This is a genomic window from Novosphingobium sp. FG137, from assembly GCF_057809735.1.
Genome location: NZ_JBMDKN010000001.1, coordinates 510,084 through 567,176 on the forward strand (window position 1 = coordinate 510,084; position 57,093 = coordinate 567,176).

A 57,093-nucleotide genomic window follows, 5' to 3' on the forward strand; every position below is an offset into this window, starting at 1 on the left:
CTCCTCCCCTCCCGCTTGCGGGAGGGGTTGGGGGTGGGCCTAGAGAACCTCGAACAGCCCCGCGGCGCCCATGCCGCCGCCGACGCACATCGTCACGACGACATATTTCGCACCCCGGCGCTTGCCTTCGATCAGCGCGTGCATCACGCCGCGTGCGCCGGTCATGCCATAGGGGTGGCCGATGGAGATGGCGCCGCCGTTGACGTTGAGCAGTTCATTGGGAATACCCAGCTTGTCGCGGCAATAGAGCACCTGCACGGCAAAGGCTTCGTTCAGCTCCCACAGGCCGATGTCGTCCATCTTGAGGCCGAAGCGCTTCAGCAGCGCGGGGACCGCGAAGACCGGGCCGATGCCCATTTCGTCAGGCTCGGTGCCAGCGGCGGCCATGCCGACATAGCGGCCGAGCGGCGCGAGGCCCTTCTTCGCCGCAACGCCGGCTTCCATCAGCACGACAGCGGCTGAGCCATCCGAAAGCTGGCTGGCGTTGCCTGCCGTCACGATGCCGCCCTCGATCACGGGCTTGAGCGCCTGGAGGTTCTCCAGCGTGGTCGAGGGGCGGTTGCCCTCGTCCTTGGTGAGCGTCACGTCGTGCATCGTGATCTCGCCGGTTTCCTTGTTCTGCACGCCCATCGAGCTGGTGGTCGGCACGATTTCGGCATCGAACTTGCCGGCGGCCTGCGCGGCAGCGGTGCGCTGCTGCGATTGCAGCGCGTATTCGTCGCAAGACTCGCGGCTGATGCTGTAGCGCTTGCCCACCGTCTCGGCGGTCTGCAGCATGGGCATGTAGACGGCGTTGTGCATAGCGATGAGGCTGCGATCGGGCGCGACGCGCATGTCCTTGGTCTGGACGAGGCTGATCGATTCCTGCCCGCCCGCAGCGACCACATCCATGCGGTCGACGATGATCTGCTTGGCGGCGGTGGCGATGGTCATCAGGCCCGAGGAGCACTGGCGGTCCATGCTCATGCCAGAAACGGTGACGGGAAGCCCCGCACGCAGCGCAACCTGGCGCGCGATATTGCCGGCCTGCGCGCCCTGCTGGAGCGCCGAGCCCCACAGCACGTCGTCAATCTCGCCGCCTTCGATCCCGGCGCGCGCGACGGCGGCCTCCAGCGAAAGCGCGCCGAGCGTGGCGCCGGCAGTGGCGTTGAACGCGCCCTTGTAGGCGCGCCCGATGGGGGTGCGGGCGGCGGCAACGATAACGGCATCACGCATGGTTGGTCTCCTTGGAATCGGATGCGGGTACGGGGTTCTGGGCAATCGGGTTGCCGCCGAAGTGATCGCGCAGCTCGCGCTTCAGCACTTTGCCGATCGGGCTGCGCGGCAGTTCATCGACCACTTCGATGCGGGCAATGCGCTGCGTCTTGCCGAGTGCGCGGTTGGCTTCAAGCCGGATTGCTTCGGGATCGGCGGAAGTATCGGCGAGCACGATCACCGCAAGCGGAGTTTCGCCCCACTGATCGCTGGGCACCCCGACGACGGCGGCTTCCTTCACGGCAGGCTGGCGGGTGAGTTCGGCTTCAAGATCGGTGGGGAAGATGTTGAACCCGCCCGAGATGATCATGTCCTTGGCGCGGTCCATCAGGATGAGGAAGCCGTCCTCGTCGAACTTGCCGATATCGCCGTGGCGGATGTAGCGCACGCCGTCCTTGTCGAACCACTCCATCTCGCGCGTCTTGGCGGGCTGGCCGTGGTAGCCGTTCATCATGATGGGGGAGCGGCCGACGATCTCGCCAGTTTCGCCCGGCGGCAGTTCGTTGCCGTCCTCGTCGATGATCTTCATCACATGGCCGGGCGAGGGCTGGCCGACGGTGTGGAGCTTATCCGGGAACTTGTGCGCGATGAGCGTGGTCGTAGCCCCGCCTTCGGTGAGGCCGTAGCCTTCGACGAGCCCGCCGGGCCAGCGCTTCAGCACATCGGCCTTGAGCCAGGCCGGGAATGGCGCGGAGGTGCAGCCCTTCAGCCGGTAGGCCGATAGATCGAAGCTGTCGAAATCCGGCAGTTCCATGATCCGGCGGTACTGCACCGGCACGAGCATGGCATTGGTGACGCGCTCACGCTCGCTGAGGGCAAGGAAGGTGCGCGCATCGAACTTCTTCATCAGCACGACCTTGCCCGCCGCGGTCAGCGTGGGGAGGAAGCTGACGAGTGTGGTGTTTGAATAGAGCGGGGTCGAATTGATCGTTACCGTATCGTCGTCATAACCGCCGATGATCGTGCGCCGGGCATATTCATAGCGCATCTGGTGCGACTGGACGATGCCCTTGGGCACTCCGGTGGTTCCGGAGGAATAGATGATGTTGAACGGGTCTTCCGGCGCGGGGAGGCGCTCTTCCGGCTTCGCGCCGTTCGGGGCGATCCATTGCGAGAAAGGGGCGCCCGCATCGCTATCGTCGAGCGCGATGCGCTTGACGTGATCCGGGAAGGGCAGGTCTGCGAGCCCCTCGGCCATGGCCTTGTCGAGCAGCAGCACGCGGCTGGTGCTGTCTGCCAGCATGGCGAGCACTGTTGGCGGCGCGGCGGTGGAGGTGAGCGGCGCGGCGACGGCCCCGGCGCGCAGGGCGCCGAGGAAGGCTAGCGCGGTGTTCACCGAATTGCTCGCCGCAATGGCGACGGGCTCGTTCGCCTCAACCCCTTCGCGCTGGAGCGCAGCGGCCACGCGGTCGAGCATCGTATCGAGTTCGGTCCACGACAGGCGCGAAGTTTCATCCGCCAGCGCGATGGCCTCTCCCCGCCGGGCCGCATGGGCGCGCAGGATCACGCTCAGCGGGATGAACGGGGCTTCGACGATTTCCTCGATGCGCATGGCCGGTGCTGCCCTTAGTCGAAGGCTTCGCCCGCAGCGGCTTTCTTTGCCAGCAGCGGGGCGACAGGGAGGCCGTGCTTTTCCAGACCCGCGACGACAGTGGCAAGGCCGATATGGCTCGCCCAATACATCGGGCCGCCGGTCCATGCGGGCCAGCCATAGCCGTTGAGCCAGACGGTATCGATATCGGACGCGCGCTGCGAAATGCCTTCTTCGAGGATGAGGGCACCTTCGCTGATCATGGGATAGAGCAGGCGTTCAAGGATCTCCTGCGCATCAATGCTGCGCTGGGGCTTGCCGGCCTTGGCCGCCCATTCGGCGATCAGGCCGCGCGTAACGTCGCTGGGGGTGCGCTGGCGGTTTGCATCGTAGTCGTAGAACCCCTTGCCGGTCTTCTGGCCCCAGCGGCCAAGCGCGCAGAGCGCCTCGCGCAGGGTTTCGATGCGGTTGGGGTCGCGGTGCCAGCCGATGTCGAGGCCCGCAAGGTCCGCCATCTGGAACGGGCCCATCGGGAAGCCGAATTCGAGGAGGGCGTTGTCGACCTCGGCGAAGTCCGCGCCTTCCATGATGAGGGCATTGGCCTGTTCCTGCCGCTTGCCGAGCATGCGATTGCCGATAAAGCCGTGGCACACGCCCGAGACCACCGGGACCTTCCCGATTTTCACCGAGAGCGCCATCACCGTACCGAGCACATCCTTGGCAGTGGCGGAACCGCGCACCACTTCGAGCAGCTTCATCACGTTGGCGGGCGAGAAGAAGTGCATGCCGAGCACGGCTTCGGGGCGCTTCGTGCTGGCGGCGATCTCGTTCACGTCGAGATAGCTGGTGTTGCTGGCGAGGATTGCGCCCTGCTTTACGATACCGTCAAGCTTGCCGAAGACCTCCTTCTTGACGTCCATGCTTTCGTAGACCGCCTCGATCACCAGATCGGCATCGGCCAGCGCACCGAAATCGAGTGAGGGGGTGAGGCGCCCCATCGCGGCTTCGGCGAGGGCGGCGTCCATCTTGCCGCGCTTGACGGTGTTCTCGTAGTTCTTGCGCATCGTGGCGACGCCGCGGTCAAGCGCTTCCTGCGTCATCTCGACGATGGTGACGGGGATGCCCGCAGTCAGGAAGTTCATCGTGATGCCGCCGCCCATCGTGCCCGCGCCGATCACGCCAACCTTGTTCACGGGCAGCAGCGCGGTATCGGCCGGGATATCGTCGATCGTCGCGGCGAGCTTGCGCGCGGTATCGATGTGGTCCTTGGCGCCGGGGATGGGATCGGACATTTCGTTGTCTCCTTGGATGCGATCAGGCGTAACTGTGCGTCATCGCCGAATAGACCAGCGTCTTGAGCTGGCGGCGGATGGGATAGCTGGAGGACGGAAAGAGCTGGGTCATGAAGACCATGTGCAGCTTTTCGACCGGATCGATGAAGAAGGCGGTGGAATGGATGCCGCCCCAGTGGAATTCGCCCTTGGTGCCCGGGATCAGCGTCTTGGCGGGATCGACGACCACGCCGAAGCCGAGGCCAAAGCCGACGCCCGCGTTGCCGGATTCGCTGAACAGCGCTTTGGAAAGCGTGGTCAGGTCTGCACCGCCGGGGAGGTGGTTCGCGGTCATCAGCGCGAGCGTCTTGGGTGAGATCAGCGGGGCACCGCCGTTTGAAAGTGCGGCGCAGAAGCGGTGGTAGTCCGCGGTCGTCGAGAGCAGGCCGCCGCCGCCGCTTTCGAAGCGCGGTGCGCGCAGCGTGTTTGATTTTTCCGCGTGATCGATCAGCGTGGGCGCGCCCATGGGGTTCCACGCCCAGCTGTCGGTGAGGCGGTGCGCCTTCTCGGGCGGGCAGTGGAAGCCGGTATCGACCATACCGAGCGGGGCAAAGATGCGGTGCGCGAAGAATTCGCCGAGGCTCATGCCGGAGAGGCGCGCTACGATCACGCCGAGGACATCGGTGCTGACCGAGTAGTTCCAGCTCGTCCCCGGATCGAATTCGAGCGGCAGCTTGGCGAGTTCGGCGATGAAATGATCGTTGCCGGGCAGCGAGGCATGCCCGTCGAGCCGGCCCTTGCGATAGGCGGCATCGACATTGGTGCGGTTCTGGATGCCGTAGGTGAGGCCCGACATGTGGGTGAGCAGGTCCACCATGCGCATCGGGTTCGTCGTGGCGCGGGTGGGGAAGAATGGCGCATCGCCGCCCCCGCCGTTGTAGATGCCGAGGCCGGCGAACTCGGGGATCACCTTGGCGACGGGATCGTCGAGCGCAACCTTGCCTTCCTCCAGCAGCATCATGAACGCGGTGCTGGTGAGCGGCTTGGTCATCGAGGCGATGCGGAAGATCGCGTCGCCTGCCAGCGGAGTGCCGTCCGCGCGGGCCTTGCCGAGTGCCAGGCGGTGGAAGGGCTGGCCCTCCCGCGCGATCAGCAGATCGGCATTTGGCAGCAGGCCGGGGGTGACATAGCGCTCCTCCAGAAACGCACCGATGCGGGCGAGGCGGGCGGCATCGAAGCCATGGGCGGCGGGATCGGCAATTTCGATCATCCGAACACCGCGACCGATTGCAGGCCGTGCATCACTTCCACGCCTTCGCTGTTCCACAGCCGCAGCGTCTCGCTGCTGAAGCCGTCGGCCATATGGTTCGAGCTGGTTTCGAGCAGCCACCAGCCCTCGCGCGTTTCAGGCACATCGCCGAGGATCGTCAGGGCCCAGGTGATCGAACTGATCGGCCCCATCCGCTCCATCGCGCGCGCCGAACCGGGCGGCAGTGCATCGCCGATCCCAACGAGCTCGGCTTGCGGATCGAGGCCGGAGCGATCCTTGAGACGCACCCAGCGGCGGATCGTGCCCGGGGGCGATCCACCGGGCGGATCGGCGCGGCGCATGTCCATCCGCGCCGTGAAGGCGGGGGCATAGTCGCTGGAAGTGAGGCGGGGTGAGTCCTCGGGCTGGATCAGGTTCGGCAACACGGCGGCCGCGACGGTCCCGTTGCTTGCCCGGCCTGCGCCGAACAGCCAGAGCGTGCGCTGCGCCAATACGCCTTCACAAGTGAGCGATGTTTCGACCTGCGCGACGCTCTTCCCCTGCCGGAGCATCACCACCTCGACTTCGAGATGCTCGCCCACCGGCGCGACAAACCCGACTTGCGCGGCGCGCAGCGGTGGCAGATCGGGGAATGCCAGCTTCGCGGCGGAGTAGGCGATGAACGCGGCGGTGCCGCCATACATCGTGCGGCCCTGCATCCAGCCTGCCGCGCCATCCAGCTTGAAGCGCCCGCTGCCCAGCGGTTCGAGCCGTGACGCCAGCGCGCCGAAGCTCATATCCGCTTCGGCAGAGCCATTGGTGACAGCATGCGGGTGCTCGGCTTCCGGCAAATCTGCGTCCTTCCCACGAATCTTCTTATGCGGCGGGATTAGGTCATCGAGAGGGATCAGGGAAGCGCTTTGCGCGAGGCCCGCAGGCGAAAAAATGCAGCAATTCCGCCGGATTCGGTGCCTTCCGCTACGGCATCCGGGCCTTTCGGGGCCCTTGCTGCAAACCGGGCGCGGCTCTAGTCTCGCCGCAAGCAGGTGCCGCCGATACGAGCGATGCCCATGAGGATGCCATGACCGAACCGAGCCCAGAACCAACAGGCACACTTCCCGCGATTCCCGCCGGCTGGCCCGTGCATACGCTGCCGGAAATCCGCGCCGAACTCTGCGCGCCGGGCATGCCGTTCGAGATGGAAACCGTCACGATCCGGGGCGTGCCGACGCGGGTATGGAAGAATGCGCTGCCCGATCTGCGCGGCGTCATGGCGGCGGCGCGGACGCATGGCCCGGCCGATTTCCTTGTCTACGGCGAAGAACGCGTGAGCTTCGATGCCTTTCACCGCGCAGTCGCGGCGCTCATGTCGGCGCTGGCCGCGCGCGGCGTGGGCAAGGGCGACCGGGTGGCGCTGGCCATGCGCAATCTGCCGGAATGGCCGGTGGCGTTCATGGCCGTCTGTGCGCTCGGGGCGATCATCGTGCCGCTCAATGCGTGGTGGACGGGCGAGGAACTGGCCTTTGCGCTGGAGGACAGCGGCTCGCGGTTGCTAATCGCCGATGCCGATCGCTGGGCGCGGATCGCTCCCCACGCCGAGGGGTTGCCGCTGCAGAACGTGGTCGTATCGCGCGGGGCTGGCGAAGGTGCCGAGCGACTGGAGGACACGCTTGGCGCGCCTGGCAGTTGGTCCGCGCTGGCCGATGCGGAACTGCCCCCGGCTGAGATCGCCAGCGATGATCCCGCCGGCATATTCTATACCAGCGGCACCACCGGCAGGCCCAAGGGCGCGCTTGGTACGCATCGCAACCTCACGACCAATATCATGACGAGCGCGTGGAGCGCCGCGCAATCGGCAAGGCGGCGCGGCGAAGGATTGCCCGAACCGCGCTCACGCGTGATCCTGCTGGCGGTGCCCTTCTTCCACGCCACGGCCTTTTCGGCGACCTTGATGGGCTCGCTCGCGGGCGGCAGCCGCCTCGTGCTGCTCCACAAGTGGGATACGCTGGAGGCGATGCGCCTGATCGAGCAGGAGCGCGTTTCGATGACCGGCGGCGTACCGTTCATCGCCTGGCAGCTGATCGAGCATCCAGAACGGCACAAGTTCGACCTCTCCACCCTTGAGGCGATCTCCTATGGCGGCGCGCCTTCCGCTCCCGAGCTGGTCTCGGCGATCTGGCAGACCTTCGGCGCGCTTCCCGGCAACGGCTGGGGCATGACCGAAACCAGCGCCACGGTGACCCACCACATGGCTGAGGACTACCTCAACCGGCCCTCCAGTTGCGGCCCGCCAGCGCCGGTCGCCAGCCTCGAAATCCGCGGCGACGACGGGGTGACGGTCCTGCCGCCGAACAGCGTGGGTGAACTCTGGGCGAGCGGGCCGATGATCGTGGCGGGCTACTGGAACCGGCCCGAGGCGACCGCGCAGACCTTCGTTGATGGCTGGGTGCGCACCGGCGACCTTGCGAAGCTGGATGACGAGGGCTTCTGCACGATCGTCGACCGCGCCAAGGACGTGATCATCCGCGGCGGCGAGAACATCTACTCGATCGAGGTCGAGAACGTGCTCTACGAGCATCCCGCGGTGACCGACGCGGCGCTGGTCGGCATTCCGCACCGCACTTTGGGGGAGGAACCGGCAGCCGTGGTCTATCTCGCGCCGGGAGCGGCAGCGAGCGAGGACGAACTCAAGGCTTTCGTGGCAGCACGGCTGGCGGGTTTCAAGGTGCCGGTGCGGATCGCCTTCACGGCTGAGACCCTGCCGCGCAACGCCAACGGCAAGATCCTGAAGAAGGAGCTCAAGGCCATGCTGACGGCTTCCGGGCTGGCAGAAACGTGAGATGGCGCGGGCTGAAGGCTGTGCGATGGGTATGACAGGAATTGGGGAGACGGGATGATGAGCGAGGCAGAAACGACAGGCGAACGGCGTTCGGGCGGATGCCTGTGCGGAGCGGTGCGCTATGAAACCGCCTGGCCGCCGCTGCTGACGGGCGTGTGCCACTGCCGCCATTGCCAGAAGCAGGCGGGCACGGCGTTTTCGGTGCTGGTCGCCGTGCCGTTCGCCGCGCTGGAGCGTTCGGGCGAGCTTACCACTTATGAGGACGGCAGCGAATCCGGCAACCCGGTGATGCGCAAGTTCTGCGGCACATGCGGCTCGCCCGTATTCAGTGAAACGCCGGACGGGATGGCGCAGGGGATGATCTTCATCAAGGCGGGCACGCTGGACAATCCCGACGAGCTGGCGCCCACCGTCCATTTCTGGACGGCGAGCAAGCAGAACTGGGTGACGCTGCCCGAAGGCGCGGCGCTGCTCGAAAAGCAATAGGTCGGGCGCGCCGATTTTCCATCCGCCCCGCGCAAACACGCGGCGGATGGGGGCTTTTTTGCGCTCCTATTCAATGCGCCAGCTTGTTGGAGGGCGTCAGCATGGCAATATGTTTGTCGTGCAAGATTTTTGCGTCTGGTGATACTCGACCCGCCCACTTGACGCGCTTCAAAACCAGGACACGTCATGGCTGATATTGACCCCCAGATCGACCGCTCCGACCGCTGCCCGGGGATCACCTATACCGACATGCTGGCCGTCGATACGCGGCCCGCGCCCGATTACCTCGTGATGGAATCGACGCAGGAACTGGGCGACGAACCACTCGATCCGGATCGCTACACCAGCCCCGCCTTCATGGCGCTGGAAGACGAGAAGATGTGGCCCAACGTGTGGCAGTTCGCCGCGCGCGAGGAGGATATGCCCGAACCCGGCGACACGGTGGTCTACGAGATCGGCGACAAGTCGTTCCTGCTGATCCGGCAGCCTGACGGCGGCGTGCGCGCGTTCTACAACGTGTGCCTCCACCGTGGACGCAAGCTGCGGCTGGAAAGCGGGCGCGCGATCAATCTGCGCTGCCCGTTCCACGGCTTCACCTGGAACAACGATGGCAGCCTCAAGGAAATTCCCTGCGCATGGGATTTCAAGCACCTTGAGGACAAGGACCTCTCGCTCCCCGAACTGAAGGTCGAGCGCTGGCAGGGCTTCATCCTCATCACCGAGAACCACGATCTGCCCGGCTTCCGTGAGTGGATCGGCCCCGGTGTCGAGCACTACGACAACTGGCGGCTGGATGAATGCACCACTGGCGCATGGGTGGCAAAGGTGGTGCCGGCCAACTGGAAGGCCGTGTCCGAGGCGTTCATGGAAGCCTGGCACTCGGTCGTCACGCATCCGCAGATCCTGCCGTTCACCGCAGATGCCAACACGCGCTACGATCTCTACGGCGATCACATGAACCGGGCGATCACGCCCAATGGCACGCTTTCGCCCCACCTCAAGGGCAAGGATCAGCTTTATGTGATCAACAAGCTGGCCGAGTTCCTTGGCGCGGGCGACGGGCGCGGCCGCCGCAATGCGGCTGAACCGACCGACCTCATGGGCTTCGATGCGGATGATCCGCTGCTGGCGCGCAAGGTGCTGGCGCAGGCCAACCGCGAAGGCTTCGCGGCGATGAACGGGCATGATTACTCGCAGGCTTCGGACAGCGAGATGCTCGACAACCTGACTTATAATATCTTCCCCAACTGGAGCCCGTGGGGCGGCTTCGTGCCGAACATCGTCTATCGCTGGCGGCCGTGGAAGGATGCCGATCACTGCCTGATGGAAGTGCGCATCCTGATGCGCGCGCAGAAGGGCAAGAAGCCGGCGCGCGGACCCGAGATGTTCATGATCCCGGATGGCGAGCCCTTCACCTATGCCTCGCACCTCATCGGTGCGGCGCTGGCCGGGGTGTTCGATCAGGACATGGAAAACCTGCCGCATGTGCAGGCGGGCATGAAGGCAAGCAAGAACAAGCGGCTGGAACTCGGCCACTATCAGGAAACCCGCATCCGCCAGTTCCACAAGACCATGGACAAGTACATTTCCGGCGAACTGCCCAAGACGGCGTGATGCAAAGGCTGGAAGGGCGCGTCGCGCTGGTGACGGGCGCGCTGCGCGGCATTGGCTTTGCGGCGGTGGAGCGGCTGCTGGCCGAAGGCGCGTTAGTGGTCCTCACCGACCTTCCCGATCCCGGCGCGACGGAAGTTGTCGCCGTGCTCGGCCGGTTGGGGCCATCTGCGCATTATCTGCCGCTCAATGTGACGCAGGAGGCGGACTGGCAGGCGGTCGCGGCGCAGGTTCGTGCCGATCATGGCCGGCTCGATGTGCTGGTCGCCAATGCCGGGACCGACTGCACTTCGCGGGTCGAGGAGATCAGCCTGGCTGATTGGCACCGCGTCATGGCGGTCAATGTCGACGGGCTGTTCCTCGGCGTGAAGCACTGCACGCCGCTGATGGAAGAGACCGGGCGGACCACGCGCGGCGGCGCTTCGGTCATCGCGATCAGTTCGATCATGGGGATCGTCGGCATCGCTGATGCCTCGGCCTACAACACCTCCAAGGGCGCGGTGCGCTTGTTCTGCAAGGCGGTGGCGATCGAGTTTGCGCAGAAGCGCATGCCGATCCGCGTCAACTCCGTGCACCCCGGCTTCGTGCGCACGCGGCTGCTTGAGGAAGGCATGGCGGGGTGGGTGGAAAAAGGCATGGGCACCTCGGTCGAGGCGCTGATGGAGGGTCTGGGCGCGAGCACACCGATGGGCCGCATCGCCGAACCGGACGAGATCGCGCCCGCCATCGCCTTTCTCGCGTCGGACGATGCGAGCTACGTGACGGGTGCGGAACTTGTCGTCGATGGCGGGTGGACCGCGCAGTAGTGCTTAAAGCTCCACCACCACCTTGCCGATGTTCGCGCCGGTGAAGAGCTTGGTGAAGGCAGCGGGGGTTTCCTCGAGGCCGTGGCTGACTTCGAAGGGCAGGCGCAGCTGGCTGGCGGCGGCAAGGCGGGCGAGCTGCGGATTGAATTCAGGCTCGCGGACGTAAAAGTCCGGCGAGAAGAAGCCTTCGATGCGCAGGCGCTTCATCAACACCTGATCGAAGCGGTAGGGACCGGGCACGGGGCCTTGGGCGATATAGTTGGTGATGAGCCCGCAGACCGCGACGCGGCCGAACAGCGCCATATTGGCGAGCGCCGCATCGAGGATTTCGCCGCCGACGTTGTCGAAATAGACGTCGATGCCATCGGGGCAGAGCCGCGCGAGTTCGGTTTCGACATTGGCCGACTTGTAGTCGATCGCGCTGTCGAAGCCGTATTCCTGCGTGAGCAACGCGCATTTCGCCGCGCCCCCGGCGATGCCGATCACGCGGCAGCCGCGCGCCTTGGCGATCTGGCCGGCCATGAGCCCGGTGCAGCCCGCCGCAGCGGACACTACGAACGTCTCGCCCGCCTTCACTGCGCCAGTTTCGACGACGCCGACCCAGGCTGTCCAGCCGTTGGCGCCGTAGATGCCGACATACTCTTTCAGGTCGTCATGCGCGTCGTCCAGTGTGGTGCAATAGGTCGCATCCGGCTCAACCACCGAAAAGTCCGCCCACTGGCCGTAGCAGCGCACGCGGTCTCCCGCCTTGTACTCGGGGTGGCGGCTGTCCACGACTACGCCCAGCACCGTGCCGATCAGCTTGGCGCCAAGCGGCGTGCCGGGCTGGTAGCTATCCTCGCGGTCGGTCATGTACATGCGGGTGCCGCTGTCCATCGAGAGCACCTTGTTCGCGACGAGAATCTGGCCCTCGCCAAGCGCGGGCAGCGTTTCGGTCTCCAGCGCGAAGGCTTCGGCATAAGCATTGCCGACAGGGCGGTGGGCGAGGATCCAGTGGCGGTTTGCGGTGCTCATTCGGTGTCCTTCGGCTGGGGCTGCCGTGCATCAAGCCCGCCTTTCGCCCCTAAGGCCACTGGCGGAAATGAGCGGCGCCTCTGTTCTTTGGCCCCCTCTCTTTCATCAGTGGGCCGGGGGCAGGAATGCCGATAGCCTCCGCACTCAAAATACTGGGAGACGTGTCTTGGCCGATAAGACCCTGCGTACCTTCTGCCGCTTCTGCCATGCCAGCTGCGCCATGCTGGTCGATATTGAGGGCGACAAGGTCACGGCGGTGCGGGGCGATCCCGAGAACCCGCTGTTCAATGGCTATACGTGCGTGAAGGGCCGCCAGATGCCCGAGATGCACAACTTGCCAGAGCGGCACCTGCGGCCATTGGTGCGCAAGGACGGCGTCAAGGGCGGGGAGTTCGTGGAGACTTCGACCGCCGAGGCGCTCAAGCTGGTGGCCGACAAGATCCGCGCCGTGATCGCTGAGCATGGCCCACATGCCGTGGCGCTCTATTGCGGCACCAATGCGTTCCAGAACAGCGCGGTACTCGGCACGTCCTACGCGCTGGCCGAGGCGATCGGCACGCGCAACTACTATACCAGCGTGACGGTTGATCAGCCCGCGAAGGTCTTCACCACGGCGCGCTACGGCCAGTGGATGGGCGGGCCGAACAACTTCGAGGAATCCGACGTCGTCATGTTCGTCGGCAACAATCCGCTCGTCTCGCACTACACGCCGAGCGGCGGGGTTCCGCCGTTCTCGCCATCGCGGCGCCTGCGCGATGCCAAGGCGCGGGGAATGAAGGTGATCGTGGCCGATCCGCGCCAGAGCGACACCGGTAACCTCGCCGATCTCTACCTGCAGGTGAAGCCGGGCGAAGACCCGGCGCTGCTGGGCGGCATGCTGCACGTGATCATCAAGGAGGGGCTCTACGACCGCAACTTCGTGGCGGCGCACGTCGACGGGTTCGACGCGCTGGCGGACGCGGTGAAGGACTTCACGCCCGAGCTCGCCGAAACGCGCGCCGGGGTTCCGGCGGAGCAGATCGTGGCGGCAGCCCGCATGTTCGCCCGCGCCGCCAAGGGCCGGGTGGTGACGGGGACAGGGCCGGAGATGGCCGGGCGCGGCACGCTGACCGAGTACCTCGTGACTGCGCTGAATGTGGTTTGCGCGCGGTTCAACCAGGCGGGGGACAAAGTGGCGAACCCGATGGTGTTCATGCCCTTTGCCGCTGGGCCGAAGAAGGCGCAAGTCGCGCCGCCGATGCCGATGTTCGGCGAAGGCTTTGCCCAGTCGCGCATCCGGGGGATCGGCAAGCTGGGGCAGGAAATGCCCTGTCCGGTGCTGGCGGACGAGATCCTCACTCCCGGCGAAGGCCAGATCAAGGTGCTGATCTCGATCGGCGGCAATCCGGAGATCGCCTTCCCCAACCAGCGCAAGGTGCGCAAGGCGCTCGAAACGCTGGAGATGTTTGTCCAGGTGGATCCCTATATGTCGGCCAGCGCCAAGCGCGCCGACGTCATCCTGGCGCCTTCGATGTGCCTTGAGCGTGAGGATATCAACAATGTCTCGCAGCCGTTCTGCGAGGAGCCTTATGCGCATTACGGCGAGGCGATGGTGCCGGCGCCGGGCGACACGATGGACGAGTACGAGATGCTGTGGTGGCTCGCCAAGCATCTGGGGCTGGAACTCAAGCTGCCGGGCGGTCCCTGCTCGATGGACGCGGTGCCCGACAAGATGACCATGCTCGACCTCATCTCGCACGGCTGCCTCGTCAAGCCGAGCAAGGCGCGCGCGGATTCGCTGGCGAGCGCAACCCCGGGCGGGGCGATGTTCTATCCCGAGGCGCATGCGGTGATCGAACCTGCCGATCCCGATGCAGCAAACCGGTTCCAGCTGGGCGCAGGTGAAATGCCGGCGGCGTTTGCAGGTTATGCGGCGCAGCGGCCCGAAGCGGACGGCTTCGATTTCCGCCTGATCTCGCGCCGGTCCAAGCACCGCTACAACAGCAACGGGCACATCTCGGAGTTCCTCAAGAAGAAGATGCCGACCAACCCGGCCTACTTCAATCCGGAGGACTTGGCTGAGCTTGGCGTCGAGGACGGCGCGGTGATCGAGATTGCCTCCCGCGTTGCCTCGATCCATGCGGTGGCCAGCGCCAGCGACAAAGTGCGGCGCGGGGTGATCTCGATGTCGCACGCCTGGGGCAACGATGATTCCGGCAAGGACGACGTGATGACGGTTGGCGCTTCGACCAACCGCCTGATCGATGATGCCGAAGATGCCGATCCGATCACCGGCATGGTGCTGCAGAGTGCGATCCCGGTGCGGGTGGTGGCTGCCTGACGGCATTTTAACGCCGCGTTTGCCGCTCTGGATCCCCGCCTGCGCGGGGACGACGAACTGTCTTTGACATAATTCTCGTCATTCCCGCGAAGGCGGGAATCCAGAGCCCCATTGCGCTGACCCGGCCAACCCCAAACAGAAAAAGGCCGCCCCGGTTTCCCGGGACGGCCTTTCCTCTTTTCGTTCCGATGTGTGGAAATCAGAACTTGAAGCTGGCTTCCACGAAGACCTGGCGGCCGCGGTTAAGCAGCACGTTGCGGTCGTCGCCCTGCGGCACGTAAGTTGCTGAACCCGGAGTGCCGAGCCCGCCGGGGCCGGCGAGGAACGGACGCGCGCCGCTCGACTGGACGAAGCGCTTGTCGGTGATGTTGATGCCCACCAGCGACAGCTTCCACTTGCCGTCCGGATCGCCGATCGAGAGGCTGCCGTCGATGGTTGCCCAGCCCTTCTGGATCGGATCGTTCACGCTTGTCGTGTCGGTGTAGTAGCTGCTCGAGAACGCGAGGTTCGAGTGAGTGCCGATTTGAAGCGAGTCGCTGACCGGCACGTTATAGTCGAACCCGACGTTGCCTGCCCATTCCGGCGCGCGCGAAGCTGCACGGCCCTGGAGCGGCGATCCGTCGATCGCCGAAGCCAGCGGCTTGGTGAAGGTCGCCTTGGTGTAGGCGAGCGCACCGTTCAAGCGCAGCCCCTCGACCGGGGTCCGCCACGAGAAGTCGATATCGACACCCTTGGTGGTCAGTTCCGAGGCGTTGAACGTCTTGAACTGGACCTTGGTCGCATCGAACACCTGCAGCTGGATATCGCTGAACACATAGTAGAACAGCGAGCCGTTGAGGGTGATCGTGCGGCCCGCCATCTGCGACTTCACGCCAAGCTCGCCGCCCTTGGCGCGCTCTGACCTGAAGATCAGGCCCTGCGCCACGGCATCACGGGTGGCCGGGTTGTTGAAGCCGAGCAGGCTGTTCGAAGGCAGCGCGCTGTTGTCGATGCCGCCCGACTTGTAGCCGGTCTTGTAGGCGGCATAGATGTTGAGGTCGTCGCTCGCCTTGTAGCGCAGCGTGACTTCCGGCGAGACGTTGTGATCCTTGAACGGGATCGGGCCCGAGAAGAAGCCGCTGCTGATGAACGCCGGGGTCGCCGAAAGGAAGGCATGGACATAGGGCACGGAGATCGTGTTGACCTTGTCTTCCTTGGTCCAGCGCACGCCGCCCGAAAGTTCGAGCTGTTCGGTCAGCTTGTAGTTGCCGCTGGCGAAGAGCGAGTAGGCCTTCGTGGTGGTGTGGTGCTTCTTGTACCAGTCGAACGAGCTGCCGGTGATCGGATCAGCCGCGATGATCGAGATGTTCACACCCTGCTGCGAGGTGTTGAAGTCGATGTTGCGGTGTTCGTAGAAACCGCCAACCATGAAGTTGAACGGACCATCGAAGCTGCTGGTCAGGCGGATTTCCTGGGTCCACTGCTTGGTGGCGTTGAGCGGGTCGCTCGAACCGAAGCCCTGGGCCGAGCCCGGGGTGTTCACGGCGGCAAGGCGCGGCGCGATCAGATTGAGCGGAACGCCGTTCGGATTGAACGCGGGACCGACGCCGACCGAGCTGTAGGTATCGGAATCGACCGAGTTGATATTGAAGTAGCCGGTCACCGAGCTCAGCTTGAGGTTGTCGGTCACATCAAGGTCCATGCGCAGGCGCGTGAGCCAGATATCGGTCTGGCCAAACGGGTGGCCCGGATACCGGCCATCACCCGCGGCGCTGCCAGTGGGATAGCCACCGGCCTGCGTGGGCGAGGGATCGCTGATCGCATAGTAGCGGTCGCCGATGTTGCAGTTCGCGCCCGAAGGGATTGCGACGGCGCCGCCCAGCAGCACGACTTCGTCAGCACGGCCGTTCTTGCCGCAATCGATGTCCTGGTGGCCGATGGCGCCATCGTTGCGGTTGGTGATGTAGTTCACCTTGAGGTTCGCGGTGAACGCGCTCGAGGGATCCCATTGCAGGGTCAACCGGCTGTTGAAATCGCGCATGCCGCGGTTGCGGATCTTGGCCGGAATGCCCGGCTGGATCTGAGTGTACTTCGAGATATCGTTGTACTGCGCAGCGACGCGGATGCCGAGTGTCGGGGTGATCGGACCGGAAATGTACCCACCGATGACATAGCCGTCCTCGACGAATTCATAGCTGGCCTTGCCGCCCACTTCCCACTGCTTGGTGGGATCGTTCGAGCGCAGGCCGAGCACGCCTGCGGTGGCGCTCTTGCCGAAGTAGAGCGTCTGCGGGCCCTTCATCACGTCGACCTGCTTGATGTCGAAGAAGCCGGCCTGGAGGAGGCGCATCGAGGAGAGCTGGATGCCGTCCATATCGAGCGCGACGGCAGAGTCGAACGCGGCGGAAATTGCCGAGGAGCCAACGCCGCGCAGCGCGATCGAGCCGCCCGAACCCGAGCCGCCCGAGTAGATGTTGAGCGTGGGAACGTGCGTGCCGAGCGCTTCGGCCTTGGTCGCCTGATCACGGTTGATCGCATCGGCGGTAATCGCGGTGATCGTCACCGGCACGTTCTGCAGCGTTTCCGTGGACTTGCGCGCGATAACCGTGATCGCGTTGCCATCATCGACGGTGGCACCGCCGGTTGCTTCTGCCGCCGCAGCATCAGCCGCGTGCGCCAATCCTGGCAGCGCCAGCGACGTTGCCGCAACACCTGCAAAAAGCGCGACGCGAAACAGCGACGCGTTTGTCCTCAACCCCATAGCAATCCTCCCAACTTTCAGTAGGCGTTTATCGTGCTGTTTTTGCGTGATTTTGCGCCCACAATCCCAAATGCTAGGCTAGGGTGCGGGGGGCGAACAGCAACTATCAAAAAGGGTGACGAAGTGTTGCTTTTTGTGCGCGGTGTGACCGCAAAAACGCAGCGATTCCGTAGGGTCAGGCAGGGTTTGAAAGACCTCGGCGAACCGCTTTTTCGGCGCTCAGACCAGGCGCACAATCGGGTCTCCTCCGTGCAAAAAGAGGAGACCCCGGTTTAATTCTTATCGGCTTCTGGGCGGAGTTTCGCTGTCGAGCCAGAGATTGAGCTTGTTGTGGAAATCGCGGATCTTGCTTTCCTGATAGCTCGCGAAAATCACCTCGCCCTTGGGATGATTGTGCAGGCCCTTCTGCACCGCAGCATGGTTGAGCCCGTCCTGGTTGAAGATCTTGTTGAGGTAGCTGCCGAACTCGGTGGCCTTGGTGTAGTCGTCCTCCAGATCGAGGAAAGTGCATTTGGCGGGTGCCGGTCGCTCGGCGCCCTCGGGCACCTGCACCATGTACATCACCTCGTGCAGCGACTGCTCGGGATTGTCGCCGTCCGGCCGGAAGCGGTAGAAGATCGGGTTGAAATCCGCCCAGGGGTGGAGGTTGGGGAAGACCGAATAGAAGATCGCGTCGATCATGTCGGCATCGCTGAACTGATCGATCGCATCGCCCCATTGCGGGCGCATGAGCTCGCGCCGGTCGCGCGCGGCATCGGCGCGGAAGTCCTCGGTCGAGGCCGAGGCGAAGCGGGTGGGCATGTTCTCGTCACCCGGCGCGATCTTGCCGCCGATCCAGTTGCACATGTGCGCGTCGGCGCTGACGACTTCGCCTTCGACGTGGGCGCCGGTCATGTCGAACAGGCCGGTCTTGCCATCCGGGCGGGTCACTTCGACCCGGTTTTCCTCGATGCGGCGGTAGACGTGGCCGCTGAGGGGATGGCGGAAGCTGGTGAACGCCTGGCCCTCCGGGAAGGCGGATGGATCGGGCGCATCAAGATCGGTGTGCGCGCTTGGTGGGCCCGAGGCGGACATCGCGCGCGAGATATTGGGCCACACATCGTACTTCGAGCCGGTATCGAGGAACATCGGCAGCAGTTCCGGGTGCGTGCCGACGACGTGGTAGGATTCCATGAAGGCTTCCTGCGCCACTTTCCAGTTGCACGGCAGACGCTTGACCATGTGCGCGGCCTTGTAGCGGCGCTTGAACGGCAACGAGAAGTGGCGGTCGATATCGCCGAGGAAATCGGCGAGCGGTTCCGCGTTTGGGTCCGGATTGATGAACACGAAGCCGCCCCAGTGGCCGACGGAGATCGCGGGGAGCGAGTATTCCTCTTCGGTGACCGAGGGGAAATCCCAGTGGCTGGGCACTTCCTTGAGCTGGCCATCGAGATGCCACGACCAGCCGTGGAACGGGCAGCGCAGGACCTTGAGGCCCTTCTTGTGCGCCTCACACAATTGCCGGCCGCGGTGGAGGCAGGCGTTGGGGAAGGCCTTGACCGCGCCCGGACCATCACCAGGGGCATTGCGCACGATGATGAAGGATAACCCGGCGATCTCGTAGACATAGGTATCGCCGACATTGGGGATGTCGTCCTCATGGCAGGCCATCTGCCACACGCGCTTCCACAGCCGCTCGACTTCGCGTTCGTGCTCTTCCTTGGTCCAGTAGCGGTGCGTGGGGACCTTGGTCACGCCGCCGGGATAGGGCGAATCTTCCAGGTAGACGGCTGGCGGCGGAACGGTGTCCGCCTTGATCACATCGTTGTAGGTCACGCCGGCGGTGCGGTCGTGTCCGGTCTTGGTTTCAACCATTTGTCCGCTCTCCCTTGGACTTGGGCGTCAGTCTACGCTTGCGGGGAGTCGGGGCCATTGATCATTTTGAGGGGACCCCGCGCAATGCCGCCAGCGGCGATGAGATAGAACAGCACGGCAGGGATGGCGAAGGCGGTGCTCACGCCGATCACCGCCCAGGTGAGTGCCTTGGTGCCGAACATGGGGGTGAGGCTGGTGCTGGCAAAGCCGACGAGGAAGAGGCCGAGCGCTTGTCCGATGAGGTTGTTGAAGATCATCGCGACCGCCATCGCCATCGCGCGCTCATCCGGGCGCACGGCAAGCTGGATCAGCGAGACGGTGGGTGCCTGGGCGACTAGGAACACGAGATAGCCGCACGAGAACAGGCCAAGGAAGGCCCAGAACTGTGTGCTCATGAGCGCCGCGAGGTAGAACGGCAGGCAGCCCAGCGTGGCGATGGCCGGGAGCCAGGCGCGCCAGCGGGCATCGCGCCGGACCAGCCAGTCGGTCAGGTAGCCGCCCAGCACCGGGCCGGGAATGCCGCCCAGCACGAAAGCAAGTCCAAGATAGAACCCGACATCGGCGGTGGAGACCGGAAACCCCCGCAGCATGATCGCGGCGAGCCAGGTGGCGAAGACATAGCCCGTCACGATCATGCAGCCGAAGGCGAGCGAGGCGGCAAGGAACACGCGGTTGGCAAGGAGTTCGCGCACCCCGGTGGACCAAGCGGCAAGTCCCTCGGCAAGGCCGACTTTGGGCGGGATCGGGCGGCCGCCGGGTTCCTTGACCGTGAAGAAGACGAACAGCGCGAACAGGATGCCGGGGATGCCGAGCAGCATGAAGGTCATCCGCCAGCCGACCGCATGGGCCAGTACGCCGCCGAGGATCAGCCCGGCGGCGGTGCCGAGTGTGGGGCCGAGGAAATAGATGCCCATCGCGCGGCCAAGCTCGTGGCCCTTGAAGGTCTGCGTGAGGAGCGAGGTGCCGGCGGGGCCGCTGCCGGATTCGCCGATGCCCACGCCCATCCGCGCAAGGAAGAAGGTCCAGAAACCGGTCGCCGTGCCGCACAGCGCGGTCATCAGGCTCCACGAGGCGATCGACACCGCGATGATCAGCGGCCGGCTCATCCGGTCCGCCAGCCAGGCGATGGGGAGCCCGCAGACGACGTAGAGCACGGTGAAGGCGAAGCCGGTGATCAGGCCGATTTGCGTGTCCGTCAGCGTGAAGGCATGCTTGATGTCTTCGAGCATGATCGAAAGGATCAGCCGGTCGGCGATGTTGAGCATGCCGCCGAAGGTGATCACGGCGAGCACGAAATGGCGGTAGTGGCGATGCTCTCCCAAGACGCCCGCTCCTTCTTTGCAACAGGGCTAGGCATTCGCGGGGCCGGGGGCGACTAACACAAAGGGGGAGGGGCGTGCGGCCTGCCTACCATTTTCAATGATCGTCGGTCCCGGGATTTGGTGCCACGATGCTCGGAACAACGGGACCTTGGGACAACCGGTCCGACCCAGCGGGAAAGGCAATATAGTGCAGCTTGAGCCCATTGCGGAAAACTTGTGGACCAACGAGGCGGAACCCGCGCTGATTGGCGGACGGCTGCCTTCGGGCAAGATCGTGTTTCCCTATCCCAGCGGCGATGCAGCAGAGGGCGTCGAGCCCTGGCGGCTTTCGCGCAAGGGCACGCTGTGGTCGTGGACCCGGCAGGATTTCCAGCCCAAGGAACCCTTTGAGGGCCCGGAACCGTTCCAGCCCTACCTCCTCGGCTATGTCGAATTGCCCGGCGAGGTGATCGTCGAGACCCGCATCGTCGATTGCGTGCTCGAGGACCTGAAGCTCGGCATGCCGATGGAATTCGTCGTCGCGCCGTTTGATGCGACCCGCGCAACTTATGCGTTTCGTCCGGAGAAAGCGTGATGGAAGACGTCTATATCATCGGGGCTGGCATTCACCCCTTCGGCCGCACTGATGGTCGTTCGGGGCGCGATCAGGGCGTTTTTGCCGTGCGGCAGGCGATGGCCGATGCCGGGATCGAATGGACCGACGTGGGCTGCGCCTATGGCGGTTCGGCCGCGGCGGGCAGCGCGGACATCATGGTCAACGAACTGGGCCTGACCGGCCTGCCGTTCATCAACGTCGCCAACGGCTGCGCAACGGGCGGCTCCGCGCTGGCTTCGGCGCGCAACGCCATCGCAGCGGGCGAGTTCGACGTCGCGCTCGCAGTGGGCTTCGACAAGCACCCGCGCGGCGCGTTCAATGCCAAGCCGCGCGATTACGGCCTGCCCGAATGGTACGGCCAGACCGGTATGATGCTGACGACGCAGTTCTTTGCGCTGAAGATCCAGCGCTACATGCAGCTCTACGGGATCAGCCGCGAAACGCTGGGCCGCGTGGCCGAAAAGGCGTTCCGCAACGGCGTCCATGCCGATCACGCCTGGCGCCGTTCGCCGGTTGATCTGGAGACGATCCTGAATTCGCCGATGGTGAATGACCCGCTGACCAAATACATGTTCTGCGCGCCCGCAGAAGGCGCGGTGGCGCTGATCCTGGCGAGCGGCAAGAAGGTGCGCGAACTGGGCGCGGATGCGGTGAAAATCGCCAGCGTTGCCGTCCGCACGCGCCCACCGGGTTCGTTCGAGGTGTTTGCGCCCTCGGTCGATATCGAGAATGGCGGCAAGCCCACGATCCTCGCGTCCAAGGCGGCGTTCGAGCAGGCGGGCATCGGGCCGGAGGACATTTCGGTCGCCCAGCTGCAGGATACCGAATCCGGCGCCGAGATCATGCACATGGCCGAAAACGGCTTCTGCAAGGATGGCGATCAGGAGCAGTGGCTGCGCGAGGGCCGCACCGAGGTGACCGGCACCCTGCCGGTCAACACCGACGGCGGCTGCCTTGCCTGCGGTGAACCCATCGGCGCTTCGGGCCTGCGTCAGGTCTATGAAAACACCGTGCAGCTGCGCGGACGTGGCGGCGGGCGGCAGGTGCCGAACAATCCGAAGGCCGCCTACAGCCATGTCTACGGCGCACCCGGCCTGTCCGGTGTCTGCATCCTGGAGCGCTGACGCATGGGGAAGATGACTGGCAAGGTCGCCCTGATTTCGGGCGGCGCGGAAGGTATTGGCGGCACGGTTGCGGCGCTCTTCGTGGCCGAGGGCGGCAGCGTGATGCTGGGCGACCTGCAGCTCGACAAGGCCAAGGCCCATGCCGCGACGCTCGGCCCCAATGCCGATGCGGTGCAGCTTGATGTGCGCGATCTGGGGCAATGGGAAGCTGCCGTGGCGGCAACCTTGGCGCGCTTCGGCAAGCTGACGACACTGTGCAATATCGCAGGGATTTCAGAGCCGGGGAACACTGTCGATGTCGATCTCGACAGCTGGCACCGCCATATCGATATCAACCTCACGGGCAGCTTCTACGGCTGCCGTGCCGCGCTTCCGGCGCTGGCGGCATCCGATGAACCTGCCACCATCGTCAACATCGGCTCGATGCTCGCGCACCGCGCAGCGGGGGGCATGGCCGCCTATTGCGCGTCCAAGGCTGGGGTGACGCACCTTACGAAGACCGTGGCGCTCGATTGCGCCGAGCGAGGGCTGAAGATCCGCGCCAACACCGTGCATCCCGGCGCGATCCGCACGCCGATGTACAACCGCTATCTCAACGCCGGCGGCGCGACCCCTGAGCAGATCGAGGCCGTGATGGCCTCCGCGCACCCGATGGGCCGCGTGGGCGAGCCGGACGAAGTGGCCCGCGCGATCCTGTTCCTGTCTTGCGAGGATTCGAGTTTCACCAGCGGGACCGACCTCAATGTCGACGGGGCCAGCGCAATCCGCAGCTAGGTCCAGAAATTCCGGCTGCATCGGGCCAGAGAGCCGGGCAGCTTCTACCCAAAGAGGAGAGATGCGAAATGGCTCTGGTATCCGTCGTGGGCGCAACCGGCCGGCAGGGACTGGCGCAGGTGCGCCAGCTTGTCGCCGCAGGTCATCAGGTCCGCGCACTTTCGCGCAACGAGAAGCCCGATCTCGGGCCGACCAACGCCGATATCGAGACGCGGGTGATCGATCTCTATGACCGGTCGACCTACACCAAGGCGCTCGAGGGTTCGGACGCTGTGTTCTACAACCACCCGCTGCAACTGCGGGATTCGCGCGCCGAACTCGCCGGCTGGATCGGTGAGGCGGCAAAGGAAGTCGATGCCAAGCGCTTCGTGTGGAACACGTCGAGCTGGATCCCGGACAAGCCCGGCGATGCCTTCACCTATGCCGGCAACACGGCGGGCATCAACGCGCTGTTCCGCTCAGGCGTGCCGGCCACGGTGTTTGGCTCGGTGCTGTTCATGGACAACCTGCTGACCAACTGGGCGCGGCCCTTCATCATGCACGAGCGCCGCTACGTCTATCCGCACAAGCCGACGTTGGGCGCGAACTGGATCAGCCTCGATGATGTGGCCAAGATCATGATCCACGCGATGGACCGGCCGGACATGGAAGGCACCTGGATGAACATCGGCGGGCCGGAGCGCCTGCTGCCGCCGCAGGTCGCGCAGATCCTTTCGGACCACTTCGGCTACACGGTGAAGTACGATCCCTGCACCCCTGAGGAATTCGGCGACCTGCTGGTGGCCGCGCTGGGCGATTCAATGGCGGAGGCGGAGCGCAAGCCGTTCTCGGCGGGGATCGCGGCCTTCTACAACTACAACAACAACGCGCCGACCAAGCCCTTCGAGGTGAATACCGAAGCGATGATGGAGCGCCTGCCGGGCGTAGAGCTCGAAACGCTGGCCCAGTGGGTGGCGCGGCAGGATTGGTCGGATACGGCGCACCGGCCATCGGCGGGGTAGTTCCGCACCACTCCCAAACCCGCTCGCCCTGAGCTTGTCGAAGGGTGCTGGCGCGGCCGTCGCGGTGGATGCTTCGACAAGCTCAGCATGAGCGGTGGGGGGTGGGATATTCCGGTGTAGAGGCTGGACAAGAAACCGGCGCGGTGCGACCACCTGCGCCGGTTTTTTGTTTGCGAATGAGGCGTTTCATGCGGTTGCTGGGGATTTCTGCGCTGGCTTTGGCATTGGGTCTGAGCACGGCGGCACTGGCGGCGGAAAAGCCCGCAGATGCGGCGAAGCCGGCCGAGGCGGCGAAGGCCGCGCCTTCTGCATTGTTCGAGCCGGACGAAGTGTCGAGCGAAGGGTCCGTCACCGTTCACGGCGCGCGGATCGACTACAAGGCGGTGGCAGGCACGCTCGTGGTCCATGCCAAGGGCTGGGACGATGCGGCAAAGCCCAAGGCCGAAGCGGTTGGGGACGAGGCACCCGCCGAAGCCTCGATGTTCTACACCGCCTATTTCAAGAAAGGCGCTCCCGCCGCGGATCGCCCGCTCCTGTTCGTGTTCAATGGCGGTCCGGGTTCGTCCACCGTGTGGCTCCACATGGGCGCCTTCGGGCCACGCCGGGTGGTGACGGCGGACGGCAGCCATACGCCGCCTGCGCCCTACCGCGTGGTCGACAACGGCGAGAGCCCGCTCGATGTGGCGGACCTCGTGTTCATCGATGCGCCGGGGGCGGGGTTCAGCCGGATCGCGGGGAAGGACAAGGAGAAGGCGTTTTACGGCATCGATCAGGACGTCCATGCCTTTGCCGAGTTCATCAAGCAGTTCCTGAGTAAGTACCAGCGCTGGAATTCGCCGCGCTATCTCTTCGGCGAGAGCTATGGCACGCCGCGCGCGGTGGCCTTGGCGGCGCGGCTGCAGGCGTCGGATTCGGTCGATCTCAACGGCATCATGCTGCTTTCGGTGACGCTTGCGTTCGATTTCTGGGCGGATGCGCCGCAGTGGAATCCCGGCAATGACCTGCCTTACGTGGTGACGCTGCCGACCTATGCGGCGACAGCCTGGTATCACAACCGGGTGCCGGGCGGGCGCCCCGCGCAGCTCGAGCCGTTTCTGGCGGAGGCAGAGCGCTTTGCCACCGGCGAATATGCGGCCGCGCTGATCGAGGGGAATGACCTTCCTGCGACGCGCAAGCAGGCGATTGCGGAGAAGCTGTCGCGCTATACCGGCCTTCCGGTGGCATATATTCTGCGCTCGAACCTCAGGGTCAATCTGGGCCAGTTCAACCGCAATCTGAACGACGATGCCGGACAGACCCTCGGTCGGCTCGATACGCGCTTTACCGGGCCGAGCCTCGATGTGCTGAGCCGCGAGGCGGAGTATGACCCCCAATCGACCGCGATCAGTTCAGCCTATGTCTCGGCCTTCAACGATTATGCGCGCGGCACGCTGCGCTATGGCGCGGGCAAGGCGTTCAAGCTCTTCGCAAACGTCGGTGACTGGGACCTCAAGCACACCCCGCCGGGCGCCGGATACGCGGTGGAAGGCGCGGCAAACGTGCTGCCCGATCTGGCCTTTTCCCTGAAGACCAATCCCTCGCTGCGCGTGCTGGTGCTGGGCGGCTATTACGATACGGCAACGCCCTACTTCGAAGGGCGCTTCCAGATGCGGCACTTGGCCGTTCCGGAAGAGCTGCGGGGGAACATCTCGTACAAATACTACCCGTCAGGCCACATGGTCTATGCGCACGAGGATTCGCTGAAGGCGCTGCATGACGACGTGGCAGCGTTTGTGAAGGGGCGCGGGAACTAGTCAGCGTTGGCGGCCAGCCAGCGGCGGGTTGCCGCCACGACCACCTTGGCGCGGTCGGCGGGATCAGGGCAGGCTTCGCGCAGGGCCTTGGAGCGCAGTTCGATGCTGAGCGGGATGCCGGGCGGGAATGCCTGGTACATCGCGGCCAGCGGGAGCGCGCCTTCTCCGCATTGCTGCCTGAGGTCGATGGCATCGGTGATGATCGCGCCGAAGTCTGCCGGATCGGGGCGCTGGGCGGGTGCGTCGCAGAACTGCGCGTAGGGCAGGAGTTCGCGCGGAACCTTTGCAAGATCAGCGACGGGGCTCAAGGAGCGGTCAACGTGGATCGGATCGATCAGAAGCGCCCGCAGCGGGTGGCCGACCTCGTCCAGCACGCTGAGCGCCATCGCGAGCGTCTTTACTTCCGTGAAGATGCCGAACTCCAGCGCGACACGCATGCCAGAGCCTTCGGCGTGGACGCAGAGTTCTTGGAGGCGCGCGGCGGTTTGCGCCATGTCGGGATCGGAGGAGACGCACAGGACATTCCGTGCGCCCAATTCCGCGCCGACATCGATGACCTTCTTGTGGAGCGCCATGTCGCTGCCGGGCTGGATCCAGATCACCTCGACGTCGAGCAGCGGGAGGCCCGTATCCGCCAATGCGGCGCGGGCCTCCCGCGTCTTCGTATCGGTCCAATCGCCGGGCTCGACCCAGAGGCCGGTCATGTCGAAGCCGCCAGCGGCAGCGGCGCGAATGGTCTCAACGGGGCCGAATTCGGGGACGATGCCCGAGGCGAAGGAGATCGGGTTCATCAGATCGAGCTTCCTCCGTCGATGCGGAATTCGGCGCCGGTGGTGAAGGTGGATTCGTCGGAAGCGAGGTAGACCGCGATAGCAGCGATCTCCTCGGGCGTGCCGATGCGGCCGATGGGGTGGACGGCGACCCAGCCGGCGTAGACCTCGTCTGGATTGGGGACCTGCGCCAGCACCTTGTCGAGGATCGGGGTGCGGATCACGCCGGGGTGGATCGAGTTGCAGCGAATGCCGTAGCCGCTCTTGCCGCAGTGCGCGGCGACGGATTTGGTCATGATGGCGACGGCCGCTTTCGCTCCGTTGTAGGCCACAAGATCAGCGGTTGCCTTGATCCCGGCGAGCGAGGACATGTTGATGATCGAGCCGCCGCCGGTCCCCTTCATCTTGGCGACGGCATACTTGCAGCCGAGGAACACGCCGACGACATCGATCTCGAACTCGTGGCGGAACTGTTCGAGTGTGACCTGCTCGATATTACCGGCGGTGGTGATGCCGGCGTTGTTGATGACGCAATCCAGCGTTCCGATGCTGTCGACTGCCGCGGCCCAATCGGCTTCCTGCGTGACATCAAGGTGGATGTAGCGCGCGTTTGCACCGAGCTGCGCGGCGAGCGCTTCGCCACCAGCGTCATCGATATCGGCGATCACGACGGAAGCGCCTTCAGCGACAAAGCGCGCAGCCATGGCGGCACCTAGACCAGAGGAGCCGCCGGTGATGAGGGCGGTCTTGCCGTTCAGTCGCATAGTTTCATCCTCTTTTCAAAAACCTGATCAAACCCCAAACCGCTCATGCTGAGCCTGTCGAAGCATCATGCCCGACCGTCGCGTCAGCACCCTTCGACAGGCTCAGGGTGAGCGGGGCTGGGAATCGGTGGGGGTTTTCACACATTCGCCGGCTCGACCCGTTCCCAATCGTGATATGCCTGCCGCGCCACGATGATCCAGCGCCCGTCGCGCTTTTCCATGCGGTCGCAGTAGCGGCCCGCGACGATCCAGTCGGTCGCTTTGCCGTGGGTCGGCACGGGGGTGCCTTCCAAATGGCCGGCCTCGATGAAGTGGTAGGCGACGAAGTTGGCTTCGGTCTCCACGCTCAGGCCATCGGGCGCAAAGGTGAAGTGGACGTTGCCGATGGTGTGGTGCGTCGCGGGGATCGTGCCCAGTACGGCACTGGCAAAACCGATAAACTCGTCCGGCGATCCGACGAAGGTGGAGTGGCGATGGACATGGTCATCAGCGAAGCACGAGCGGACCAGAGTCCAGTCTTTCCGGTCGATTCCCTTGCAATAGCGGTGCAGCAGATCGCGCACTTCCTCGCGTGCCAGCAGTTCCTCTGTCGTCACTGGCACGGCCTCGCCCCTCTCTTTTGCTAGTAACGTCTGCCTAGCATCCGGGGTGAATTGGTGGGAACTTGCATAATTGAGAGGAACGCAGCGTTATGGGCAGGCTAGCTGGAAAAGTTGCGATCATCACGGGCGCGGCTAAGGGCCTCGGCGAGGCAGACGCGCGCATGTTCGTGCGCGAGGGTGCGCGGGTGATCCTGACCGATGTGGACCGCGAGAATGGCGAGCGCGTCGCGGCCGAGATCGGCGAAATGGCCGAGTTCCGCTACCTCGACGTGCGCCACGATGCAGAATGGAAGGCGCTCGTGGACGATGTCGTGGCGCGGCACGGCAAGCTCGATGTGCTGGTGAACAATGCCGGCGTGGTCGAACTCGGCGATATCGAGACGCAGACCGAGAAGGACTACCGTTTCATCATGGCGGTGAGCGCGGACGGCACCTGGTTCGGCTGCCAGCACGCGGTGCGGGTGATGAAGGAGAACAATGGCGGTTCTGGCGGCGGCTCGATCATCAACATGGCCTCGATCGCATCGGTGCAGGGCGAAAGCGCAGTGGCCGCTTATTGCGCAGCAAAAGGCGCGGTAGAGGGGCTGACGCGGGCGGTGGCAGTGCATTGTGCGCGCCAAGGCTACAACATCCGCTGCAACTCGATCCACCCGGCGGGCATCCTGACGCCGATGGTGATCGAGGTCGGCCGGCAGGCGGCGCTCATGCGCGGGGCGGAAGAGGCGCTGAATGGCGGCCCGATCACCAAGCTCGGCGAGCCCGACGACATCGCCTACACGGTGGTGTTTCTCGCATCGGACGAAAGCAAGTTCATCAACGGCGCGGCGATCCGCGTGGATGACGCGAAATCGGTGATCGCGGGTAACGCCTGATCACTCGGCAGGGAAGGATCGGCATATGATGGATCAGCAGACGGTCGACACGATCAAGCGGCTGATGGAATGGGAAGCGGCGCGCACCCGCCCGCCCGAAGGTTTCCCGCATCTGCCGGACCTGCCCGCCGGGCGCTACACGAGCCAGGAGTATTACGACCTCGAGCAGCAGCATATCTGGAAGAAAAGCTGGCTCTTCGCCGCGCATCTCGATGAAGTGCCGGAGCCCGGCTGCTTCATGCAGTGGGACAATGCCGGTCAGCCGCTGATCATCGTCCACGGCATGGATGGCGTGGTCCGCGCGTTCTACAACACCTGCCGCCATCGCGGCGCGCCGGTCGTTACCGAGCAGCGCGGGCGCAGCCCCCGCCTGATGTGCGGCTATCACAACTGGACCTACAAGACTGACGGCGAACTGGTGGGAGTGCCCGAGGCACAGGACTTCACAGGCCTCGACAAGTCCTGCCGCAGCCTCATTTCGGTCCGCTGCGAGATGTATGGCAAGCTGATCTTCGTCAACCTCGATGACCAGGCCATGTCTCTGCGCGACTGGATGGGGCCGATCTGGGACGAGTGGGAGGAGTTCGCCTTCGACAAGGTGAAGCTCGCGGCGCGCCAGTCGTTCGATCTCAAGTGCAACTGGAAGGTGGCGATGGAGGCGAACATGGAAGTCTACCATGTGCCCTTCATCCATCCCGGCACAGTGGCGCCGCTGGTCGATCACAAGCGCAACGTCAACACGATGTTCCCCGGCGGCCATGCGCGGATGATCGCGCCGGGACCCCGTGAGACGAACCGCGAGCATATGCGGCTGCTCGACAGTCCGCCCGAATGGAAGTCGATCGAGACGGTGGGCGAACTGGGGCGCACGACGACCCAGAGCTACACAATGTTCCCCAACTGGGTCTCGCCGCTCTCCAACTTCTTCATTCCGCCGCTGATCTTCTGGCCGACCAGCCTCAATACCACGCGGCTCGAACTCATCACCATGGCGCTCGACTGGGGTGACGGGCCGGTGCCGAACTTGTGGACGGTGCCGGATGGAAAGGGCGGGCGCGAAATGAGCCCGGTGATCCAGGAAGACACCCAGTTCGGTGAGGCGATCCAGAAGTCGATGGAAAGCGACGGCTTCAAGTCTGTGCCGCTGAGCTATCAGGAAGCGCGCATCTACAGCTTCCACCAGACCTGCGACAAGATGATCGGGCTGGATCGGGTGCCGCCGCAACTCGCGGTGGAGCAGGTTATCGGCAAGGAATGGGTCTGGCCGAATGATCCTCGGGTGGCACAGATGGAACGGCAGGTCGAAACAGCATGAGCATTCTGGACGGGTTTCGCATCGACGGGCAAATTGCGGTCGTCACCGGCGCTGGCAAGGGCATCGGGCGGGCGATTGCCATTGCGCTGGCAGAGGCCGGTGCTGATGTCGCGCTCGGCGCGCGGACCGCGGCGGACATCGAGGCGGTAGCCGAAGAAATCCGCGCGCGCGGGCGGCGGGCGCTGGCCGTGCCGACCGATGCCACCAGCATGGCGGCGCTGGAGAACCTTGCCAGCAGGGCGGCGGAGGAGCTGGGGCCGGTCAGCATCTGGGTGAGCAATGCCGGCGGCATCCCCGATGGCAATCCGCGCTATCTCACCAAGACCACCGAGGCGAGCTGGGATGCGCAAGTCGATCTCAACCTCAAGGCCGTGTGGATGGGCGCCGTGGTCGCGGCCAAGGCGATGGGCGAAGCGGGCGGGGTGATCCTTAACACCTCCTCACGCGCTGCGTTCGGGCCGCAAGTCAAGAACGGTCCCTATGCGGCGGCCAAGGCCGGGGTGAACAGCCTGACGCAGACGCTTTCGCGCGAGTTGGCGCCGAAGATCCGTGTCAACGCCGTCGCGCCCGGTCCGATCCCGACCGAGAACTTCAACGACTGCATGCGCACCGACGACGAAGCCAAGCGCGAGGCTCTGCGCGAAATGATCGGCATCCCGCTGCAGCGTTTCGGGCGCGAGGAGGATATCGCGGCGGCGGCGCTCTATTTCGTATCGCCCGCTTCAGGCTGGGTGACAGGGCAGTGCCTCTATGTCGCCGGGGGGCTGTGAGGTGAGCGAACAGACCGACGTGCTTATCATCGGCGCGGGCGCGGCGGGCATGGCAGCCGCGCTTTCGGCGCATGCGGCGGGCGCCGAGGTTGTGCTCGTCGAAAAGGGCGAGCGGCTGGGGGGCACGGCGGCGGTTTCGGGCGGGATCATCTGGGCGGCGAACAACCCCCGGATGCAGGCCGCCGGAATGGCCGACAGCGAGGCGGACGCGCTCGCCTATTTCGGCAGCCTCGATCACGGCGAGATGGAGCCCGAAGTGCTGGGCGCCTTCGTGCGCGAGGCGCCGGGCGCGCTGGCCTTTCTGGAGGAAGCGGGTGCGCTCGCGGTCAGCATCCTGCCGGGCTATCCGGACTATTATCTCGACCGTCCCGGCGCGAAACCGGAAGGCGGACGCGCGCTGGATAACGAGCTGTTCGATTTCACGACGCTGGGGCCTTGGGCCGAGAAGGTATTCAGCGACGGCGTGATCCAGCGGATGATGCTGCGCGAAACGCCGCTGGGCGGGAGCAGCGGCTATGTCGATCCGGCGGAGCTCAAGCGCCGCGCGGACGCGGACTTGCGCGGGTTCGGCCAGGCGATGGTCGGGCGATTGCTCGCAGCGTGCCTGGCGCGCGGGATCGAGCCGCAGCTGGGTATGAAGGCTGACAGGCTGATCGTGGAAGAGGGCCGTGTGGTCGGCGTCGCGTTTGCAGGCGGGCGCAGCATACATGCGGCACGCGGGGTCATTCTGGCGACTGGCGGGTTTGAGTGGAACGAGGCGCTGAAGAAGACGTTTCTGCGCGGGCCGCTCGATATGCCGGCCTCGCCGCCGGGGAACACCGGCGACGGGCTGAAGCTGGCGATGTCGGTCGGCGCGGGGCTGGGCAACATGACGAGCGCGTGGTGGGTGCCGACGCTTTCCATCGGCGGCGCGCACTGGGCGGGCGGCGAGCAGCGGGCCAGCCCGGTGCTGATCGAGCGCACCTTGCCGCACAGCCTGCTGGTCAACCGGGCGGGCAAGCGGTTTTGCAATGAGGCGATCAACTATTCCTCGCTAGCGGGGGCCTTCCACCTCTTCGATCCCGCGACCTACGATTATCCCAACAATCCGGCATGGCTCGTGTTCGATGCACAGTACCGCGCGCGCTATCCGATCGGGCCGGTGATGCCCTTCGATGCGCTGCCGGATTGGGTTTTTTCGGCGGATACGCTGGAGGAGCTGGCAGCGAAGATCGACGTCGATGCTGCAGCCATGCTGCAAACCGTCGAGCGCTTCAACGCGCATGCTGCCAACGCTCAAGACCCCGATTTCGGGCGCGGCATTAGCACGTACGATCATTTCTATGGAGACCGTTCGCGGCCCGGTGCCGCAGCAACGCTGGGGCCGCTGAGCCAAGGGTCGTTCCATGCGGTGCAGCTCAAGCTCGGCGCACTTGGCACCAATGGCGGGGCGCGGACCAATGCGGCGGCGCAAGTGCTGGATGTGGAGGGCGAGCCGATTCCGGGGCTTTATGGCGCTGGCAATGTGATCGCTTGCCCAACGGGTAGTGTTTATGCGGGCGCGGGCGGCACCTTGGGGCCGGCGCTGACTTTCGGCTGCATCGCGGGCCGCACGGCCGCGCGGCTCGCCAACCAATAAGGAAGGATTTTCGAACATGCGCATTCTGGTGCTGGGCGCGACGGGCGACCAGGGGCATCCGCTGCTGACCCGGCTGCTGGCGGCGGGGATGACCCCGGTGGCGGCCCTGCGCAATCCGGCCGCGCTTGCGGGGACCGAGTTCGCCGATGTCGAAACCGTGGCGGCGGATATCTACGACGAGGCTTCGATGATCGCGGCGGCCAAGGGCATGGACGCGATCGCTGCGCATCTGCCCTTCGTGTTCGACCGCGATCTTGCGCGCAAGATGGGCGCGAACATCGCGGCGGCGGGGCGCGCGAATGGCGTGAAGCGCATCGTCTTCCACACCAGCTGCCACATCGCGGACGAGGATATCGGCAGCCCGGCGATGGACGGACGGCGCGATATCATCGCGGCGATTGCAGGCAGTGGCTGCGAATGGGCAATCATCGAATCGCGCGTGTTCATGGACAATATGATCCGCAGCTGGAACAAGCCCGGCATCGTCAACAAGGGCGTGTTCGCCTATCCGGCCAAGCCTGATCTCAAGATCTCGTGGATATGCCTTGATGATGTGGCGGCCTTCATGGTGGAGGCGCTGGCCAATCCCGATCTGCCGAGCGGGCGCTACCGCGTCGGCGGGCCGGAGGCGCTGGTGGGCGATGAAGTGGCAGCGATCCTGAGCGAGGTCTCTGACAAGCACATCGTGTTCAAGAGCCTCACGCCGGATGACTTCGCTTCGGCCATGAGCCTGCTGGTGACGGGTTCGCCGGACGTGAAGCCGGCTTCGATCTATGACGGGATGGCGCAGTTCTACCGCTGGTACAACGCGCAGCCGCAATCACCGCTGGTGGTGACGCCGGAGGAGATGGCGAAGCATTTCCAGCACAAGCCGGCAAGTCTGGCGCGGTGGGCGGCGGGGCAGGACTGGAACGATCCGCGTGATCCGGCGCTCGCTACCCGCATGGCAGGCATGGCGCGCTAGATCCTGCCCTTTGGGGCTCATTCAATTCGGTAGGTCCGGATGCGCGGCGGTGCCGCTAATCTCATCTCCGAAACAACGCTTCTGGGAGATTCCGCGTGACTGAAACCCGCCAATGGCTGCTCAATGGACACCCGCGCGGCCGCCCCATCAACGATGACGACCTCAAGCTGGTGACGACCTCGCTGCCCGAACCGGGGCCGGGCCAGATGCTGCTGAAGACGCACTACCTCGGCTTCGATCCGGCGCAGAAGGGCTGGATGGAGAACATTGCGGACTACGTCGCGCCAATGGCGATTGGCGATGTGATGCGCGGCTCGGGCATCGTCGAGGTCGTCGCAAGCAACGGCGGCAAGTTCCCGGTGGGCGCCACGCTCGCGGGTTCGATCAACTGGAGCGAGTACCTCATTCATGATGGCGAGGGCCTGATCCCTTGCATGCCCGATCTGCCGCCGACGGCGATGCTCTCGATCCTCGGCACCACGGGCGTGACGGCCTATTGCGGCCTGTTCAAGGTGGGCGAGCCGGTCGCGGGCGACGTGGTGGTCGTCTCGGGCGCGGCGGGCGCCACGGGCTCCATCGTGGGCCAGCTGGCAAAGATCGCGGGCTGCACCGTGATCGGCATCGCTGGCGGGCCGGAGAAGTGCGAATGGCTCGTTAAGGAAGCGGGCTATGACCACGCCATCGATTACAAGGCTGGGCCGATCCGCGCGCAGCTGAAGGAACTGGCGCCGAACGGGATCAACGTGATCTTCGACAATGTCGGCGGCAAGATTCTGAACGATATGCTGGCCTGCATCGCCACCAATGCACGCGTGGTGATCTGCGGCGGCATCAGCCGCTATGAAACGGGCAACCTGCCGGCCGGGCCGGAGAACTACTTCAACCTCGTGTTCCGCCGGGCGCGGATGCAGGGCTTCATCGTGCTCGATTGGGCCAGCGAATTCCCGGATATCCGGCGCCGCCTGGTGAAGTGGGTGAATGAAGGTCGTCTGGCCTACCGCGAGGACGTGCAGAACGGCTTCGAGAATGCACCTGCCACCTTGCAGCGGTTGTTCTCTGGTTCGAACAAGGGCAAGCAGCTGCTCAAGCTGTAAAACTGTAAGGAGACAACGCCATGGCAACCGTCGCGATTACCGGGGCCGCGCGCGGCATCGGACTTGAGCTTGCTGCGCAGCATGTTGCAGCAGGCGACACCGTGATCGCGCTGCCGCGCAGGGCGAGTGCGGCGCTGGAGGCGCTTGCGGCGTCCTCGGGCGGGAAGCTCACGATCCATCCTTGCGACGTGGCGAGCGATGCTTCGGTGCGCGCGGCAGCGGCAGCAAGCGGGGACGGCGCGATCGACGTTCTCTACAACGTTGCGGGCGTGACCGGGCCGATGGCCAACGAGCTGGAAGGCGCGGACTGGGACGCGTGGAACGAGGCCTTTGCGATCATGGTGCAGGGGCCACTGCGCGTGTTGCAGGCGTTCCTGCCGCGGCTTGGCGAAGGCAGCCGGGTGATCAACGTGACCAGCCAGCTGGGCGCTTCGTCGTGGGCGATGGGCGGCATGTATGCCTATGCTTCGGCCAAGGCAGCGCTCAACCGGCTCATGGCTTCGGTGGCCATCGATCTCAAGGGCAAGGGAATCGTGATCGGGCTGGTCCACCCCGGCTGGGTGCAGACCGACATGGGCGGTCCGCATGCGCAGATCACCCCCACAGAAAGCGCGGCAGGGCTGCGCAAGCTGGGCGCGGAATGGATGCTCGCCGATACCGGCGCGTTCCGCAAGTGGAACGGCGAGCCGCACGAGTGGTAAGTGCGGCCAGAGACCACTGACAGGCAGTTGAACACGAAAAGCCGGCCCCGCCAAAGGGCCGGCTTTTCTGCTTCGGAAGCCCCGCGCGGCACAGGGGTGGCAGGGGGTTTTCGCGATCCGGCACAGCTGCCGGTTTCCCTATCAAAAGTACTGAAAAGCCGCATAAACAGTTGAGCCATCGGGCGGGATTGGTACCCTCGCTACAGTTCGCCGACCCGCGCAAGAATCCGGGCGGCGGCACATGCAAGCGGGAGAGGTGAAATGCGCCAGACTGATTCGGTGCGACAGGAATTTCTTGCGGGCACGGCGCGCATCGCCGTTCTTGCGATGCTCGTGCCCGGCGCGCTGCTGGCCGCAAGCCCCGCGCTGGCCGCCGATGAAGCGGCCGCACCGCCGCAGTCCGGTGCCACGGCCGAAACACCCGCCGCGAGCGGTGTCGAGGACATTATCGTCACCGCCCGTCGCCGGTCGGAAAGCGTGCAGAGCATTCCGGTTTCGGTGCAGGCAATCAGCGCCGCAACCGTGCAGGCGCGCGATCTCACCAGCCTTGAGAAGATTGCTGCGGCCACGCCGCAGTTCACCGTTGCGCGCGCCTCGAATGGCGCCGGCGCGCAGCTGACCATGCGCGGCATCGGTTCGAACGCGACCTCGATCGGCATCGAGCAGTCGGTCGCGATTGTGGTCGACAGCGTTTATTACGGCCAGGGCCGCGTCATCAACGAGGGCTTCTTCGATCTCGCCCGCGTCGAGATCCTGAAAGGACCCCAGGCGCTGTTCTATGGCAAGAACGCGACCGCCGGTGTGATCAGCCTGACCACCGCCGATCCGGGCAAGGACCGCGAGATCCTGGCGCGCGTCGGCTATGAAGTGAATGCCCGCCAGCTTTATGGCGAGCTGATCTACTCGACGCCGCTGAGCGATACGCTTGGCCTGCGTCTTGCCGTGCGCGGTTCGAAGATGTTCGGCGGGTACTACCGCAATGCTGCAGGCTCGCAGGCCTACAACACGTTCGACGTGGCGACTGGCACGGTCAATCCGCATACCGCTGCGGCGGCAGCGGCGGACCAGCCGCAGGAGCGCGAACTGATCGGCCGTGCCACCCTGAAGTACGACGGCGGCAGCGGCCTTACCGCGACGCTCAAGGCATCGGGTTCGTGGAACGACACGATCGGCAACGGCTGGAACTATTCGGCGGTGCGCTGCCCGACCGGTGCGACGGCGCTGAACCCGGCTTACAAGTGCGATGGTGGCTTCAAGCTCTACCAGAACAACTTCCCCGTCGATATCGCGCAGGCGACGCCTTATGGCCGCAGCAACGGCGATCTCTACAACACCTACAAGTCGTGGCAGATGACCGGCACGGTCAACTACGACATGAACAATGTCACGCTGAACTCGGTCACCAACTACAACTGGAACAACAACAAGTTCGGCTGCGACTGCGACTTCCTCGGCGGCGGCGTGTGGGCGACGGAGAACGCCAGCTATCACGCTTTCAGCCAGGAGCTGCGCGCGCTGACGAAGTTCGATTCACCGGTCAACCTGATGATCGGCGGGCTCTACCAGAAGACCAAGCGCACGTTCTTCCAGGCGGTGCTCTTCGCCAATATCGAAAACTCGAAGGCCCCGACCGGCATGCGGTATGTCGCCTATTCCAAGGATTCGGCGACCGACGGCGAGACCCTTTCGGCCTATGGCCAGGCGATCTGGAAGATCCTGCCCACGCTCGAGGCGACGGCGGGTGTGCGCTACACGCACGAGACCAAGAACAGCGTCTTCACCCAGCCTTACGTCAATCCCGCACTGACCGGCATTTTCCGGCCGCAGAGCGCGGCGACCAACGGCACCTTGACCGGGGACCAGACGTTCGAGGACTGGTCGCCGGACGTGACACTGAGCTGGAAGCCCAGTTCGGACGTGATGGTCTATGGTGCGTACAAGACTGCCTACAAATCGGGCGGTTTCTCGAACAGCGCGATCAACTCCGCGCTGGTGACGAACAATCCTTCGGCTGACCTTGCGTTCAACCCCGAGCGCGGCCGCGGCTTCGAGGCGGGCATCAAGACCACGCTGTTCGACCGCCAGCTGCGCGCGAACCTGACGCTGTACAACTACAAGTACACCAACCTGCAGATCGACTTCTTCAACTCGCAGGTCTTCGCCTATGTGACCTACAACGCGGGCGCGGCGCGCTCGAAGGGTGTCGAGCTGGAGCTGGAATATGCGCCGCGCGGCGTTCCCGGTCTCTCGCTCCACGGCACGTTGAACTACAACCGGGCGCGCTACATCGATTTCATCGCACCGTGCTGGTCTGGCCAGAGCATTGCGGCAGGGTGTTCGCTGCGCGTGGCGGGTATCGAGCGGCAGGATCTGAGCGGCACGCCGACTTCGGCCGCACCGGAATGGACTGCGACGGCGGGCGTTTCCTATGAAACCGACATCGGATCGAGCCTGAAGATCGGCGGCAATATCGATGCGCGCAGCTCGAGCTCGTACCTCGGATCGAGCTTCGGCGATCCCTATACCCGGCAGGACGGTTACGCCGTGCTCGACGCGGGTATCAGGATCGGCGCGCAGAACGATCGCTGGCAGTTTGCCGTGATCGGCAAGAACCTGACCAACAAGTTCTACTTCATCGGCGGCGGCACCGCGCCGCTGACAGGCGCGGGCACCGGCACGAACAATGCCACGCTGGGCGATATCATCGGCTATGGTTCGATGCCGCGCACGGTGCGGCTGCAGGCCACCTTCCGGTACTGACCGGAACAGGGAGGGGCATGAAGGAGTTTTTCGGGCATGAACCTTGAAACCAGTCTGCCTCTCCCTGCGGAGCCCGGCGCGGCACGCTGCCCCGGGCCGAGCACGCGCGACATCATCCTCGCCGATGGGCAGGATGTGCCGCCCGCGTTGATCGCCGAGGCCTATGCCTTCGCCGGCGATGCCGACATCGATTACGACCGCTACACCTCGCCCGATTTCATGGCGCGCGAGTTCACCCATCTGTGGGCACGCACCTGGCAATGGGCTGCGCGCGAGGAGCATATTCCCGAGGCGGGCGATTACATCACCTACGATATCGGGCCATGGTCGATCCTGATCGTGCACGGCGATGACGGCGAAATCCGCGCCTATCGCAACGTTTGCCTGCACCGGGGCACGCAGCTCAAGCGGTCCGACACCAGCGGCAATGCGGTGGAGATCCGCTGTCCGTTCCACGGCTGGCGCTGGTCGCTGGAGGGGGAACTTTCGCACCTGCCGTGCCGGTGGGATTTCCCGCATGTGAAGGACGAGGAATTCCAGCTGCCGCAAGTGCGGATGGAGACCTGGGGCGGGTTCATTTTTATCAACCTCGACCCTGATGCGCGTCCGCTCAAGGAGCAACTGGGGCCGCTTGCCGAGCACTTTTCGGGCCGCTGGGATCTCGCTGACCGGCGGATTTCGCTGCACTTGCAGAAGGAATTGCCGACCAACTGGAAAGCGGCGCAAGAGGCGTTTCTCGAGGCCTACCACGTCTATGAAACGCATGCGCAGGCGCTGCCGACGGCGGCGGATGCCAATGCGCAATATGACCTGTTCAGCGATCACGTGACGCGGTTTGTGCACACCATCGGCGTGGCGAGCCCGCACTATACCGGCACGCAGACCGAGGCGGAACTGTTCGACAAGCTGCGGGTAGGTGGAGGCCCGCTTCCGGAAGGGCGAACGGCGCGTTCTTATGCTGCGCAATTGCTGCGCGAACAGATGTCCGAGGCTCTGGGCGTGCCGCTCGATCAGTATTCGGACAGCGAGATGCTCGATTCGATCGAATATCACCTGTTTCCGAACATGTGCCTGTTCCCTGGCGTCTCGCTGCCGATGATCTACCGGTTCCGGCCGATCGGGAACGATCCCTCGCGCTCGCTGTTCGATCTGATGTTCCTGAAGCTGGTGCCGCCGGGAACTCCGGTGGAGCATCCGCCCGAGCCGGTGCGCCTGAAGGTCGAGCAATCCTATGCCGAGGCGCCGGGGATGAACCCGGGGCTGGGCGGGGTCTATGATCAGGATACCGACAATCTGGCGCTGCAATACCAAGGCTTTCTGGGTTCGGCGAAGCGCGGGCAGACGCTGGGGAACTATCAGGAAGCGCGAATTCGACAGTTCCATCAGACGATCGATCACTATCTAACAAGGGACTGATGATGGACCCGATCGATCGCTTGATATCATGGCAGGCCATTTATGACCTGAGCTGCGACTATATGCGCGCGCAGGACCGGCTTGATCCGGCGCTGCATATCTCCGTGTTCCACGAGGATGCGACGACCGACTACGGCGCCGGCTGGCAGGGCGATGCGCCCGGGTTTGTCGAATTTGCGCAACGGGTGCTGACGCCGCACAAGGCCAACCACCACATGATCGGGCAAGTGCGCATCGATTTCGAGAGCGCTGACGTCGCATTCGGCGAAGTCTATTTTCAGGCGCACCACCGGATCGTGGCGGAAAGCGGGGAGCGGGACATGTTCGTCGCGGGGCGCTACGTTGATCGATACGAGCGGCGCGATGGCGTGTGGAAGATCGCGCACCGCAGCGAACTGGTCGACTGGGCACGCGACGAGCCGGCTGCCGATCTGCCGGGGGGAGAGACGATGTTTCCGTGGGGTGCAAGAGCGCCGCACGATCTCAGTTGCCGCCGCGAGGAGATGAGGCTGCGATGAGCAAGGTTTGCCCCGAAGAACTGGCCGACAAACTGGCGATCATGGATGTGCTCAGCCGCTATGCGCGGGGGATCGATCGCTGCGATCTGGCGGTGCTGCGCGAGGTCTGGTGGCCGGAAGCCGTGGCCGATTACGGCACAGGAGAGGTCAATGCGCTGGCCTGGTCGGACGGCGTGGTGCCGGCACTTGCTGCAATGCGGCGGACGCAGCATTTTCTCGGCAACATGCTGATCGATATCGACGGCGCGCATGCCACGGCAGAGACCTATTGCCGCGCGTGGCATGAGGTCGATTCCCCCGAAGGCCCCTACGAGATGGAAGTCGGCGGCCGCTACCTCGACCGGCTCGAGCGGCGCGGCGATGATTGGCGGCTGCTGCACCGGCGCTATGTGCTCGACTGGAGCCGCAATGGGCCATCGACCGCGCAGTGGGATGGCCCGCTCTATGGCACGCTGACACGGCACGGGAAGCGCCTGCCAGACGATCCACTCTATACCGGAGACTGAACATATGGCCGCTGACCTTGATCCGCGCGTTGCGCTGCTGCTCGACAAGATGGCCTGCACCGAGCTCGTCCATCGCCTCGCACGCGGGATCGACCGCTGCGATGCCGATCTGGTGCGCGCGGTGTTCCACCCCGATGCAACTGATGACCACGGGATGTACAAGGGCACGGCCGAAGCCTTCGTGCCGTGGGTGATGGACGTGCTCGCCGGCATGCGCCGCACGCAGCATGTGATCGGCAATGTGCTGATCGAGGTGGAAGGCGACAGGGCGCAGGGCGAGACTTATTTCATCGCGCATCACCACATTCCGGCCGAGAACGGCGATAACTTCATGGTGGCCGGCGGGCGCTATCTGGACCGCTTCGAACGGCGCGACGGCGAGTGGAAGATTTCGCATCGCCATGCCGTCTATGACTGGAGCACCGTCGCGCCATCGACCGACATGTGGGACCGCGGGGCCATGCCGGACTATGCCTTTGGCGCACGCAGCCATGCCGATCCATCCTACAATCACTTTGCCGGTGCCTGATACAGGAGACCATGTCATGACCACTGAGACTACGACTTCGGCCGAACTCGCCCGCGCCCGCGCCACTTCGCTGGCCGATATCTCGCCGCTCGCCGATCCGCCGCTCGGCAATGCGCCGATCACGCCGGACCGCTACTTCTCCAAGGAATGGGCCGACCGCGAGTGGGAGAAGGTCTGGACCAAGACCTGGCAGATCGCCGGGACACAGGCACAGATTCCCAATGCAGGCGATTGGCTGACCGCCGATTTCGGCCCAGAAACCATCGTCTGCGTACGCGGCGATGATGGTGCAGTGCGCGCGTTCTACAACGTGTGCCAGCACCGCGCGATGCCGGTGGTCACGGGCGAGCAGGGCCATTCCAAGCGGCTTGTGTGCCCCTATCACGGCTGGACCTATGACCTCACCGGAAAGCTCAAGGTCGTGCCCGACGAGGCTGATTTCGTGCAGGGCTCGCCCTGCGGCAAGCTCAACCTCGTCGAGGTGAAGTGCGAGACCTGGGCCGGGTTCGTGTGGATCAACATGGACAAGGACGCCGCCCCGCTGCGCCAGTTCATGGGGCCGATTGCGGACCAGATCGATACCTATCCGATGGATGCGATGGTCCGCACGCACTGGGTGACCATCGAGGGCAACTTCAACTGGAAGCTGGTGCAGGACAACTTCAACGAGAGCTACCACGTGCCCTTCGTCCACCCGCAGACGAAGTTCGTGATGGAATATGGCTACAACCACTGCCAGTTCGATCTCTATCCCGAAGGCCATGCGCGCATGTTCATGCCGGGCGCGGGGCCGACGAAGCAGCTGCGCGGCGGTGAGGCCGAGACGCTCGAAATGCTGCGCGAGGAGCTGGTGTTCTGGGATCTCGATCCCGAACAGTTCCGCGGCGGCAAAACGGGCGAGATCCGCAAGGCGCTCCAGCAGGCCAAGCGCGCAAAGGGTGCGGAGAAGGGCTTCGACTTCTCGACCTATCACGATGACCAGCTGACCGACCACTGGCACTACACGATCTTCCCGAACCTCTCGTTCAGCCTCAAGCCCGATGGCAACATCTGGCTGCGCGCGCGGCCGCATGAGACCGATCCCGAGAAGTGCTACTTCGACATGTGGTACATGACGCTCTTCCCCGCCGGGACGACGCGCTACTACTCGCAGTCGATGTCCGAATGGGTGGACGTTTCGGTGCCCGCGCCGCACGTACAGGGCAAGTGGGGCGATGTTTCCGCCGGGCCCGGCATCGATCAGGACGTTTCGGTATGGGAAGCCCAGCAGCGCGGCCTGCACTCGCGCGGGTACAAGCGCGATTACCTCGCCTGGCAGGAGCGCCGGGTGCGGTACTTCCACGAGAATCTGGAAAAGTGGATGGCGGATTAAGCCCACCCCCGGCCCCTCCCGCAAGCGGGAGGGGAGTAAGGCTCAGGCCACCTTCACCAGCACTTTGCCGATCGCGCCGCCGCCCAGCATCTCTGCATAGGCGGCGAGCGTGTTTTCGAGGCCCGGGGTTTCGTCGAAGCGCGAGACCAAGCGGCCTTCGTCGTGCCACTGGCGCAAAGGGGGGATGAACTCCTCCGCACGGCCGAAGTGATCGGGGACGAAGAAGCCTTCGATGCGCAGACGCTTCATCAGCACCTGATCGTAACGCGCGGGGCCGGGGAGCGGCTTGTCGGCATCATAGGCGGCTACGAGGCCGCAGACCGCGACGCAGCCGAACAGCGCCATGTTGGGCAGGATAGCGTCGAGGATCGGGCCGCCGACATTGTCGAAATAGGCGTTCAGCCCGCCCGGCACTTCGGCGGCGAGGCGCGCAGCAATGTCGTCGGCCTTGTAGTCGATGGCGATGTCTGCGCCGAGTTCCTCGGTGAGATAGGCGCACTTGGCCGGTCCGCCCGCGATACCGACGACATGCGCGCCGAGATTGCGCGCAACCTGAACCGCAAGGCTGCCGGTGGAGCCAGCGGCGGCCGAGACGGCGATCCACTGGCCTGGCTGGATGCACGCGGTATCACGCACGCCGAGCAGCGCCGTCCAGCCATTCATGCCGAGCGCGCCGAAATGCTCGCGCAGGTCGGGCAGGCTTTCGTCGAGCGCCATGAGCCCGGCTGCGGCGGGCGTCACGACGGAATAATCCGCCCACTGGCCAAAGCCCCGCACCAGCGTCCCTTGCGCAAAGGCGGGATCGCGGCTTTCAGCGATGCGACCGATGACGAGGCCGGACATTTTCGAGCCGAGCGGCAGCGGCGGCTGGTAACCATCGGTGCGCGGGCTCATCCACATGCGCGTGCCGGCGTCCATCGAGAGCCACTCAGCGGCAATGCGGACTTCGCCTTCAGCGAGCGGCTGGAGCCGTTCCTCGCGCAACGAGAGCGCGCTGGCGAAGTCGTCGCCCTTGGGATGGGCATCGAGCTGCCAGAAGCGGTTGGTGGTCATGGAAGCAGCTTTCAGCGCAAACGGATGGTGGTGATGAGATCGCGCTCCGGCGCGCCATCGCGGCCAAAGTCTTTGGCGGCATCGGCGATCATGGCGTAGAAGCCGAGCAGACTGGGGCGAGGGGCATAGAGCTCGGTCATGTGGCCGAGGCTCGCGCTGGTATCGGCAAAGGCATAGACGAAGCCATCGGCCATTTCCGCGCGCATCGCGCAAGGGGTGCCCTGCGCCGCGAACTCGGCCAGCACTGCATCGACATCCTCGACGAAGACCGCAACGTGGTGCAGCCCATAGCGGCCCGAGCCTTCGGGAAACATGTCATGGAAGGGCGAGGGGCCGGGATTGTTCTGCTGCACGAACTCCACCATCACATCGCCCCATTGCCCATAGGCGGAGCTGTGATCGTGCAGACGCTCCACGCCCCGGTGAACCGCCCGCGCTACCGGGATATTGTCCGCGACGAAGAACGGGCCGGAGCCATAGACTGCGTGGTGCGCGCGGGCCGCCGCGCGCACATCTGCGCAGAAATAGGCGATCTGCCGGATGGGCAGGCCCATTAGCTGACTTTGGCCATCAGGCGAACAGCGATTCCGGCGTTTCGATCAGTGCCTTCAAGGTCTGCAGGAAGGCCGCGCCCGCCGCGCCATCGATCGCGCGGTGATCGACCGAGAGCGAGAGCTTGATCTGGCCTTCGAAGGCGATGTCACCCTCAGCCGTTTCAGTCGCCACGCGGTTGATGCCGCCCACCGCAAGGATCGCCCCCTGCGGCGGGTTGATGATCGCGTCGAATTCCTCGATCCCGAACATTCCGAGGTTCGAGATGCTGAACGTGCCGCCGTCCATGTCCTCGAAGCTGAGGCGCCCAGCCTGCGCCTTGTCGATGAGGGCGCGGGTGGTGGCCGCGATCTGCGCGATGTGCATCCGGTCCGCCTGGCGCACGATCGGGGTGACGAGGCCCTTGGGGCTCGCGACTGCGATTGCAACGTCGGCATGCGGGAAGCTGTGCACCGCATCGGCTGCGACTTGCACGTTGACATCCGGGTGGCGAACCAGCGCCATGGCGACGGCCTTGACGAGGTAGTCGTTGATCGAGGCTTTCGTCCCCATCACGACATTGGCCGTCTTGCGCAGCGCGACCAGCTCATCTACCCGTGCCGAGACGCGCAGGTAGAAGTGCGGGATGGTCTGCTTGGCTTCGGTCAGGCGGCGGGCGACGACCTTGCGCACCTTGTCGAAGGGCTGGACGACCGGCGCGTTCGCCACCGCCACGAAGGGTGCGCCGAACACGGGTGCGGGGGCGGCTTCAGGCACGGCAGGCTTGACCGCACCAAGCACGTCGGCCTTCGAGATACGGCCGCGCGGGCCGGTGCCCTTGAGGGTGCTGAGATCGATGCCGTATTGCGCGGCAAGGCGCGCAGCGAGCGGCGAGGCGTAGACCGCGCGGGTTTCGGCCGGGAGTTCGGCGGGCCCCTCCGGCGTGTACGCCCGCTCAGGGCGCATCGCCTGGACGACGTCCTGATAGGTGATGCGGCCACCGCGGCCCGAACCGGCGATGGGTTCGATATCGACGCCGTGGGCTTCGGCGAGCTTGAGCGCTTCGGGGCTGATCGCGCGGTTGGTGACGATCTTCCTGGGTTCCGCCGCAGCGGTCGGCGCAGGTTCGGGGGCGGCCGCGGCCGGTGCCGGCTCGGCGCTGGTGGCCTTGGCGGCGACACCGGTTTCCGCCGGCTTGAACGCAGCGATGAAGGCATCGACTTCGGCATCGGTGGTGGCCGCATCGGTGAACACGCCGAGCAGTGCACCCACCGGTTGCGGCTGGTCGCTCGCGGGAACGAGCACGCGCTTCAGCACCGCGTCGTATTCCGCTTCGACCTCGTTGGTGATCTTGTCGGTTTCGATGAGGCAGATGACCTGGCCGCGCGTAAAGGCCTGGCCTTCCTGGACCATCCATTCGGCAATGGTGCCCTCGGTCATTTCGATGCCCCACTTGGGCATGCAGAAGGGGCGAATATCAGCCATGACGGCGTTCCTTAGCGGTAGGAGAGGACCTTGCGCACCGCCGCTTCGATCTTGGGGATCGAGGGCAGGTACGCGGATTCCAGCTCGCGCGCGAACGGGACGGGGGTGTGCGGCGGGGTAACACTGAGCGGTGGTGCCTTGAGGCTGGCGAAGGCCTTTTCGGCGACCATCGCGCAAATATCGCCCGCAAAGCTGCAGCGCGGATTGGTCTCGTCCACCACCACGAGGCGGCCCGTGACTTCGACCGAATCGAGGATCGCTTCCTCATCGAGCGGGCTGGTCGTGCGCGGATCGATGACGTCGCAGCCGATCCCCTCTGCCGCAAGCTTGTCGGCGACAGCTTCGCAGAAGCCGAGCAGAAGACCGGTCGAGACGATCGTGACGTCATTGCCCGCGCGGGTGAGGCGCGCGTGGCCGAACGGGATCATGAAATCCTTGTCGTCCGGCACATCGCCCTTCACGCCGTAGAGCGCCTTGTGCTCAAGGAAGATCACTGGATCATCATCGCGGATCGCGGTGCGCAGCAGGCCCTTCACGTCGGCCGGGGTGCTGGGCATCACGACCTTGAGGCCGGGCATGCCGGTGAGGATCTGGTGCACCGCCTGGCTGTGCTGCGCGGCGGCATTATAGCCCGCGCCCCAGGCCATGCGGATCACGGCGGGGCACTTGGTCTTGCCGCCGAACATGTAGCGGAACTTGGCGAGCTGGTTCCAGATCTGGTCAAGCGAGACGCCGATGAAGTCTGCGAACATAAGCTCGGCCACCGGGCGCTTGCCCGCGAGCGCGAGGCCCGCCGCCGCGCCCATGATCGCGCTTTCCGAGATCGGGGTGTCGATCACGCGGTCGCCGCCAAACTTGCCGTAGAGCCCGGCCGAGGTCGACCAGATACCGCCGATCGCTTCGGGGCCACCGGCGGTGCCGTTGCCACCCACCACGTCCTCGCCCAGCACGACGACGTTTTCGTCGCGCTCCATTTCCTCGGCGATCGTGGAGAGGACCGCCTCGCGATACATCATTCTTGCCATTGGTCGCGCTCCTCGGGGAGATCAGTACGAGATGTAGACGTCTTCGAGGACGTCTTCGGGGGTGGGCCGCGGGGCGGCCTTGGCCTTGGCGACGGCGGTTTCGATCGCCTCCATCACATCGGCATCGACGGCATCGATATCGGCGTCGGTGAGCAGGCCTGCGCCCGTCACACTGGCACGGAACTTCTTGATGCAATCGCGCGTCTCGCGGATGCGGTCGAGCTCGCCCGGGCCGCGATAGCGCTGCGGATCGCCTTCGAAGTGGCCGAAAAAGCGCTCGGTATCGAATTCGACCGCCGCCGGGCCGTTGCCGGGCACGCGGACGTAATCGAGCACTTCGCGCATGGTTTCGTAGACCGAGAAGAAGTCCGTCCCGTCACCGCGCCAGACCTTCATGCCAAAGGCTTCGGCGCGGCTGGCGATGTCCTTGTTGGTGCCGACCGCATATTCGAAGCCGGTGTGTTCGGAATAGTGGTTGTTCTCGAACACGAAGATGCAGGCCGCCTTGGTGACGACGGCCATGTTCATCGCCTCGAACGTGGTGCCCTGGTTGCACGCGCCGTCGCCCGAGAAGGCGATGGAGACATGGCCCTTGCCATCGATCTTGGCGGCGATCCCTGCGCCCACTGCGATCGGCGCGCCCGCGCCGACGATGCCGTTGGCGCCCAGCATGCCCTTGTCGATATCGGCGATGTGCATCGAGCCGCCCTTGCCCTTGCACAGGCCGTCGCGGCTGCCCCAGATCTCAGCCATCATGCCGTTCACGTCGCAGCCCTTGGCAAGGCAGTGGCCGTGGCCGCGATGGGTGGAGACGATCTTGTCATCAGGGGAAAGATGCTCGCACACGCCGACCGCGACGGCTTCCTGCCCGCAGTAGAGGTGGGTGAAACCGGCGATCTCGCCGGTCTGGATATCGACGTGAAGACGTTCCTCGAACTCGCGGATGACCTTCATCTGGCGATAGGCTCGCAGCAATTCGTCGCGGCTGAGTTGCACCTTCAATCTCCCGGTTTGCTGGCCAGCGCGGCGGCGGAGGCCGCGCTCGGATCATGGTTTCACTTGGCCACCCGGCGCACCGCTTGAGAAGCCATAAAAGTGATAGGTAAGCGCGGAACTCTGCGCAATCAGCGATCCGTGCGGGGCACCGTGCTGCCCGCGATGACCGATGCGCCATCGTCGATCACGTGGCTCTGGCCGGTGATGAAGCGGCTTTCGTCCGAGGCGAGAAAGAGCACGAGATTGGCGACATCGACGGGGGCACCGAGGCGGTTCATCGCGGTGGCGTTGTCGTGCACCGGAGCCGCCGCGCCCAGTTCGGCGAGCTTGCCGCCGAGGCTCTGCACCATCGGTGTGTCGATCCCGGCGGGGAGCACCGAATTGCAGCGTACGCCGCGCCCGTTCTTGATGGAGTAAGCGGCGGTAGCACGGGTATAGGCATCGATCGCGCCCTTGGCGGCGCTATAGGCGGCAAACGTCGGCTCGCCCTGAATCGCGGCGATGGAGGCCATGTTGACGATCGAGCCGCCACCGTTTGCGGCCATCGCCGGGATCGCGTGCTTGGTGCCGAAGACGACGCCGTCGAGGCTGACGGCCATGATCTTGCGGTAGTTCACTTCGGTCAGCGTTTCGGGATCGCCGAATTCGACTATCCCGGCGTTGTTGACGAGGACGTCGAGCCGGCCGTGGCGGGCGACGATGTCCGCAATCAGCGCTTCCCACTCCGCCTCGCTCGTCACATCCAGGCGCTTGTATTCCGCGCTCTTGCCCAGTTCTGCGGCGAGCGCGCTGCCTGCGGCATCGTCGACATCGGTGAGGATGACGGTCGCGCCTTCGGCCACGAAGAGGCGGGCGTCTGCCGCGCCGAGGCCCTTGGCGGCGCCGGTGATGATGGCGACCTTGCCTTTCAGACGGTCCATTTCAGGCCTCCAGCTTCACCGCGCCGGGGCGCGGCGGGCCGGCTTCGCGGGCCACGAGCGCACAATCGTGGTAGTGGATGGTGTATTCGACCATAAGGCCATCGACGCAGCGGGTGGTTTCCGCAAGCGAGGTGCTGATGCGGTTTCCGGTGAGCTTCGAGGTCATCGTCATGCGCAGCTGCAGGCAGAAGTAGTTCTCGTCCGTCAGGATGCCGAGGCGGTCCACCACCACGTCGTCCCAGTAGCTCCAGACGTGGGGGAACAGGCGGATCAGCGCGTCCTGCCCCTTCCAGTCGCCGCCGAAGGGAAGCTCCGGCGGTTCGTGGACGACATAATCGGGAGAGGTGATCGCCATCACCCCGGCCCAATCACCCTTGTCGATGCAGCCGAGCATGGTGTGGGCGAGCTCGAGCGGAGTTTTGCTCATCGGATCAGAACTGTACACGCTTGGTGAAGCCACCGTCGATCACGAGATTGACGCCGGTGGAGTATGACGAGGCGGGGCTGGCAAGGAACACGACCGAGCGCGCAACCTCGTCCGGCGCGCCGAGGCGGCCCATCGGCATCTGTGCCTTGATGCTCTTGTAGAAGTCCGGCATCGCGCCCTGGATCATCTCCCAGCTGCCACCGGGGAACTCGATCGGACCGGGCGAGACTGTGTTGACGCGGATGCCCTTGGGCGCCAGCGCCTGCGAAAGCTGCGAGGCATAGGTGATCAGCGCGGCTTTAATCGCGTTGTAGGCCTGCGGCATGATGAACGTCTCGATCGCGGCGGTGGACGACATCACGATGATCGAGCCTGCGCCCGAGGCCTCCAGCGCCGGGGTGAGCGTTTCGATGCCTTTGACGGCAGCCATGATGTCCACGTCGAGGCACTTCTGCCAGTCCTGCGTGGCACCGGCGCCGGAAACGCTGGCCATGTTGATGAAGATGTCGCAGCCGCCGAGCTTTTCGACCGCGCCGTTCAGCCACGCGACGTAGCCTTCGATATTGTTCGTCATGTCGAAGGCGTCGCCATGCGCCTTGCCCTCGTTGCCGGCGAGTGCGGCGAGGGCCGTGTCGATCTTGGCCTGATCGCGCGAGAAGAACGCGACGTCGGCGCCTTCAGTGGTGAGGATCTTGAGGATTTCGAGGCCGATGCCGCGGGCCCCGCCGTTCATGATGACTTTCTTGCCCTTGAGACCCAGATCCATCGCGCTCTCCATCCATGGCTTTCGCCCGGTGAACCCGGGCCTTTGCTACGCCAGAATAGCCAAAACGAGGGCGCTGACAGCGCGCGGAATTGATAGTTTCTGAGCCCTCTGAATCGCCTTAGGCTCCCCTCCAATTGGGAGAGAATATGGCTATCACCGGACCGATCGAGGACCAGCTCGCCATCCGCGCGCTGCACGACAACTATGCCGACGCCGTGTTTCGGCGCGACGCCACCGATTGGGGCGCGCTCTGGGCGGACGATGCCGTCTGGGATCTGGCGGGGCACACCGTGAACGGCAAGGACGCGATCGTCGGCCTGTGGACCGGCGCGATGTCGACCTTCGCTTTCGTCGGCTTCTTCTATCAGACCGGCGCGATCGCTATCGATGGCGATACGGCGACCGGCCGCGTCTACACCAACGAGACGCTCGAAGACCTCGAAGGCAACCTGCGCCGCAGCATCGGCCGTTACGAGGACATATACGTCAAGCGCGGCGGAACCTGGCTCTATCAGAGCCGCAGTTTTTCAGTTCTGAAGGGGTATTCGTGATGATCGTGGTTGTCGCAGGTGAGATCGATTTTGCGCCGGAAGTCCGTGACGAGGTTCTGAAGGACGCCCAGCCGCTGATCGACATGGCTCTCGCGGAGAAGGGCTGCCGCCATTACGCGTGGAGCCTCGATCCGCACCATCCGGGCCGCATCCACGTGTTCGAGGAGTGGGAGACCGCTGAGGATCTCGCCGTTCACCTGCTCGCCGAATCCTACTTCAAGATGGGCGCGCATCTCGCCGGGTTCACCATCCTGGGTGCCAATACGCGCAAGTATCGCTGCGACATTTCGGAACCGGTCTATGGCCCGGACGGGGTCGCGACGGCGAACTTCCTCACCGCAAAGGACTGACTGCGATGACCAATCTCTCGGGCAAGGTGGCTGTCGTGATCGGCGCGGCGGGTGCGGGCAACATGGGCCAGCACATCGCCCAAACGCTTGCCGATGCGGGGGCCAAAGTCGTCGTCGCGGGGCGCAAGGCGGAGGAGCTCAAGAAGTTTGCCGGCGTGATCGCGGGCGATTGGGCGCTGTGCGACTTGTCGAAAAAGGCCGATGTCGAGGCACTGGCGACCACAGTGCTGGACCGCCACGGCAAGGTGGACATCGCAATCAACGCGACCGGTTGGGGCCTGCTCAAAGGCCTCCACGAGATCACCGAGGAAGAGCTCGACCAGATCATCGCGCTGCAGCTGAAGGGCGTGCACTATTTCCTGAGCGCGTTCGTCAGGGCAATGCCGCACGGCGGTTCGCTGATCCAGATCTCCTCGGCCACCACGCAGTGCGTGATCGACGATCATGCCGCCTATATCGCGACCAAGGCAGGGTCTGAGGCGCTGATCCGCTGCGTTGCCAACCAGTATGGCCCGCAGGGCATCCGCGCCAATGTGCTTTCCCCCGGCTTCACCGAAAGCCCGATGACCGAGCAGTCCTTCGCGGTGCCCGGTCTCGTCGATGCCTTCACCAAGGAATATCCGCTGGGCCGCGTCGGCACTTCGGAGGATATCGCCAAGGCGGCGCTGTGGGTGGTGAGCGACGATTGCTTCATGTCGGGCCAGAACCTGCAGATCAACGGCGGTTTGACCCTGCGGCGCAACCCGCGGCCGGGCGAAATCAGCGCTGCGATCGGTGCAGCGATGGCGGCGTTGCAGGCGCAGAGCTGATCCGAACGCCTACGGTTTCGAGTTCGCAAGCCCTCTCTCCGCAAGGAGGGAGGGCTTTTCCACATCGCCCTCGTCATTGCGAGGAGCGAAGCGACGACGCAATCCAGAGCGGTTAGGCATGGCCGCTCTGGATTGCTTCGCTGCGCTCGCAATGACGAACTGTGGGGTACGATGGTGAAGAAAGGCGGTGTCTGCGCCTACCCCGCCTTCTCAGCCTCCATCTGCGCCTTGATCATCGCGCGCAGTTGGTCCTTGCGGATCTTGCCCGAGGCAGTGCGGGGGAATGTGTCCACCCATTCGATGCGTTCGGGGCACTTCTGCTTGGCGAGGCCAGCCTCGCTGACGAAGGCTGAAAGGGCGGCCATGTCCGGCCGATCTTCGCCCATCGGGATGAGATAGGCGCAGATGCCTTCACCAAGGCGCGGGTGCGGCATCGAGACGACGGCGGCTTCCTTGATCGCGGTGTTCAAGTGGAGCACATCCTCGATTTCCTTGGCGCTGATGTTCTCGCCGCCCCGGATGATGAGGTCCTTCTTGCGCCCGGTGATGACGAGTGCGCCCGAGGGGGTGATCCTGCCGATATCGCCGGTGCGGAAGAAGCCGTCCTCCGTCAGCGATTCGCGGGTCTGCTCCGGGTCGGCATAGCCGAGGAACATGGCGGGGCCGCGCACGAGAATTTCGCCATCGGTGCCATGGGGCACTTCGTTGCCGTCGTCGTCCACCAGCCGCAGTTCGTAATCGAGCGCGGCGCCATCTGTTTCAGCCGCTTCCACGAGGCTGTTTTCCGGCAGGATGCCGGGGGTCGCCAGCGGCACTTCGGAGCTGCCGTAGACGCGGTAGGCGCAGGGGTGCGCGAGGCGCTTGTTGGCGGTGTAGACCAGCTCCGAGGGGATGGCCGCGCCGCCGCAGGCGAAGCGGCGGAAGGTGGGCAACTTGGAGCCGACTGCCTCCGCCGCGTCGCACAGTTCCTGCAGGAAGGGCGTGGCAGCGACGGTGGAGGTGATCCCGTAGCGGTCGATCAGATCGACCGCGTCCTTGGCCTTCCACACTTCCATGAGGACAACCTGGCTGCCCGAGGCGAAGGGCTTCTCGAGCCCGCCGGAGAAGCCGCTGATGTGGGTGACGGGCGAGGGCATCAGCGTGATGTCGTTCGGCACGCCGCTGTAGTGCCTGCCGAACTGCGCGACACGATCCAGCGTGTTGTGCGAATGGAGCACACCCTTGGGCCGGCCGGTGGTACCCGAGGTGTAGAGGATGAGCTTCAGCGCGTTGGGATCGACCTTGTCGAGCGGGGTATTGAGGCCGCGCCCATGCTCGACCAGCGCGGCAAAATCGGGGCTGCGCTCGGTGGGCCGCACATAGATGACATGCTTCAGTTCCGGCAAATGCGGACGCACGCGGTCCACCATCCCGGCGAAGTCGTAGTTCCGGAAGCTCTCAGCCACGAAGAACGCGAGGGCTTTGCTGTCGCCCAGCATCTGGATCACTTCGGAGTCGCGGTAGATCGGCACGATCGGAGCGATAACGAAGCCGCCGAGATTGGCTGCGAGGTTGATCACCGAGGCTTCGACCCAGTTGGGCACCTGAAAGCCGATCACGTCGCCCGTGCGCAGGCCCAGATCGTGGAGCGCGCGGGCGAGTGCCTCGCCGTCCGCGAGCAGGCTGGCGTAAGTCGGCGCGGCGGGATCATTGAGGTATACGACCTTGTCTGGATCGGTTTGGGCCCAGCGGCGCGCGTAATCGCCGATGGTCATGTTGGTCCAGCTGCCGTCGGCGGCAAACTGGGCCAGATGTGCAGGGATAGTGGCCATGATGGGCTTTCGTTATCGGATCAATTCGTGACAGCCTGCTGGTAGAGCGGATTGTCCTCGGCGTAGAAGTTGCAGTGGAAGCCGCTCGGCACGCGGAAGGGGATCAGCACGCGGGCAATCGGTCCGGCGGCGATGTCCTTGGCGGCGAAGATGGCAAGCTCGCTGGTGCCGCTGTTCGCGGGATGGACGAGCGTCATGGCATAGCCGTCCGCCTCGTCAGTGCTGCCGAGACGCGGGGCGAAGACCAGCTCGCCCGCCGCCGCGCCCGCGCCGAAGTGCCAGATGTCTTCCTCACCAGTCTCGGTGTTGTAACGCAGCACCGCGTCCATGCCTTCGACCCGCCCATCGCGGGATTTCAGGTTGATGTTGGCAAAGCTGTGGCGGCTCTTGCGCGTCATCAGGCGGTCGTCGGGGCGGGGGAACTGGATGTCGCGGCCGTTGAGGACCTCCTCCTTGATCCAGCCGGTGTTGCCGGTGGGGTCGATGGTCCAGCGGCGCAGGCTCTGCTGGGTATCGAGATGGGTGCGGCGCGCGCCGGTTTCATCCGGGAACAAGGCCGTGCCATTGGCGGCGGCGACGTCGGCGATGATCTTGCCGTCCTCTTCCCACACGTTGAGCTCGTGGAACATGTGGCGCGGCTCGAACTCGAACCACTTGATCTGGTCCGCCGTGCCTTCGCGCGGCATGACCGCGAACTTGGTCGGGCGGTCGTTGACCCACGCGGTCATCGGCCCGCCTGCGGCAAAGCGCTTGAGGTCGGTGTCGATCGGGATGAACGGGAAGATCGCCCAGTTTTCCGTCAGCAGGAAGGTGTGCATCAGGCTGAAGTGCGGCATCGGGATGATCTCGGTCTTGCGGATCGTCCCGTCCGCCGCAACCACGTCATAGCGCATTTCCGCCGGGCCCATCATGCCGTGGATGGCTGCGCCGGTGTTGATCATTTCGCGCGTCTTGTAGTCGATCTTGGGATGCGCCGAGAAGCTGGAGGTGACGAGGCCGCCGTAGGTTTCCTCGTGCAGCGTATCCAGCTTTCGCGGATCGAGCGCCACCGGAGGCGCGCCTTCCATCAGCGCGAGAAGCTGGCCGCCGTGAAGGATGATGTTGGTGTTGCCGGTGTTGTAGCGCTTGCCCTGCACGCTGGGGTCCGAGGTCATCGGATTGCCGAAAATGCCGAACAGACGGCGCCCGGCGGCTTTTTCGAGTTCGAGCTTCTCGGTCTTGACCCAGCGGTTGCGCAGCGAGACGCGGCCATCGGCGAACTCGAATGCGAAGACCATGCCGTCGCCATCGAACCAGTGATAGTCGCCCTCGCGCGGGGCATAGAGCGGATCGGGGCCGTTGCGATAGAACATGCCGGCGAGATCATCAGGCAGCTTGCCCACCACGATCAGATCGGGCGCATCGGCCTCGAACCGGATCGGCGCATGGTGGCCGGAAAGGTAGGGGTGATCGAAGAACGGTTCTGCCATGGTCCCCAGAATCCTTGTGAAGTTCCCGCATCGCCGCGCTGGCTGGCGGCCTGCCTCCACTGTGGGTGGGATGGGGGGCACGTTCACCTGACAAAATGGGGAGTGAGCCTCGCTCCAATGGGCAAAAATGAGAGTCGTCTTGGCTGTGGCGGGGTCTAGGCTCTAGCGTTTCGGGGAGTCCCCCGATCAGGAGCTTGTCCGTGCCAGAATTGCTCGATGTGAATCGCCGTTTCCTGCTGGTCCGCCGCCCCAATGGCGCGCCGGTGGCCGAAGACTTCAGCCTTGTTTCCGAGCCGCTGCCCGAGCTGGCAGACGGCCAGTTCCTGATCCGCAATCACTACGCCTCGCTCGATCCTGCCATGCGCGGCTGGATGGACGATGCGCCGAGCTACATGCCGCCGATCCCGCTGGGGACCTCGGTGCGCGCCTCGACCGTGGGTGAAGTGGTGGCGAGCAAGACCGCCGATTTCCCGGTGGGGCAGTGGGTATCGGGGCTCAACGCGATCGAGGAATACTCGGTCTCGCAGGCGGGCGGCTTCAGCGCGCCGATCGATCCGACCATCGTGCCTTCGCCGACTAACTTCCTCTCGGTGCTCGGCGCGGTGGGGATGACGGCCTATTTCGGTTATCTTGAAGTGTGCAAGCCGCAGCCCGGCGATGTCGTGATGGTGACGGGGGCGGCGGGCGCAGTTGGCTCGCTAGTTGGCCAGATCGCCAAGCTAAAGGGCGCCAGCAAGGTTATCGGCATCGCGGGCGGGCCAGAGAAGTGCAAGCGGCTGGTGGAACGCTACGGCTTCGATGTCGCCATCGATTATCGCGGCAAGAGCGTGGACCAGCTTTCGGCCGAGATCGCAGCCGCCGCGCCGCAGGGCGTCAACGTGATCTTCGAGAATGTGGGCGGTGATATCCTCGATGCGGGGCTCAACAACCTCGCTATGCATGCCCGCATCGGCCTCTGCGGCCTGATCAGCGAGTACAACAACGCGGGCGAAAAGACCGGCGCGCGCAATGTGTGGCAACTGATCGTAAAGCGCGCCTCGCTGACCGGCCTGCTCGTGGCGGACTATGTGCCGCGCTTCGGCGAAGGCATCGCCGCGATGGCCGGCTGGGTGACCGAGGGCAAGCTGGTGTTCGATGAGCATGTCGATGAAGGCATCGACAATGCCTTGCCTGCGTTCCTGCGGCTGTTCAGCGGCTCGAACGACGGCAAGATGATCCTGAAGCTGAGCTGAGGCGGCTGAGACCATGGCGGCGAAGACGCTCCTCGTCCTTTCTGGTGGCCATCCTTACGAGGAAGGTCCGTTCGCGGCGTTTCTGGAAAGTCTCGGCGATTGGGAGGTGACCCACTACGTCCATCCCGAAGCCGAGGAGCGGGTGGCCGCCGGGGCCGCAGATAACGCGGACGCCATGCTGTTCTACGATATGCCGGGCTATACCTTTGCCGACGGCACGGTGAAGACGGCGGCGCCGTCGCCAGGCTTCAAGGCGGCGCTGGAGCGGCGGTTCGCCAGCGGGCGCGGCGCGGTCATGCTGCACCATGCGATTGCGGGCTGGGCCGAGTGGCCGCAATGGAGCGAGTGGCTGGGCGGACGATTCCTCTATCAACCCGGCCCGGTGCGCGGGGAGATGAAGCTCGATTCGGGCTATCGTCACGACGTGGACTACACGGCCGAACTGGTGGCGGAACATCCGGTGCTGGTCGGCGTCCCGGCAACATTCCCGGTGAATGACGAACTCTATCTCGGCGAAGTGTTCGAGGACGAAGTGACGCCGCTGATCCGCGCGCAGCATGATTACGTGGCGGCAAACTTCTATTCGGCGGCGCATGCCGTGGCGGGGCGGATGTTCGACAACAGCGATTGGCCGCACCCGCCGGGGAGCAATCTGGTGGCGTGGACGAAGCCGATCGGCGCGGCGCAGATGGTCTACTGCCAGTTCGGCGATGGGCCGCACACCTATGCCAACCCCGTCGTCCGCCGCGTGGTTGCCAATGCGCTGGAATGGACAGCGCAGAGCTAAGGGAGAAGCGCATGAGCCCGCAGGAAATCGTCGAGGCCTTCATCGCCGCATGGAACCGGGGTGATGCCCCCGCAGCCTTCGCCATGATGGCGGAAGATATCGTCTGGCATAACATCCCCATGGAGCCTGCCGTGGGCCTCGCCGGGGTTCAGGCGCTGATGGGGCAGTTTCCGCCCATCGAAGGCACCGAATGGATCACGCACCATATCGCTGCGAACGGCAATGTCGTGTTGACCGAGCGGACCGACAAGTTCCTCGTCGCCGGGCGCTGGCGCGCGATCCGCGTTTCGGGGACGTTCGAGATCAACGCCGAAGGCAAGGTCAGCCGGTGGCGTGATTACTTCGACATGGCCGAGTTCCAGCGGGAGTTTGCCTGACATGACGATTGCGCGTGGGCGTGACCTCACGGGGCGGCGCGCGGTCGTCACCGGCGCGGCATCGGGCATGGGCGCAGCGGCGGCGGCGCGGCTGCTGGCCGAGGGCGCGCAGGTGCTCGGCGTTGACCGGGTGGGCGAGGGGATCGTCGGCACGCATACGCTGGTGGCAGAACTTGGCGATTCCGAAGCCATCGCGGCGATTGCCGGAGCGGCGGAAAGCCTGCTCGGCGGCTGCGATATCCTCATCAACAACGCCGGCGTCTGCCCCAACGGCCCGTTCACCGAGATGACCGAGGAAGCGTGGAACGCCGCGCTATCGATCAACGTGACTGCGGTGATGAAACTGACC

52 protein-coding genes (1 of these 52 cut by a window edge) are annotated in these 57,093 nt (G+C 64.8%); 30 read left to right on the top strand and 22 right to left on the bottom strand.

The genetic code is table 11. The features are described 5' to 3' along the window. Positions 1 to 39 precede the first annotated feature (39 nt). The 5 genes from ACODS2_RS02295 to ACODS2_RS02315 are packed head-to-tail and all read right to left on the bottom strand — an operon-like array spanning position 40 to position 6,156. Positions 40 to 1,215, bottom strand: coding sequence for an acetyl-CoA C-acyltransferase (locus ACODS2_RS02295; protein WP_488997396.1), 1,176 nt, complete (start codon positions 1,213 to 1,215; stop codon positions 40 to 42). Beyond that, positions 1,208 to 2,806 carry a class I adenylate-forming enzyme family protein gene (locus tag ACODS2_RS02300; protein ID WP_488997397.1) on the bottom strand — a complete coding sequence of 533 codons (1,599 nt, stop codon included), beginning with the start codon at positions 2,804 to 2,806 and terminating at the stop codon, positions 1,208 to 1,210. Before ACODS2_RS02300 ends, ACODS2_RS02295 begins: the two co-directional genes overlap by 8 nt. Positions 2,807 to 2,820: 14 nt before the next feature. After that, the gene (locus tag ACODS2_RS02305; RefSeq protein WP_488997398.1) at positions 2,821 to 4,077 is read right to left on the bottom strand and encodes a 3-hydroxyacyl-CoA dehydrogenase; all 1,257 of its coding nucleotides are present in this window, start codon (positions 4,075 to 4,077) and stop codon (positions 2,821 to 2,823) included. A gap of 22 nt (positions 4,078 to 4,099) precedes the next feature. Next, the gene (locus ACODS2_RS02310; RefSeq protein WP_488997901.1) at positions 4,100 to 5,323 is read right to left on the bottom strand and encodes a serine hydrolase domain-containing protein; all 1,224 of its coding nucleotides are present in this window, start codon (positions 5,321 to 5,323) and stop codon (positions 4,100 to 4,102) included. Next, a complete protein-coding gene (locus ACODS2_RS02315; protein WP_488997399.1) occupies positions 5,323 to 6,156 on the bottom strand; it encodes an acyl-CoA thioesterase in 834 nt (277 codons plus the stop codon). The genes ACODS2_RS02310 and ACODS2_RS02315 overlap by 1 nt, the downstream gene beginning before the upstream one ends. Before the next feature lie 230 nt (positions 6,157 to 6,386). On the opposite strand from ACODS2_RS02315, the gene ACODS2_RS02320 reads away from it, so the two are divergent. The 4 genes from ACODS2_RS02320 (at position 6,387) to ACODS2_RS02335 (ending at position 11,047) form a co-directional block, all read left to right on the top strand. Then, on the top strand, positions 6,387 to 8,144 hold the full coding sequence (locus ACODS2_RS02320) for a class I adenylate-forming enzyme family protein (RefSeq protein WP_488997400.1): 1,758 nt from the start codon (positions 6,387 to 6,389) through the stop codon (positions 8,142 to 8,144). Positions 8,145 to 8,201: 57 nt separating this feature from the next. After that, a complete protein-coding gene (locus ACODS2_RS02325; RefSeq protein WP_421839581.1) occupies positions 8,202 to 8,630 on the top strand; it encodes a GFA family protein in 429 nt (142 codons plus the stop codon). 186 nt (positions 8,631 to 8,816) lie between these two features. Next, positions 8,817 to 10,244, top strand: coding sequence for an aromatic ring-hydroxylating oxygenase subunit alpha (locus tag ACODS2_RS02330; protein WP_488997401.1), 1,428 nt, complete (start codon positions 8,817 to 8,819; stop codon positions 10,242 to 10,244). Next, entirely contained in the window at positions 10,244 to 11,047 is an 804-nt protein-coding gene (locus ACODS2_RS02335) for an SDR family NAD(P)-dependent oxidoreductase (protein WP_488997902.1), read from the top strand. Before ACODS2_RS02330 ends, ACODS2_RS02335 begins: the two co-directional genes overlap by 1 nt. Before the next feature lie 3 nt (positions 11,048 to 11,050). On the opposite strand, the gene ACODS2_RS02340 is transcribed toward ACODS2_RS02335, so the two are convergent. Continuing rightward, positions 11,051 to 12,061, bottom strand: a complete 1,011-nt coding sequence (locus tag ACODS2_RS02340; protein WP_488997402.1) for an NADP-dependent oxidoreductase — start codon at positions 12,059 to 12,061, stop codon at positions 11,051 to 11,053. 166 nt (positions 12,062 to 12,227) lie between these two features. Here ACODS2_RS02340 and ACODS2_RS02345 point away from each other — a divergent pair, with 166 nt between their 5' ends. Beyond that, positions 12,228 to 14,381, top strand: a complete 2,154-nt coding sequence (locus tag ACODS2_RS02345) for a molybdopterin-containing oxidoreductase family protein (RefSeq protein ID WP_488997403.1) — start codon at positions 12,228 to 12,230, stop codon at positions 14,379 to 14,381. 199 nt (positions 14,382 to 14,580) lie between these two features. Here ACODS2_RS02345 and ACODS2_RS02350 read toward each other — a convergent pair whose 3' ends face one another. The 3 genes from ACODS2_RS02350 to ACODS2_RS02360 all read right to left on the bottom strand — a co-directional run bounded on the left by ACODS2_RS02350 (position 14,581) and on the right by ACODS2_RS02360 (position 20,297). After that, complete coding sequence (locus ACODS2_RS02350; protein WP_488997404.1) at positions 14,581 to 17,121, bottom strand: TonB-dependent receptor; 2,541 nt, start codon at positions 17,119 to 17,121, stop codon at positions 14,581 to 14,583. 279 nt (positions 17,122 to 17,400) lie between these two features. After that, positions 17,401 to 18,975, bottom strand: coding sequence for an aromatic ring-hydroxylating oxygenase subunit alpha (locus ACODS2_RS02355; protein WP_488997405.1), 1,575 nt, complete (start codon positions 18,973 to 18,975; stop codon positions 17,401 to 17,403). A 32-nt stretch (positions 18,976 to 19,007) separates the two neighbouring features. Next, positions 19,008 to 20,297 carry a spinster family MFS transporter gene (locus ACODS2_RS02360; protein ID WP_488997406.1) on the bottom strand — a complete coding sequence of 430 codons (1,290 nt, stop codon included), beginning with the start codon at positions 20,295 to 20,297 and terminating at the stop codon, positions 19,008 to 19,010. 187 nt (positions 20,298 to 20,484) lie between these two features. Between ACODS2_RS02360 and ACODS2_RS02365 the strand changes: the two genes are divergently transcribed. The 5 genes from ACODS2_RS02365 (at position 20,485) to ACODS2_RS02385 (ending at position 25,584) form a co-directional block, all read left to right on the top strand. Beyond that, positions 20,485 to 20,871: a Zn-ribbon domain-containing OB-fold protein gene (locus ACODS2_RS02365; RefSeq protein WP_298173661.1), complete on the top strand. Its 387-nt coding sequence runs from the start codon at positions 20,485 to 20,487 to the stop codon at positions 20,869 to 20,871. Then, positions 20,868 to 22,016, top strand: coding sequence for a thiolase family protein (locus ACODS2_RS02370; protein WP_298173658.1), 1,149 nt, complete (start codon positions 20,868 to 20,870; stop codon positions 22,014 to 22,016). Before ACODS2_RS02365 ends, ACODS2_RS02370 begins: the two co-directional genes overlap by 4 nt. A 3-nt stretch (positions 22,017 to 22,019) precedes the next feature. Continuing rightward, entirely contained in the window at positions 22,020 to 22,790 is a 771-nt protein-coding gene (locus ACODS2_RS02375; protein ID WP_298173656.1) for an SDR family NAD(P)-dependent oxidoreductase, read from the top strand. A gap of 68 nt (positions 22,791 to 22,858) precedes the next feature. Next, on the top strand, positions 22,859 to 23,791 hold the full coding sequence (locus ACODS2_RS02380) for an SDR family oxidoreductase (RefSeq protein WP_421839570.1): 933 nt from the start codon (positions 22,859 to 22,861) through the stop codon (positions 23,789 to 23,791). A gap of 188 nt (positions 23,792 to 23,979) precedes the next feature. After that, on the top strand, positions 23,980 to 25,584 hold the full coding sequence (locus tag ACODS2_RS02385) for a S10 family peptidase (RefSeq protein ID WP_488997407.1): 1,605 nt from the start codon (positions 23,980 to 23,982) through the stop codon (positions 25,582 to 25,584). On the opposite strand, the gene ACODS2_RS02390 is transcribed toward ACODS2_RS02385, so the two are convergent. From ACODS2_RS02390 to ACODS2_RS02400, 3 genes are all read right to left on the bottom strand, one after another. Next, positions 25,581 to 26,375 (bottom strand): sugar phosphate isomerase/epimerase family protein, encoded by a 795-nt coding sequence (locus tag ACODS2_RS02390; RefSeq protein ID WP_488997408.1) that lies wholly within the window; start codon positions 26,373 to 26,375, stop codon positions 25,581 to 25,583. The two genes, ACODS2_RS02385 and ACODS2_RS02390, sit on opposite strands and share 4 nt — an antisense overlap. Continuing rightward, positions 26,375 to 27,118 (bottom strand): glucose 1-dehydrogenase, encoded by a 744-nt coding sequence (locus ACODS2_RS02395; protein ID WP_488997409.1) that lies wholly within the window; start codon positions 27,116 to 27,118, stop codon positions 26,375 to 26,377. Before ACODS2_RS02395 ends, ACODS2_RS02390 begins: the two co-directional genes overlap by 1 nt. A 137-nt stretch (positions 27,119 to 27,255) precedes the next feature. Then, on the bottom strand, positions 27,256 to 27,720 hold the full coding sequence (locus tag ACODS2_RS02400; RefSeq protein WP_488997410.1) for a nuclear transport factor 2 family protein: 465 nt from the start codon (positions 27,718 to 27,720) through the stop codon (positions 27,256 to 27,258). A gap of 89 nt (positions 27,721 to 27,809) precedes the next feature. Here ACODS2_RS02400 and ACODS2_RS02405 point away from each other — a divergent pair, with 89 nt between their 5' ends. The 13 genes from ACODS2_RS02405 (at position 27,810) to ACODS2_RS02465 (ending at position 42,155) form a co-directional block, all read left to right on the top strand. After that, on the top strand, positions 27,810 to 28,592 hold the full coding sequence (locus ACODS2_RS02405) for an SDR family oxidoreductase (protein ID WP_488997411.1): 783 nt from the start codon (positions 27,810 to 27,812) through the stop codon (positions 28,590 to 28,592). A gap of 25 nt (positions 28,593 to 28,617) precedes the next feature. Then, positions 28,618 to 29,907, top strand: coding sequence for an aromatic ring-hydroxylating oxygenase subunit alpha (locus tag ACODS2_RS02410; RefSeq protein ID WP_488997412.1), 1,290 nt, complete (start codon positions 28,618 to 28,620; stop codon positions 29,905 to 29,907). Further along, on the top strand, positions 29,904 to 30,677 hold the full coding sequence (locus ACODS2_RS02415) for an SDR family NAD(P)-dependent oxidoreductase (RefSeq protein WP_488997413.1): 774 nt from the start codon (positions 29,904 to 29,906) through the stop codon (positions 30,675 to 30,677). The genes ACODS2_RS02410 and ACODS2_RS02415 overlap by 4 nt, the downstream gene beginning before the upstream one ends. A gap of 1 nt (position 30,678) precedes the next feature. Next, the gene (locus tag ACODS2_RS02420; RefSeq protein ID WP_488997414.1) at positions 30,679 to 32,295 is read left to right on the top strand and encodes an FAD-dependent oxidoreductase; all 1,617 of its coding nucleotides are present in this window, start codon (positions 30,679 to 30,681) and stop codon (positions 32,293 to 32,295) included. A gap of 16 nt (positions 32,296 to 32,311) precedes the next feature. Then, entirely contained in the window at positions 32,312 to 33,259 is a 948-nt protein-coding gene (locus ACODS2_RS02425) for an SDR family oxidoreductase (RefSeq protein ID WP_488997415.1), read from the top strand. A gap of 95 nt (positions 33,260 to 33,354) precedes the next feature. Continuing rightward, complete coding sequence (locus tag ACODS2_RS02430; protein ID WP_488997416.1) at positions 33,355 to 34,353, top strand: NADP-dependent oxidoreductase; 999 nt, start codon at positions 33,355 to 33,357, stop codon at positions 34,351 to 34,353. Positions 34,354 to 34,373: 20 nt separating this feature from the next. Next, positions 34,374 to 35,054, top strand: a complete 681-nt coding sequence (locus ACODS2_RS02435; protein WP_488997417.1) for an SDR family NAD(P)-dependent oxidoreductase — start codon at positions 34,374 to 34,376, stop codon at positions 35,052 to 35,054. A 261-nt stretch (positions 35,055 to 35,315) separates the two neighbouring features. Further along, positions 35,316 to 37,814: a TonB-dependent receptor gene (locus ACODS2_RS02440; protein WP_488997418.1), complete on the top strand. Its 2,499-nt coding sequence runs from the start codon at positions 35,316 to 35,318 to the stop codon at positions 37,812 to 37,814. 36 nt (positions 37,815 to 37,850) lie between these two features. Next, positions 37,851 to 39,230, top strand: coding sequence for an aromatic ring-hydroxylating oxygenase subunit alpha (locus ACODS2_RS02445; RefSeq protein ID WP_488997419.1), 1,380 nt, complete (start codon positions 37,851 to 37,853; stop codon positions 39,228 to 39,230). Beyond that, on the top strand, positions 39,230 to 39,748 hold the full coding sequence (locus ACODS2_RS02450; RefSeq protein WP_488997420.1) for a nuclear transport factor 2 family protein: 519 nt from the start codon (positions 39,230 to 39,232) through the stop codon (positions 39,746 to 39,748). The genes ACODS2_RS02445 and ACODS2_RS02450 overlap by 1 nt, the downstream gene beginning before the upstream one ends. Then, positions 39,745 to 40,254, top strand: coding sequence for a nuclear transport factor 2 family protein (locus ACODS2_RS02455; RefSeq protein WP_488997421.1), 510 nt, complete (start codon positions 39,745 to 39,747; stop codon positions 40,252 to 40,254). The genes ACODS2_RS02450 and ACODS2_RS02455 overlap by 4 nt, the downstream gene beginning before the upstream one ends. Before the next feature lie 4 nt (positions 40,255 to 40,258). Further along, positions 40,259 to 40,783, top strand: a complete 525-nt coding sequence (locus ACODS2_RS02460; protein WP_488997422.1) for a nuclear transport factor 2 family protein — start codon at positions 40,259 to 40,261, stop codon at positions 40,781 to 40,783. Between the two features lie 16 nt (positions 40,784 to 40,799). Beyond that, a complete protein-coding gene (locus ACODS2_RS02465) occupies positions 40,800 to 42,155 on the top strand; it encodes an aromatic ring-hydroxylating oxygenase subunit alpha (RefSeq protein ID WP_488997423.1) in 1,356 nt (451 codons plus the stop codon). A 42-nt stretch (positions 42,156 to 42,197) separates the two neighbouring features. Here ACODS2_RS02465 and ACODS2_RS02470 read toward each other — a convergent pair whose 3' ends face one another. The 8 genes from ACODS2_RS02470 to ACODS2_RS02505 form a co-directional block, all read right to left on the bottom strand. Then, positions 42,198 to 43,208, bottom strand: coding sequence for an NADP-dependent oxidoreductase (locus ACODS2_RS02470; RefSeq protein ID WP_488997424.1), 1,011 nt, complete (start codon positions 43,206 to 43,208; stop codon positions 42,198 to 42,200). Positions 43,209 to 43,219: 11 nt separating this feature from the next. Then, complete coding sequence (locus ACODS2_RS02475; protein WP_488997425.1) at positions 43,220 to 43,762, bottom strand: VOC family protein; 543 nt, start codon at positions 43,760 to 43,762, stop codon at positions 43,220 to 43,222. Between the two features lie 16 nt (positions 43,763 to 43,778). Continuing rightward, positions 43,779 to 45,224: a dihydrolipoamide acetyltransferase family protein gene (locus ACODS2_RS02480; protein WP_488997426.1), complete on the bottom strand. Its 1,446-nt coding sequence runs from the start codon at positions 45,222 to 45,224 to the stop codon at positions 43,779 to 43,781. 11 nt (positions 45,225 to 45,235) lie between these two features. After that, positions 45,236 to 46,249 (bottom strand): alpha-ketoacid dehydrogenase subunit beta, encoded by a 1,014-nt coding sequence (locus ACODS2_RS02485; protein ID WP_298167275.1) that lies wholly within the window; start codon positions 46,247 to 46,249, stop codon positions 45,236 to 45,238. 21 nt (positions 46,250 to 46,270) lie between these two features. Then, positions 46,271 to 47,245, bottom strand: a complete 975-nt coding sequence (locus ACODS2_RS02490) for a thiamine pyrophosphate-dependent dehydrogenase E1 component subunit alpha (RefSeq protein WP_298167278.1) — start codon at positions 47,243 to 47,245, stop codon at positions 46,271 to 46,273. 128 nt (positions 47,246 to 47,373) lie between these two features. Then, positions 47,374 to 48,165, bottom strand: coding sequence for an SDR family oxidoreductase (locus ACODS2_RS02495; protein WP_488997427.1), 792 nt, complete (start codon positions 48,163 to 48,165; stop codon positions 47,374 to 47,376). Position 48,166: 1 nt separating this feature from the next. Beyond that, entirely contained in the window at positions 48,167 to 48,592 is a 426-nt protein-coding gene (locus ACODS2_RS02500) for a nuclear transport factor 2 family protein (protein WP_298167284.1), read from the bottom strand. 4 nt (positions 48,593 to 48,596) lie between these two features. Next, on the bottom strand, positions 48,597 to 49,358 hold the full coding sequence (locus ACODS2_RS02505; RefSeq protein ID WP_298167287.1) for an SDR family NAD(P)-dependent oxidoreductase: 762 nt from the start codon (positions 49,356 to 49,358) through the stop codon (positions 48,597 to 48,599). Positions 49,359 to 49,504: 146 nt separating this feature from the next. Between ACODS2_RS02505 and ACODS2_RS02510 the strand changes: the two genes are divergently transcribed. The 3 genes from ACODS2_RS02510 to ACODS2_RS02520 are packed head-to-tail and all read left to right on the top strand — an operon-like array spanning position 49,505 to position 51,068. Beyond that, positions 49,505 to 49,909: a YybH family protein gene (locus ACODS2_RS02510; RefSeq protein ID WP_488997428.1), complete on the top strand. Its 405-nt coding sequence runs from the start codon at positions 49,505 to 49,507 to the stop codon at positions 49,907 to 49,909. Further along, positions 49,909 to 50,259, top strand: coding sequence for a putative quinol monooxygenase (locus ACODS2_RS02515; protein WP_421839545.1), 351 nt, complete (start codon positions 49,909 to 49,911; stop codon positions 50,257 to 50,259). Before ACODS2_RS02510 ends, ACODS2_RS02515 begins: the two co-directional genes overlap by 1 nt. A 5-nt stretch (positions 50,260 to 50,264) precedes the next feature. Next, entirely contained in the window at positions 50,265 to 51,068 is an 804-nt protein-coding gene (locus tag ACODS2_RS02520; protein ID WP_298167296.1) for an SDR family NAD(P)-dependent oxidoreductase, read from the top strand. 197 nt (positions 51,069 to 51,265) lie between these two features. Here the strand turns inward: ACODS2_RS02520 and ACODS2_RS02525 are convergent, their stop codons facing one another. Beyond that, entirely contained in the window at positions 51,266 to 52,879 is a 1,614-nt protein-coding gene (locus ACODS2_RS02525) for an AMP-binding protein (RefSeq protein ID WP_488997429.1), read from the bottom strand. A gap of 20 nt (positions 52,880 to 52,899) precedes the next feature. Continuing rightward, entirely contained in the window at positions 52,900 to 54,348 is a 1,449-nt protein-coding gene (locus tag ACODS2_RS02530; protein WP_488997430.1) for a carotenoid oxygenase family protein, read from the bottom strand. A 194-nt stretch (positions 54,349 to 54,542) separates the two neighbouring features. Between ACODS2_RS02530 and ACODS2_RS02535 the strand changes: the two genes are divergently transcribed. The 4 genes in view from ACODS2_RS02535 to ACODS2_RS02550 are tightly spaced (at most 13 nt apart) and all read left to right on the top strand, a layout consistent with a single transcriptional unit that may run on beyond the window. Next, positions 54,543 to 55,580: an NADP-dependent oxidoreductase gene (locus tag ACODS2_RS02535; RefSeq protein ID WP_488997431.1), complete on the top strand. Its 1,038-nt coding sequence runs from the start codon at positions 54,543 to 54,545 to the stop codon at positions 55,578 to 55,580. 13 nt (positions 55,581 to 55,593) lie between these two features. Next, entirely contained in the window at positions 55,594 to 56,367 is a 774-nt protein-coding gene (locus tag ACODS2_RS02540) for a ThuA domain-containing protein (RefSeq protein ID WP_488997432.1), read from the top strand. A gap of 11 nt (positions 56,368 to 56,378) precedes the next feature. Continuing rightward, positions 56,379 to 56,744: a limonene-1,2-epoxide hydrolase family protein gene (locus ACODS2_RS02545; RefSeq protein ID WP_488997433.1), complete on the top strand. Its 366-nt coding sequence runs from the start codon at positions 56,379 to 56,381 to the stop codon at positions 56,742 to 56,744. A 1-nt stretch (position 56,745) separates the two neighbouring features. Further along, positions 56,746 to 57,093: the start of an SDR family NAD(P)-dependent oxidoreductase gene (locus ACODS2_RS02550; protein ID WP_488997434.1), read on the top strand. Its footprint extends 393 nt past the window's final position; the window shows 348 of its 741 coding nt (coding positions 1-348); it begins with the start codon at positions 56,746 to 56,748; the stop codon falls past the right edge of the window.

Coding starts and splice junctions, on each gene's coding strand:
- ACODS2_RS02295 (WP_488997396.1), bottom strand. CDS start 1,215: ATGCGTGATGCCGTTATCGTTGCCGCCGCCCGCACCCCCATCGGGCGC.
- ACODS2_RS02300 (WP_488997397.1), bottom strand. CDS start 2,806: ATGCGCATCGAGGAAATCGTCGAAGCCCCGTTCATCCCGCTGAGCGTG.
- ACODS2_RS02305 (WP_488997398.1), bottom strand. CDS start 4,077: ATGTCCGATCCCATCCCCGGCGCCAAGGACCACATCGATACCGCGCGC.
- ACODS2_RS02320 (WP_488997400.1), top strand. CDS start 6,387: ATGACCGAACCGAGCCCAGAACCAACAGGCACACTTCCCGCGATTCCC.
- ACODS2_RS02325 (WP_421839581.1), top strand. CDS start 8,202: ATGAGCGAGGCAGAAACGACAGGCGAACGGCGTTCGGGCGGATGCCTG.
- ACODS2_RS02330 (WP_488997401.1), top strand. CDS start 8,817: ATGGCTGATATTGACCCCCAGATCGACCGCTCCGACCGCTGCCCGGGG.
- ACODS2_RS02335 (WP_488997902.1), top strand. CDS start 10,244: ATGCAAAGGCTGGAAGGGCGCGTCGCGCTGGTGACGGGCGCGCTGCGC.
- ACODS2_RS02340 (WP_488997402.1), bottom strand. CDS start 12,061: ATGAGCACCGCAAACCGCCACTGGATCCTCGCCCACCGCCCTGTCGGC.
- ACODS2_RS02350 (WP_488997404.1), bottom strand. CDS start 17,121: ATGGGGTTGAGGACAAACGCGTCGCTGTTTCGCGTCGCGCTTTTTGCA.
- ACODS2_RS02355 (WP_488997405.1), bottom strand. CDS start 18,975: ATGGTTGAAACCAAGACCGGACACGACCGCACCGCCGGCGTGACCTAC.
- ACODS2_RS02375 (WP_298173656.1), top strand. CDS start 22,020: ATGGGGAAGATGACTGGCAAGGTCGCCCTGATTTCGGGCGGCGCGGAA.
- ACODS2_RS02380 (WP_421839570.1), top strand. CDS start 22,859: ATGGCTCTGGTATCCGTCGTGGGCGCAACCGGCCGGCAGGGACTGGCG.
- ACODS2_RS02385 (WP_488997407.1), top strand. CDS start 23,980: ATGCGGTTGCTGGGGATTTCTGCGCTGGCTTTGGCATTGGGTCTGAGC.
- ACODS2_RS02390 (WP_488997408.1), bottom strand. CDS start 26,375: ATGAACCCGATCTCCTTCGCCTCGGGCATCGTCCCCGAATTCGGCCCC.
- ACODS2_RS02395 (WP_488997409.1), bottom strand. CDS start 27,118: ATGCGACTGAACGGCAAGACCGCCCTCATCACCGGCGGCTCCTCTGGT.
- ACODS2_RS02405 (WP_488997411.1), top strand. CDS start 27,810: ATGGGCAGGCTAGCTGGAAAAGTTGCGATCATCACGGGCGCGGCTAAG.
- ACODS2_RS02410 (WP_488997412.1), top strand. CDS start 28,618: ATGATGGATCAGCAGACGGTCGACACGATCAAGCGGCTGATGGAATGG.
- ACODS2_RS02415 (WP_488997413.1), top strand. CDS start 29,904: ATGAGCATTCTGGACGGGTTTCGCATCGACGGGCAAATTGCGGTCGTC.
- ACODS2_RS02425 (WP_488997415.1), top strand. CDS start 32,312: ATGCGCATTCTGGTGCTGGGCGCGACGGGCGACCAGGGGCATCCGCTG.
- ACODS2_RS02435 (WP_488997417.1), top strand. CDS start 34,374: ATGGCAACCGTCGCGATTACCGGGGCCGCGCGCGGCATCGGACTTGAG.
- ACODS2_RS02440 (WP_488997418.1), top strand. CDS start 35,316: ATGCGCCAGACTGATTCGGTGCGACAGGAATTTCTTGCGGGCACGGCG.
- ACODS2_RS02445 (WP_488997419.1), top strand. CDS start 37,851: ATGAACCTTGAAACCAGTCTGCCTCTCCCTGCGGAGCCCGGCGCGGCA.
- ACODS2_RS02450 (WP_488997420.1), top strand. CDS start 39,230: ATGATGGACCCGATCGATCGCTTGATATCATGGCAGGCCATTTATGAC.
- ACODS2_RS02455 (WP_488997421.1), top strand. CDS start 39,745: ATGAGCAAGGTTTGCCCCGAAGAACTGGCCGACAAACTGGCGATCATG.
- ACODS2_RS02460 (WP_488997422.1), top strand. CDS start 40,259: ATGGCCGCTGACCTTGATCCGCGCGTTGCGCTGCTGCTCGACAAGATG.
- ACODS2_RS02465 (WP_488997423.1), top strand. CDS start 40,800: ATGACCACTGAGACTACGACTTCGGCCGAACTCGCCCGCGCCCGCGCC.
- ACODS2_RS02470 (WP_488997424.1), bottom strand. CDS start 43,208: ATGACCACCAACCGCTTCTGGCAGCTCGATGCCCATCCCAAGGGCGAC.
- ACODS2_RS02475 (WP_488997425.1), bottom strand. CDS start 43,762: ATGGGCCTGCCCATCCGGCAGATCGCCTATTTCTGCGCAGATGTGCGC.
- ACODS2_RS02480 (WP_488997426.1), bottom strand. CDS start 45,224: ATGGCTGATATTCGCCCCTTCTGCATGCCCAAGTGGGGCATCGAAATG.
- ACODS2_RS02485 (WP_298167275.1), bottom strand. CDS start 46,249: ATGGCAAGAATGATGTATCGCGAGGCGGTCCTCTCCACGATCGCCGAG.
- ACODS2_RS02495 (WP_488997427.1), bottom strand. CDS start 48,165: ATGGACCGTCTGAAAGGCAAGGTCGCCATCATCACCGGCGCCGCCAAG.
- ACODS2_RS02500 (WP_298167284.1), bottom strand. CDS start 48,592: ATGAGCAAAACTCCGCTCGAGCTCGCCCACACCATGCTCGGCTGCATC.
- ACODS2_RS02505 (WP_298167287.1), bottom strand. CDS start 49,358: ATGGATCTGGGTCTCAAGGGCAAGAAAGTCATCATGAACGGCGGGGCC.
- ACODS2_RS02510 (WP_488997428.1), top strand. CDS start 49,505: ATGGCTATCACCGGACCGATCGAGGACCAGCTCGCCATCCGCGCGCTG.
- ACODS2_RS02515 (WP_421839545.1), top strand. CDS start 49,909: ATGATCGTGGTTGTCGCAGGTGAGATCGATTTTGCGCCGGAAGTCCGT.
- ACODS2_RS02520 (WP_298167296.1), top strand. CDS start 50,265: ATGACCAATCTCTCGGGCAAGGTGGCTGTCGTGATCGGCGCGGCGGGT.
- ACODS2_RS02525 (WP_488997429.1), bottom strand. CDS start 52,879: ATGGCCACTATCCCTGCACATCTGGCCCAGTTTGCCGCCGACGGCAGC.
- ACODS2_RS02530 (WP_488997430.1), bottom strand. CDS start 54,348: ATGGCAGAACCGTTCTTCGATCACCCCTACCTTTCCGGCCACCATGCG.
- ACODS2_RS02540 (WP_488997432.1), top strand. CDS start 55,594: ATGGCGGCGAAGACGCTCCTCGTCCTTTCTGGTGGCCATCCTTACGAG.
- ACODS2_RS02545 (WP_488997433.1), top strand. CDS start 56,379: ATGAGCCCGCAGGAAATCGTCGAGGCCTTCATCGCCGCATGGAACCGG.